This is a genomic window from Flagellimonas eckloniae (assembly GCF_001413955.1).
In the GTDB taxonomy this organism is placed as follows: Bacteria; Bacteroidota; Bacteroidia; order Flavobacteriales; family Flavobacteriaceae; genus Flagellimonas; species Flagellimonas eckloniae.
In genome coordinates this window covers 3,027,300-3,084,970 of sequence record NZ_LCTZ01000002.1, presented here as the reverse complement: position 1 = coordinate 3,084,970, position 57,671 = coordinate 3,027,300, and the positions used below count along the sequence as shown (strand labels likewise).

At 38.5% G+C, this 57,671-nt stretch carries 45 protein-coding genes and 2 tRNA genes (2 of these 47 cut by a window edge); 26 read left to right on the top strand and 21 right to left on the bottom strand.

Features of this window, described 5'->3' with window-relative positions; all coding sequences use genetic code 11:
- From AAY42_RS13185 to AAY42_RS13160, 6 genes are all read left to right on the top strand, one after another.
- On the top strand, nt 1–3,353 hold the 3' portion of the coding sequence (locus AAY42_RS13185; protein WP_175288770.1) for a VCBS repeat-containing protein. The gene continues 157 nt to the left of window position 1, outside the view; the window shows 3,353 of its 3,510 coding nt (coding positions 158–3,510); the start codon falls outside the window, past its left edge; the stop codon is at nt 3,351–3,353.
- Nucleotides 3,343–6,642: a VCBS repeat-containing protein gene (locus AAY42_RS13180; protein ID WP_055395974.1), complete on the top strand. Its 3,300-nt coding sequence runs from the start codon at nt 3,343–3,345 to the stop codon at nt 6,640–6,642. The genes AAY42_RS13185 and AAY42_RS13180 overlap by 11 nt, the downstream gene beginning before the upstream one ends.
- A gap of 225 nt (nt 6,643–6,867) precedes the next feature.
- Nucleotides 6,868–8,406 (top strand): hypothetical protein, encoded by a 1,539-nt coding sequence (locus AAY42_RS13175; protein WP_222836842.1) that lies wholly within the window; start codon nt 6,868–6,870, stop codon nt 8,404–8,406.
- A gap of 18 nt (nt 8,407–8,424) precedes the next feature.
- Nucleotides 8,425–9,342 carry an EamA family transporter gene (locus tag AAY42_RS13170; protein ID WP_055395972.1) on the top strand — a complete coding sequence of 306 codons (918 nt, stop codon included), beginning with the start codon at nt 8,425–8,427 and terminating at the stop codon, nt 9,340–9,342.
- A gap of 41 nt (nt 9,343–9,383) precedes the next feature.
- The gene (locus tag AAY42_RS13165) at nt 9,384–10,907 is read left to right on the top strand and encodes a DUF4832 domain-containing protein (protein ID WP_175288769.1); all 1,524 of its coding nucleotides are present in this window, start codon (nt 9,384–9,386) and stop codon (nt 10,905–10,907) included.
- A 5-nt stretch (nt 10,908–10,912) separates the two neighbouring features.
- Nucleotides 10,913–12,007 carry an acyltransferase family protein gene (locus AAY42_RS13160; protein WP_082433441.1) on the top strand — a complete coding sequence of 365 codons (1,095 nt, stop codon included), beginning with the start codon at nt 10,913–10,915 and terminating at the stop codon, nt 12,005–12,007.
- Between the two features lie 61 nt (nt 12,008–12,068).
- Here AAY42_RS13160 and agaR read toward each other — a convergent pair whose 3' ends face one another.
- Complete coding sequence (gene agaR / locus AAY42_RS13155; RefSeq protein WP_055395966.1) at nt 12,069–12,854, bottom strand: transcriptional repressor AgaR; 786 nt, start codon at nt 12,852–12,854, stop codon at nt 12,069–12,071.
- A gap of 195 nt (nt 12,855–13,049) precedes the next feature.
- Here agaR and AAY42_RS13150 point away from each other — a divergent pair, with 195 nt between their 5' ends.
- The 3 genes from AAY42_RS13150 to AAY42_RS13140 all read left to right on the top strand — a co-directional run bounded on the left by AAY42_RS13150 (nt 13,050) and on the right by AAY42_RS13140 (nt 17,037).
- Complete coding sequence (locus AAY42_RS13150) at nt 13,050–14,201, top strand: SIS domain-containing protein (protein WP_055395964.1); 1,152 nt, start codon at nt 13,050–13,052, stop codon at nt 14,199–14,201.
- A 174-nt stretch (nt 14,202–14,375) separates the two neighbouring features.
- A complete protein-coding gene (locus tag AAY42_RS13145; RefSeq protein WP_055395962.1) occupies nt 14,376–15,893 on the top strand; it encodes a M20/M25/M40 family metallo-hydrolase in 1,518 nt (505 codons plus the stop codon).
- Entirely contained in the window at nt 15,886–17,037 is a 1,152-nt protein-coding gene (locus AAY42_RS13140; RefSeq protein ID WP_055395960.1) for a DUF819 family protein, read from the top strand. Before AAY42_RS13145 ends, AAY42_RS13140 begins: the two co-directional genes overlap by 8 nt.
- 147 nt (nt 17,038–17,184) lie before the next feature.
- Here the strand turns inward: AAY42_RS13140 and AAY42_RS13135 are convergent.
- Both AAY42_RS13135 and AAY42_RS13130 read right to left on the bottom strand, forming a co-directional pair.
- A tRNA-Ala gene (locus AAY42_RS13135) sits at nt 17,185–17,258 on the bottom strand.
- A 55-nt stretch (nt 17,259–17,313) separates the two neighbouring features.
- Nucleotides 17,314–18,111, bottom strand: coding sequence for a universal stress protein (locus AAY42_RS13130; protein WP_055395958.1), 798 nt, complete (start codon nt 18,109–18,111; stop codon nt 17,314–17,316).
- 53 nt (nt 18,112–18,164) lie between these two features.
- Between AAY42_RS13130 and AAY42_RS13125 the strand changes: the two genes are divergently transcribed.
- From AAY42_RS13125 to AAY42_RS13110, 4 genes are all read left to right on the top strand, one after another.
- On the top strand, nt 18,165–18,665 hold the full coding sequence (locus tag AAY42_RS13125; RefSeq protein WP_055395956.1) for a GNAT family N-acetyltransferase: 501 nt from the start codon (nt 18,165–18,167) through the stop codon (nt 18,663–18,665).
- A 12-nt stretch (nt 18,666–18,677) separates the two neighbouring features.
- Nucleotides 18,678–20,012, top strand: coding sequence for an MATE family efflux transporter (locus tag AAY42_RS13120; protein ID WP_055395954.1), 1,335 nt, complete (start codon nt 18,678–18,680; stop codon nt 20,010–20,012).
- Between the two features lie 26 nt (nt 20,013–20,038).
- The gene (locus AAY42_RS13115) at nt 20,039–20,806 is read left to right on the top strand and encodes an enoyl-CoA hydratase/isomerase family protein (RefSeq protein ID WP_055395953.1); all 768 of its coding nucleotides are present in this window, start codon (nt 20,039–20,041) and stop codon (nt 20,804–20,806) included.
- Nucleotides 20,807–20,969: 163 nt separating this feature from the next.
- The gene (locus AAY42_RS13110) at nt 20,970–21,737 is read left to right on the top strand and encodes a UDP-2,3-diacylglucosamine diphosphatase (protein WP_055395951.1); all 768 of its coding nucleotides are present in this window, start codon (nt 20,970–20,972) and stop codon (nt 21,735–21,737) included.
- Here the strand turns inward: AAY42_RS13110 and AAY42_RS13105 are convergent.
- The 4 genes from AAY42_RS13105 to AAY42_RS13090 all read right to left on the bottom strand — a co-directional run bounded on the left by AAY42_RS13105 (nt 21,734) and on the right by AAY42_RS13090 (nt 25,609).
- A complete protein-coding gene (locus AAY42_RS13105) occupies nt 21,734–22,990 on the bottom strand; it encodes an MFS transporter (protein ID WP_055395948.1) in 1,257 nt (418 codons plus the stop codon). The genes AAY42_RS13110 and AAY42_RS13105 overlap by 4 nt on opposite strands.
- 6 nt (nt 22,991–22,996) lie before the next feature.
- Complete coding sequence (gene recJ, locus AAY42_RS13100) at nt 22,997–24,685, bottom strand: single-stranded-DNA-specific exonuclease RecJ (protein ID WP_055395946.1); 1,689 nt, start codon at nt 24,683–24,685, stop codon at nt 22,997–22,999.
- Nucleotides 24,686–24,719: 34 nt separating this feature from the next.
- Nucleotides 24,720–25,070, bottom strand: a complete 351-nt coding sequence (locus AAY42_RS13095; protein ID WP_055395944.1) for a four helix bundle protein — start codon at nt 25,068–25,070, stop codon at nt 24,720–24,722.
- A 116-nt stretch (nt 25,071–25,186) separates the two neighbouring features.
- A complete protein-coding gene (locus tag AAY42_RS13090; protein WP_055397930.1) occupies nt 25,187–25,609 on the bottom strand; it encodes an OsmC family protein in 423 nt (140 codons plus the stop codon).
- Nucleotides 25,610–25,664: 55 nt separating this feature from the next.
- Here AAY42_RS13090 and AAY42_RS13085 point away from each other — a divergent pair, with 55 nt between their 5' ends.
- Nucleotides 25,665–26,267 (top strand): carboxymuconolactone decarboxylase family protein, encoded by a 603-nt coding sequence (locus AAY42_RS13085; RefSeq protein ID WP_055395942.1) that lies wholly within the window; start codon nt 25,665–25,667, stop codon nt 26,265–26,267.
- Between the two features lie 101 nt (nt 26,268–26,368).
- The gene (locus AAY42_RS13080) at nt 26,369–26,938 is read left to right on the top strand and encodes a DinB family protein (RefSeq protein WP_055395940.1); all 570 of its coding nucleotides are present in this window, start codon (nt 26,369–26,371) and stop codon (nt 26,936–26,938) included.
- 94 nt (nt 26,939–27,032) lie between these two features.
- Here the strand turns inward: AAY42_RS13080 and AAY42_RS13075 are convergent, their stop codons facing one another.
- From AAY42_RS13075 to AAY42_RS13045, 7 genes are all read right to left on the bottom strand, one after another.
- Nucleotides 27,033–28,166 (bottom strand): epoxide hydrolase family protein, encoded by a 1,134-nt coding sequence (locus AAY42_RS13075; RefSeq protein ID WP_055395937.1) that lies wholly within the window; start codon nt 28,164–28,166, stop codon nt 27,033–27,035.
- A gap of 60 nt (nt 28,167–28,226) precedes the next feature.
- Complete coding sequence (locus AAY42_RS13070) at nt 28,227–29,426, bottom strand: hypothetical protein (protein WP_055395935.1); 1,200 nt, start codon at nt 29,424–29,426, stop codon at nt 28,227–28,229.
- 2 nt (nt 29,427–29,428) lie between these two features.
- Nucleotides 29,429–31,054, bottom strand: a complete 1,626-nt coding sequence (locus AAY42_RS13065; RefSeq protein WP_055395933.1) for a S41 family peptidase — start codon at nt 31,052–31,054, stop codon at nt 29,429–29,431.
- Nucleotides 31,035–31,463 (bottom strand): ribonuclease P protein component, encoded by a 429-nt coding sequence (rnpA, locus tag AAY42_RS13060; protein WP_245625619.1) that lies wholly within the window; start codon nt 31,461–31,463, stop codon nt 31,035–31,037. The genes AAY42_RS13065 and rnpA overlap by 20 nt, the downstream gene beginning before the upstream one ends.
- A 62-nt stretch (nt 31,464–31,525) precedes the next feature.
- On the bottom strand, nt 31,526–33,376 hold the full coding sequence (locus AAY42_RS13055) for a M1 family metallopeptidase (RefSeq protein WP_055395929.1): 1,851 nt from the start codon (nt 33,374–33,376) through the stop codon (nt 31,526–31,528).
- A gap of 1 nt (nt 33,377) precedes the next feature.
- Complete coding sequence (locus AAY42_RS13050; protein ID WP_055395926.1) at nt 33,378–35,027, bottom strand: S8 family peptidase; 1,650 nt, start codon at nt 35,025–35,027, stop codon at nt 33,378–33,380.
- Nucleotides 35,028–35,054: 27 nt separating this feature from the next.
- Complete coding sequence (locus AAY42_RS13045; RefSeq protein ID WP_055395924.1) at nt 35,055–35,921, bottom strand: MBL fold metallo-hydrolase; 867 nt, start codon at nt 35,919–35,921, stop codon at nt 35,055–35,057.
- Nucleotides 35,922–36,207: 286 nt separating this feature from the next.
- Between AAY42_RS13045 and AAY42_RS13040 the strand changes: the two genes are divergently transcribed.
- The 3 genes from AAY42_RS13040 (at nt 36,208) to AAY42_RS13030 (ending at nt 40,729) form a co-directional block, all read left to right on the top strand.
- Nucleotides 36,208–38,412 carry an APC family permease gene (locus AAY42_RS13040; RefSeq protein ID WP_082433439.1) on the top strand — a complete coding sequence of 735 codons (2,205 nt, stop codon included), beginning with the start codon at nt 36,208–36,210 and terminating at the stop codon, nt 38,410–38,412.
- A gap of 52 nt (nt 38,413–38,464) precedes the next feature.
- On the top strand, nt 38,465–40,285 hold the full coding sequence (locus AAY42_RS13035; RefSeq protein ID WP_055395922.1) for a cation:proton antiporter: 1,821 nt from the start codon (nt 38,465–38,467) through the stop codon (nt 40,283–40,285).
- A 174-nt stretch (nt 40,286–40,459) separates the two neighbouring features.
- Complete coding sequence (locus tag AAY42_RS13030) at nt 40,460–40,729, top strand: hypothetical protein (protein ID WP_055395920.1); 270 nt, start codon at nt 40,460–40,462, stop codon at nt 40,727–40,729.
- A gap of 180 nt (nt 40,730–40,909) precedes the next feature.
- Here AAY42_RS13030 and AAY42_RS13025 read toward each other — a convergent pair whose 3' ends face one another.
- The 3 genes from AAY42_RS13025 to AAY42_RS13015 all read right to left on the bottom strand — a co-directional run bounded on the left by AAY42_RS13025 (nt 40,910) and on the right by AAY42_RS13015 (nt 44,775).
- Nucleotides 40,910–42,235: a hypothetical protein gene (locus tag AAY42_RS13025; protein WP_055395918.1), complete on the bottom strand. Its 1,326-nt coding sequence runs from the start codon at nt 42,233–42,235 to the stop codon at nt 40,910–40,912.
- Nucleotides 42,236–42,296: 61 nt separating this feature from the next.
- Complete coding sequence (locus AAY42_RS13020) at nt 42,297–44,147, bottom strand: sensor histidine kinase (protein ID WP_055395916.1); 1,851 nt, start codon at nt 44,145–44,147, stop codon at nt 42,297–42,299.
- A complete protein-coding gene (locus AAY42_RS13015; RefSeq protein WP_055395914.1) occupies nt 44,128–44,775 on the bottom strand; it encodes a response regulator in 648 nt (215 codons plus the stop codon). The genes AAY42_RS13020 and AAY42_RS13015 overlap by 20 nt, the downstream gene beginning before the upstream one ends.
- Nucleotides 44,776–44,951: 176 nt before the next feature.
- Between AAY42_RS13015 and AAY42_RS13010 the strand changes: the two genes are divergently transcribed.
- Nucleotides 44,952–45,212 carry a hypothetical protein gene (locus tag AAY42_RS13010; RefSeq protein WP_055395912.1) on the top strand — a complete coding sequence of 87 codons (261 nt, stop codon included), beginning with the start codon at nt 44,952–44,954 and terminating at the stop codon, nt 45,210–45,212.
- A gap of 244 nt (nt 45,213–45,456) precedes the next feature.
- Nucleotides 45,457–45,729, top strand: coding sequence for a hypothetical protein (locus AAY42_RS13005; protein WP_055395910.1), 273 nt, complete (start codon nt 45,457–45,459; stop codon nt 45,727–45,729).
- Between the two features lie 29 nt (nt 45,730–45,758).
- Here the strand turns inward: AAY42_RS13005 and lepA are convergent, their stop codons facing one another.
- Nucleotides 45,759–47,555 (bottom strand): translation elongation factor 4, encoded by a 1,797-nt coding sequence (gene lepA, locus AAY42_RS13000; protein WP_055395908.1) that lies wholly within the window; start codon nt 47,553–47,555, stop codon nt 45,759–45,761.
- Between the two features lie 157 nt (nt 47,556–47,712).
- Here lepA and AAY42_RS12995 point away from each other — a divergent pair, with 157 nt between their 5' ends.
- Both AAY42_RS12995 and dusB read left to right on the top strand, forming a co-directional pair.
- Nucleotides 47,713–50,130 (top strand): outer membrane beta-barrel family protein, encoded by a 2,418-nt coding sequence (locus tag AAY42_RS12995; RefSeq protein WP_055395906.1) that lies wholly within the window; start codon nt 47,713–47,715, stop codon nt 50,128–50,130.
- Between the two features lie 42 nt (nt 50,131–50,172).
- Nucleotides 50,173–51,165, top strand: a complete 993-nt coding sequence (gene dusB / locus AAY42_RS12990) for a tRNA dihydrouridine synthase DusB (protein WP_055395904.1) — start codon at nt 50,173–50,175, stop codon at nt 51,163–51,165.
- Here the strand turns inward: dusB and AAY42_RS12985 are convergent.
- Both AAY42_RS12985 and rbfA read right to left on the bottom strand, forming a co-directional pair.
- On the bottom strand, nt 51,162–52,370 hold the full coding sequence (locus tag AAY42_RS12985) for an ABC transporter permease (protein WP_055395902.1): 1,209 nt from the start codon (nt 52,368–52,370) through the stop codon (nt 51,162–51,164). The two genes, dusB and AAY42_RS12985, sit on opposite strands and share 4 nt — an antisense overlap.
- A 2-nt stretch (nt 52,371–52,372) precedes the next feature.
- Entirely contained in the window at nt 52,373–52,765 is a 393-nt protein-coding gene (rbfA, locus tag AAY42_RS12980) for a 30S ribosome-binding factor RbfA (RefSeq protein WP_055395900.1), read from the bottom strand.
- Nucleotides 52,766–52,880: 115 nt separating this feature from the next.
- Between rbfA and mce the strand changes: the two genes are divergently transcribed.
- The 3 genes from mce to AAY42_RS12965 all read left to right on the top strand — a co-directional run bounded on the left by mce (nt 52,881) and on the right by AAY42_RS12965 (nt 55,471).
- The gene (mce, locus tag AAY42_RS12975; protein ID WP_055395897.1) at nt 52,881–53,288 is read left to right on the top strand and encodes a methylmalonyl-CoA epimerase; all 408 of its coding nucleotides are present in this window, start codon (nt 52,881–52,883) and stop codon (nt 53,286–53,288) included.
- Nucleotides 53,289–53,348: 60 nt separating this feature from the next.
- Nucleotides 53,349–53,422 (top strand) — tRNA-Ile (locus AAY42_RS12970).
- 348 nt (nt 53,423–53,770) lie between these two features.
- A complete protein-coding gene (locus tag AAY42_RS12965) occupies nt 53,771–55,471 on the top strand; it encodes a glycoside hydrolase family 172 protein (RefSeq protein WP_082433438.1) in 1,701 nt (566 codons plus the stop codon).
- 115 nt (nt 55,472–55,586) lie between these two features.
- Here AAY42_RS12965 and AAY42_RS12960 read toward each other — a convergent pair whose 3' ends face one another.
- A complete protein-coding gene (locus AAY42_RS12960; protein WP_055395895.1) occupies nt 55,587–56,330 on the bottom strand; it encodes a sulfite exporter TauE/SafE family protein in 744 nt (247 codons plus the stop codon).
- An 85-nt stretch (nt 56,331–56,415) separates the two neighbouring features.
- On the opposite strand from AAY42_RS12960, the gene AAY42_RS12955 reads away from it, so the two are divergent.
- Nucleotides 56,416–57,671, top strand: partial view of a sodium:solute symporter family protein gene (locus tag AAY42_RS12955; RefSeq protein WP_055395893.1) — the 5' portion only. 556 nt of this gene lie beyond the right edge of the window; 1,256 of the gene's 1,812 nt are visible here — the first part of the coding sequence; it begins with the start codon at nt 56,416–56,418; its stop codon lies beyond the right edge, outside the window.

Below are 57,671 nucleotides of genomic sequence, written 5' to 3'. Positions count from 1 at the left end.
CATTAAATATCCTGGATTTTGAATATATGTTCAATGGCGGTGGTGTTGGAGTTGGAGATATTAATAATGATGGATTACCCGACCTTTATTTTACGGGTAACCAAGTGTCCAGCAAACTATACCTAAACCAAGGAGGGTTAAGATTTAAAGATATAACTGAAAGTGCCAAGGTTGGAACCAAAGGATGGGCCAACGGTGTGTCCATGGCAGATATTAACCAAGATGGGTGGTTAGACATCTATGTTTGCAAAGGTGGCCCACGAGATACAAGTGCTGAAGATATGTCCAATTTGGTTTATCTAAATAATGGTGATGGCACTTTCTCCGAAAAAAGTAAAGACTTAGGTATTTCAGATACTGGTTATAGTATTCAGGCTGTGTTTTTTGATTATGACAAAGACGGTGACAATGATATGTACCTGCTTACGAATGCTTTAGTTTCATTCAACAGAAATACGTCAAGACCAAAAATGATCGCTGGAGAGGCCGCCAGTACCGATAGACTCTACAGAAATAATGGAGACAATACCTTTTCAAATGTTTCCGATGAAACGGGAATAGTAATTGAAGGCTTCGGCCTTGGGGTTTCCATCTGTGATATTAATAGGGATGGTTGGGCAGATATATATGTTTCCAATGATTTTTTGACCAATGACATTCTTTACATCAACAACGGAGATGGTACATTTTCTAATAAGATTGACGACTATTTAAAACATCAGAGTTACAACGGAATGGGCATGAACATCTCTGATATAAACAATGATGGCTTATCTGATATTGTAGTTTTGGATATGTTGCCCCAAGACAACAAACGTCTTAAACAGACCGTAGGTTATTTTAGTTACGATAAACATATGTTGGATACGGACTTTGGATATGTGCCTCAGTACATACGAAACACACTTCAACTAAATAACGGTAATGGATCCTTTAGCGAAATAGGTCAACTTTCAGGTATTCATAGTACTGACTGGAGTTGGTCTCCTATAATTGCAGATTTTGACAATGATGGCTGGAAAGATGTTTTTATAACCAATGGTTATAGAAGGGATGTTACCAATTTAGATTTTATTGTTTATGGTCAACAAGCCTCATCCTTTGGAAGCCCAGAAGCTATCCGTAAAGATAAGTTAGAGAAACTGCAGGCACTTCCTGAGGTTAAACTGCACAACTATCTCTACAAAAACAATGGAGATTTGACATTTACCGATAAATCAATAGCCTGGGGAGTAGATATTCCAAGCTATTCCAATGGTGCTGCTTATGCAGATTTGGACAATGATGGAGATTTGGATTTAGTCGTGAACAATATTGACGATAAGGCACATATTTATAAAAACAACACCATAAGTGAAAAGTCGGTTTCAAAAGAAAACCATTTTTTAAAATGTCAATTCAAGGGGTCAAATGATTTAAGTGGAACAGAAGTTTTGGTTTATCATGGAGATAGAACACAACATCAGTTTTATGCCCCTGTAAGGGGGTACTTGTCCACCATGGAAAACAAGCTTCACTTTGGATTGGGCAACTCCAAAAAAGCTGATTTATTGCATGTAAAATGGCCTAATGGCAATTGCCAGACCCTAAGAAACATAGAAGCCAATCAAACAATAACCTTAAAACATGAAAATGCCACGGAATGTAAAAAAGACAATGCCATAACTCCATCCGCCTTGTTTACTGAAGTCACCGCTGATCTGGGCATAAATTATCTTCACAAAGAAAATAAATATGTGGATTTCAACGCACAGACAACACTTATACAAATGAATTCAAGGTTGGGCCCTGGAATGGCTGTAGGTGATATCAACGGGGATGGAATAGAAGATTTTTATATAGGCGGTGGTAAAGGTTATAATGGCAGCTTTTTCATTCAGGATGGTGAAGGAAGTTTTACTGAAAAAGTATTGGAAGGTGGAGAGGAACATGAAGATATGGGTTCACTTTTATTGGATTTGGATAATGATTCAGATTTAGATTTGTTGTTAATCAGTGGTGGTGAAAATACTTTGGGCATTGATGATGGCTATGTGGATAGGGCATATATGAATGACGGAGTTGGAAACTTTGAAGAGAACAATTTCTTTGAAAGATCTCATGCAGGTTCTTTTGTAAAAGCATCGGACTTTGATAAAGATGGCGACCTAGACCTTTTTATAGGGGGTAGATATGTTAATGGATCCTACCCATTATCCCCAAAGAGTTATCTTTTGATCAATGAGAAAGGAAAGTATACCGATAGTACCCAAAACATTTTTGATAACGATGGAAAGTTTGGTATGCTCACAGATGCGATTTGGACAGACTTTGATAATGATCAGTGGATAGACCTTATTTTGGTTGGAGAATATATGAGCCCTGTTTTTTACAAGAACAACAATGGAAAACTCATTGATGTTTCAACCTCTACGGGATTAGAAAATACCAGTGGTTGGTGGAATAGTATAACATCAGGTGATTTTGACAAAGATGGAGATATGGATTATGTGCTGGGCAATTTGGGATTGAACAGTAATTATAAGGCGAGTCCGTCCGAGCCAATAACCATTTACGCCAAAGACTTTGACTCCAACGGCTCAATTGATCCCATGATAACCTGTTATAGACAAGGTAATGAACACCTAATACACTCTAGAGATGTGCTGAGCAATCAAATTGTTGCAATGAAAGGCCGCTTTAGAACATATGAAGCCTACGCAAATGCCTCTTTTGACCAGACATTCTTAAAAGAAGAGTTAGATGATGCCTATACCGTTAGCGCAACACTGTTAACAAGCATGTACATGGAAAATTTGGGAAATGGAAAATTCCAAATGCATCCCCTGCCCCTTGAAGCGCAATATGCCCCAATATTTGGCATACACGTAGAAGATTTTAATAACGACAATAATTTAGATGTGCTGTTAGTGGGGAACTTATTTGCTGCTGAAGCACTTACCGGTTCTTATGATGCTCTTTCTGGACTTTATTTAATTGGGAATGGGAATGGGAAATTCATCCCGCATAAACCCTCAGAAAGTGGGCTTAAGATTGATGGCGATGCAAAGGCACTGGTACAGCTAAAGTCAGCTAAAGGGAATATGATTGTTTTGGCAAGTCAAAATTCTGGAACTGTAAAGGCATACACATACAAATCAGAAAAAGAATTTATCCCTATTGAGCCACAGCATGCATATGCTCTTATCCACATGAAAAATGGTGGTATGTACAAAAAAGAATTTGCATATGGCGATTCTTACCTGAGCCACTCTACAAGACAATTAAAAGTAGATGCAGAGAAAACAGATTATGTGGAGTTGTTTTCATATACGGGTCAAATCAAAAAGATAGTTATACGTAATGAAAAATAAAGTTGGTCTGTTCGGTTCATTATTGCTGATGCTATTTATAGGATCATCATGTAACAATACATCTGACCACTTGTTTACGGAATTGGATGCATCGCTTACCAAGATTGATTTTTCCAATGATATTGAAGAAGATGAAGAGCACAACATCTATAACTTTATGAACATCTATACCGGTGGAGGTGTCGGTGTAGGAGATATAAATAATGATGGCCTTAGCGATATTTTTTTCGCGGGCAACCTTGTTTCAAACAAACTATACCTAAACAAAGGCGATTTTATTTTTGAGGACATTACAGAGACATCAGGAGTACTTTCCAATAATTGGTCTACTGGAGTAAGTATGATAGATGTCAATCAAGATGGTTGGGTCGATATTTATGTGGCGGTATCCGGCGGCGGAAAAGAAGAAAAAAGAGCCAATAAATTATACATCAACCAGAAAAACAATACGTTTACCGAAGAGGCTTTAAAGTATGGCCTAGCAGATACCAGTCAATCAACTCAATCCGCCTTTTTCGATTATGATTTGGATGGTGACCTTGATATGTTTCTCATTGTCAACCCCGTGGATTATTCCCTCTCATCCGTTAATACGATAAGACCAAGAAAATTGAATGGCGAATCAAACAGTACGGACAAACTTTATAGAAACAATGGTGATGGAACATTTTCAGATGTTTCTTCCGAATCAGGAATCCTAATTGAAGGATATAGTTTAGGTGTTGGTGTCAGCGATATTGACAATGATGGGTGGCCAGATATTTATGTGTCCAACGATTTTTTGACCAACGATATTCTATATAGGAACAATGGCGATGGAACATTTTCAGATGTTTCAAATACCTATTTTAAGCATACTAGTTTTGCGGGTATGGGAAACGATATTGCTGATTTCAATAATGATGGTCTAGCGGATATTATGGTATTGGATATGCTCCCAGAGGATAATGAGCGCCAAAAAATGATTATCCCCGCAAGTAGCTTTGATAAATTTCAAATGATGCTGAAAAATGGCTACACTGCCCAATACACTCGAAATACATTACAACTAAATAACGGGAACAATTCTTTCAGTGAAATAGGGCAGTTTGCCGGAATAAGCCAGACCGATTGGAGCTGGAGCGTACTCATGGCCGATTACGACAATGATGGTTTTAAGGATGCCTTCATTACAAATGGGTTCAGAAGGGATATAGGGGATTTGGATTACATAAATTACCAACAACAATTATCCAATCCTTTTGGCTCTGAAAAAGTGCGGAAAGAAAAAAAATTAAAAGCCATAAAAGAATTGCCCAGTGCAGCTATTAAAAACTATTTCTTTAAAAATAATGGAGACCATACTTTTTCAAACACTTCAAAAGATTGGGGGATAAAAAATGTATCCCTGTCAAATGGATCCGCTTTTGCAGATTTGGATAATGATGGCGACCTAGATTTAATAGTAAATAATATTAATGAAAAGGCAAGCATTCTTAAAAATAATAGCGAAAAACAAACATCCCGCTTTTTAAAGATTAAATTAAAAGGGAAAGCCGGTAACCTTGAAGGTATCGGTTCAAAAATAACACTACACTCAAACGATAACAACCAATATTATCAACACTACCTTTCAAGAGGTTATGAATCCAGTATGGACCAAACCATTCATTTTGGCCTGGGAGAGAGTAAAATAGATAGCATAACCATAGTATGGCCAGATAAAAGAATACAGGTTGTAAAAAATGTATTGGAAAATCAGGTTATTACACTTGAGCATGGTAATGCACAAAAGGTTTCCCAAAAAGAAAATATGGAGGGTATAACTCCACTTTTTAGTGAAGTTTCCGATGCTTTAAAAACCAAATATAAGCACCAAGAAAATAACTTTGTAGATTTTAAGGTACAGCTCTTATTGCCTCACATGCATTCTAAAAATGGCCCCAAGATGGCCTTAGGGGATATCAACGGGGACAGCTTGGAAGACTTTTATATAGGAGGAAGTGCAGGTTATAGTGGTCGCTTTTTTGTACAAAAAAGTGACGGGACTTTTGAAGAGCAAGAGCTTAACATGGATATTACGGCAGAAGATATGGGTTCCCTCCTATTTGATGCTGATGGTGATGGTGATAATGATCTTTACGTAGTCAGTGGTGGAAGTGAATTTAACGCCGATGCTCCAGAGTATGAAGATCGATTATATTTTAACAATGGAAGCGGTGATTTTGTTAAAGACAAAAGTGCACTGCCCAAAATTATAGCATCAGGCTCTGTAGTTACGGCATCTGATTTTGACAAAGATGGAGACTTGGACCTTTTTGTTGGTGGTAGGATTGCACCAGGACAATACCCTATTTCACCTAAAAGTTATCTTCTGGAAAACAATGGAGGAAAATTTACCGACGTGACCAATAACTTTAATCAAAATTTGGCAAACGTAGGCATGGTTACCGCAGCTGTTTGGACGGATTATGATCAAGATGGAAAAAATGACCTTATACTCGCCGGTGAATTTATGCCTATTAAGATATTTAAAAATTCAGGTTCCCAATTTGAAGATGTAACGGACACTTCAGGATTGGCAGATACATCAGGATGGTGGAATAGTATTGCCTCCGGAGATATGGATGGTGATGGTGATATGGATCTTATTGCTGGAAATCTTGGAACCAATAGTCGCTATAAGGCATCCATTGATCAACCCCTATGCATTTATGCTAAGGACTATGACAAGAACAATAGCATAGACCCAATCATGTGCTATTATATACAAGGCGAAAATTACATTGCCCATCCCAGAGATAAGATAACTGGACAAATTGCTTCCATGAGAGGGCGCTTTAAAACATATGAATCATATGCCAAAGTCAAATTTGGAGACGCTTTTTTGCCTGAAGAATTAGAAAATGCATTGGTTATAAAGGCCACTAATTTCAAAAGCACTTATTTTGAAAATATGGGGGATGGCACCTTTAAGTCAAAACCCTTGCCCGCCATGGCACAAATAGCACCCTTAAATGGAATTCAGATTACGGATGTCGATGGAGATAATAAGTTGGATGTGTTATTGGTAGGAAACAATTACTCGGGAGATGCCTCCATTGGCAATCATGATGGTATGATTGGACTATACCTTAAGGGTGATGGTAAAGGTGGACTAGTTCCCGTTCCTGTAACATCAAGTGGGTTTTATGTAAATACAGATGCCAAGGACATTAAGGAATTAACTCTTACTGATGGCAGAAGTGTAATTTTGGTGAGTAGTAATTCAGACTCACTCCGAGTATTTTCAAATCATACACGCTGGTAGAACTAAGGTTTCTCACTCTTTAGCAGAGTATTACTTCGTTGTGTTTAATCGCTTATCTTTCAAAAAAATAGAATACTTCGTTAGATAAAAAAACCAATTTATATCTAATTAATAAGTTTTTGAAAGATAATTATCTTTCATATATTTACAATAATACTTTTTTAATCATTTACATAGTTAAGCTAGAGATTTGAATTGTTTTATCAGAATATCTCCATCAAAAAAATGAAACGTCGGTCATTCATTACAAAAAGTGCCTCAGTTGGGTTATTGGTAGGTACCACTTGGTCATATGGTCAGGATAAAATACCGCCACACAACTGGGATGGATATGATTTTGGACCACCTCCATCCATCAAGAACCGGCTAAATCAAGGGCCATTTTCTAATTATGGTCCTGGAGCAACAGCTCCTGGGGCAGATGTTGTTATGGTTACTACCCCATCTAACAAGCCCGTAAGGAATTTTGGCATGGGCATGGTAACCTACATTTGTGATGAAGTTGGCCCACCAAAGGTAGAAGGAGAAACACTTCGTGAATCTATTGAAAAACTTGCAAAATTTCCTTTGGGTGATATTTTGTACATAAGGGTAGACTGGCGAGATATTCAAAAAGAACCAAAAAAGCTTGACTTTCCTGAACACTGGGATTTAACCTTTGAGATGGCAAAAAAATACGGAAAGCGAGTTGCTTTTCGAATTCAGTTAATGAGTCCCGTAATAGAGCCTGAATCCATGCCGGATTTTTTAATAGGTAAGGTTCCATTGGTGAAATTGGGAACTACTGATGAAATAGGCATTCCTGGCAAAGTACATTATGCGCCACAATATGACCATCCAGAATTTATGAAGGCATTTAAAGATATGGATGATTTATTATCTACAATCTATAACGGTCATGAATTGGTAGAGTATGTTGATACGTGCATGTACGGATTTTGGGGAGAAGGGCATACATGGCCTTTTAATGGCAACCCTTTTCCAGATTATCATACCGCAGAAAAAACATGTATTGAAATGTTTGAACATCAAATTGCCAACTGGACCAAAACACCATTGGTGACCAATACACAACCTGATTACAGCAATGTTGGAAATTCTGAAATATTGGATAGAACTATACGCTCATACAATTGGTTACGTACCGATACTATTTTCATAGAAACCTCTCAAATAGATGCTTTGAGCAACAGACCTCCATGGATAGGAGCTACAATAGAGCAAGGTTTGCGCACAGAACAGGTTAACAATAAGACCGCCTTTGAAGGAATTACAAGAAATGAAAATATAATCGCGCATATAAAAGATGTCAGCCCTACTTATTATTCTCTTTGGAACTGGCACAATATCTCTTTTGAAAACCTTTTGGGCTATTATGGAAAGCATCCGGAGCCATTAGATGGCCTTGCTGCAAATATAGGATACCGTATACGGCCCTCTTGGATTTGGTGTTTTGAAAAAGATGGATACCCCGGATTAATATTGGGATTAGTCAATGACGGTATCTCTGGAGTGCCTGGAGCGCTTTGTATTTCTATTGTTGATGAAGCAGGGAATATGGTTTCTTCAGGAAGTATGGATCCAGGGTACCCATTACCAGGTAAAGTAAGACAAGCTTCTTTTACTTTTCCAAAAGATACTCTGTGGGATACCTTAAGTCTAAAAGCGGAAATAGAAGTAAAGGGTGTAAAATATGCTATAAAATGGGCCTGCTCTCAAGAACTCGAAAATGATGGGACTCTGCGCTTGAAAAGAAATTTATAACCAACTAATACTAATATAATGAAATCAAAACCTTGGTTGATATACGCTTTAGTAACTACAATTTTTTGGGGTGTTTGGGGGGCTTTTACAGGGCTTCCTGCAGAAAACGGATTTCCAGATACCTTAATCTATTGTGTATGGGCAATTACTATGATTCCCCCGGCCATTTTTGTGCTAAATCGTATCAACTGGAAATTACAGTACGATAAAAAATCTATCTTTTATGGTTGTCTAATCGGTCTTTTGGGAGCTGGTGGGCAGATGGTCCTTTTTCATGCCGTAACGGTAGGGCCAACCTATCTTATCTTTCCTATAATATCCCTTTCTCCTGTGATAACAATTGTTTTGTCCTATTTCTTTCTGAAGGAGCGAACAGGCCTAAAAGGAACTATAGGTATTGTGCTTGCCATAATCGCACTTCCGTTATTTGAATATTCAACAGGAAATGAATCAGGAAACTATGGTGTTTCATGGTTTATTTTGGCCGTTCTTGTATTGGCCGCATGGGGCATTCAGGCGTATTTTATGAAGTTTGCAAACAAAATCATGAATGCCGAAAGTATTTTTTTCTATATGATGATAACAGGTTTGTTAATCATCCCTGTGGCACTTTTAATGACCGATTTTACACAAGAAATCAATTGGGGTGCAAATGGCCCATGGCTTGCAGCTGGAATACAAATATTAAATGCAATTGGTGCTCTTTGCCTGGTATTTGCATTTAGATACGGTAAGGCCATGGTGGTTTCACCACTGACCAATGCAGGTGCTCCATTGATAACAGCTATTATAGCAATGATTGTAGTGGGAGTCTTGCCGGGTATTTTTAAAATTGCTGGTATTGTTTTGGCAATAGTCGCCGCTTTTCTTTTGGCTATTGACCCAGAAGAGGAAGAGCCAGAAGAGAAGATAACTAGTAATGGTCAGCCTATGTAGGAACACTACATAACGTTATCAATTTAATTGCCATGAAAATCATGAGTTACCTATATGCACTATTAGTCTATTTTGTATTGTCTTGCAATAGTAATGACAACACTTCCAATCCTGATTCGGATACAACAACCAAAACAACAGTTACCTATTCTGTTGATGATTCAGACTTTGCCAACCCAGACCGTGGTTTCTATAAATATTCAGAAACGAGGGCAAGTAATTATCAGGTATTGGATGAAGATGAACTAAGGGGGTACAGAACATCAACGTCTGCGGAAGGGGCTAATTATGAAACCATAAATACGATGGTATTCAGGTATTTTATACTTGATGATTTTACCAATGGCACTATTTCCCAAACATTCTTAGACAACATGCAACTTGATTTTGATGCTGCCAGAAACGCAGGTATAAAGATAATACCGCGATTCACTTACACAGTAACCTCAAATTCTGGCAATTGCAATGAAGGTTTTATTTGCCCTCCTTATGGAGACGCCCCTAAAGATGTCGTTTTGGCTCAAATCCAACAATTGGGTGCTGTTCTAACTACAAATGCTGATGTTATCACTGCTGTACAAATGGGTTTTATAGGCACCTGGGGGGAAAATTATTATACCGATTTTTTTGGTGACCCCTCGCCAAATGCAACCCAAGGAAAGTTATTGGATGAAAATTGGCAAGACCGAATAGATGTATTGAAAGCACTTTTAGAGGCCACTCCAAAAGAATTGATGGTACAGGTACGTTATCCGCAAATGAAACAACGTTATGTATATGGCATTACTGCTACAACTAATGTTGCTGCAATTACCGAAGCAGAAGCGTTCTCAGAAACTGATAAAGCACGAATAGGATTTCACAACGATTGTTTATTTGCAAGCGCGGATGATTTTGGAACCTATGAAGATTATGGAAATTCCTCCTCCGAAAGAGTTACGGATATTTCCAACTTAAAAACCTATTTCCAAGAAGACAGCAAGTATGTACTAGTAGGGGGTGAAACCTGCACAGATGAATACAACCCAGAAAGCAATTGCTCGCCAGATGGCATTGCAGATATTGACCTGAGGTCATTGCACTATACCTATTTGAACACAGATTTCAACAATGACGTGAACAATGATTGGACTTCGGGCGGATGTATAGAGGCCATAAAGAAAAATCTTGGATATCGGTTTGTGCTCAAGACTGCAACATTCCCAGATTCTTTAACAACAGATGATAATTTAGAGGTAGATATCATACTTGAAAATATAGGGTATGCATCGCCCACTAAAGAAAGAAATGTAAATCTGGTATTGCGAAACAAGGCCAATGATGAGATCACCACCTTAGAATTCGATACAGATATACGTCGTTGGTTTTCGGAAGTAACTTTAAAACAAAGCTTTTCCTTACCACAGACTCTTACGGCAGGCGAATATGATGTCTTTCTGCATCTGGAAGAAGCCTACCAAACCATCAAAGGCCGCCCGGAATATGCAATACGAATGGCCAACCAAGATGTATGGGAAGAGAATACCGGGTATAACAGTTTAAAGCATACACTTAAAGTAGACTAATAAAAATGGGGGATAGTAAACGAATAGCTTCAATCGACATATTAAGAGGTTTTGATATGTTGATGATTATTTTTGCGGATCGTTTCTTTGCCTCTTTACACAAGGGTTCGGGTACACCTTTTACAGGGTTTTTTGCAGAACAATTTGATCACCCCGATTGGTTTGGGAGCACATTTTATGACATTATAATGCCCTTGTTTTTATTTGTTGTAGGAGCGGTTATTCCTTTTTCAATTGGCAAGAAAATAGAACAAGAGGTAAATAACAGTGTTATATATAGAAAGCTTGTTAAACGATTTCTTATTCTATTTGTTTTAGGATGGATCGTACAGGGTAATTTGCTTGCTTTCGACAGTGCAGAATTCAGTGTTTTTAATAATACCCTACAAGCTATTGCTGTCGGGTATTTCTTTTCAGTGCTAATGTATGTCCATTTAACAAAGAAATGGCGTTACATCGCATTTGCAGCTTGTCTTTTAACTTATATAGGGCTGTTAACCTTACCGTCCTTACCAGAAATAGGAAGAAGCAGATTACTGCCCGACGAAAATTATGCAATATATTTTGATCGTCTTATACTGGGAAGGTTTCAAGAGTATGGCTCCCAATACTCATGGGTGCTTACTGGATTTGGATTCACAGCGACCACTTTGTCTGGCTTGTTTGCTGGAGAACTTATTAAATCCAGACTTCCGAGAAAACAAGTTGCAGTGCGGCTTTTGGTCTATGGAATTGTTGGAATACTATTAGGATTTCTGGTTGGCCAGTTTCACCCAATTGTCAAGAAGATTTGGACAAGTTCTTTTGTTTTGGCGTCATCTGGGGTTTGTTTTCTATTGATGGCATTATTCTATTGGATTATTGACATTAAAGGAAAGGATAAGTGGACATTTCCGCTGAAAGTAATTGGCATGAATGCAATCACGGCCTATGTGCTGTCCCATGTTTTTAACTTCTCAGAAATTTCAAATCATATTCTCTTCGGATTAGAACAGTATACCGGAGATTACCATGAGATGATATTAGCTATTGGAGGTTTTGGCATACTTTATTTTATCCTTTGGTATATGTACAAAAAAAAGACTTTCATAAAAATATAGTCCCCTATTACCTATTCAAAGTAAAGAATTACTTATTACTAATAGCCTATAATCTAAACCCTTAGGCAATAATTACCTTTATTTTAACTTCTTCTAATTTTTTCAAATCCTCTTTACTTATTTTCTCATCAGTAACTACAATATCGATTTTGTCCAAAGGACATATAAAAGCCAAACTACGTCGCTGAAACTTACTGGAATCAGCAACTAAAATTACTTCTTTGGCAATATCGATCATAACCTGGTTTAGAGATGCTTCTTCAATGTTGGGCGTAAAAGCACCTTGTGAAGTATCAAAGCCATCAACTCCGATAAAAACCTTGTCCACATAGAAATTGCGAAGACTCTTTTCGGCAAGGGGACCTACTAAAGAATGGGAGTTTTTCCTTAAGGTTCCGCCCGGCACAATAATATTTATATTCTGGGCATTAATTAGCTGATTTGCAATATTGAAGGCATTTGTAATAACATTATAAGAATAACTGGGATTCAAGTTTTTAACGATTTCCATAGTTGTAGTGCCCGAATCCACAATAATCGTTTCTCCATTATTTACCAGTGCCGCTGCTTTTTTTCCAATTTTTATCTTTTCTGCGTAATGGATTTTATCTTTATCCGAAATTTGAAAATCCATACTAACGGAGTTTTCATATTTCATTGCACCGCCCCTTGAGCGCAACAGAAGCTTTTTTGATTCAAATAGGTCAAGGTCATTTCTAATGGTAACTTCACTTACTTTAAACTCGTCACTCAACTCGTGCACAAAGACTTGGCCGTTTTCATCAAGCATATTGAGAATTTTTTTCCGTCTTTCAACTGTCGAGCGTTTTTTATTCTTTTTTTCCATGTTTATTTAGTGATTGCACATTCTTTAAAAACACAAAATGAGTATTTTATGAAATAATCTTGAAAAGATACCAAACATTATCATTTTAGCAATGTTTTGCAAACAATAATATTTATATTTAAAGTTTAAATAACTTTTGTAAATTTGTAAAGAAATGTTTTGAAAGTTTTTCGAAATCATAAATAACCAATAAAAATGAAGTATCTTAATATTGATGAAACCATTTTGACAAAAAATGGCGCTATATTTACGGCTAAGGAAATAGCTGGACAGCCCAAACTGTGGATAGATATTTTTGAAAAGATTGTTGTCGAAAAAGAAGAGATACAATCTTATATGAAAAGTGCTCTTAAAAAGACAAAAAAAATCATACTCACAGGAGCAGGAACCAGCGGGTATATAGGTTATTCAATTGAAGGAACTGTTTTACGTAAAACTAACATCCCAACTGTATCTGTTGCTACAACACATTTAGTTTCGCATCCAAAAAACTATTTTAACTCTTCAGAGTCCATATTGCTTATTTCATTTGCCAGATCCGGCAATAGCCCGGAAAGTGTTGCGGCGGTAAAATTAGCAGACGAATATTCTGGCGAGTGCAATCACTTAATAATTACCTGTAATTCTGAAGGGAATCTTGCAAAACATAGCATTAAAAACAACGGATATGTTTTTATACTTCCCCCCGAGGCAGATGATAAAAGTCTTGCCATGACCGGAAGTTATTCTGGAATGCTCTTAGCGGCTTTACTAATTAATGATATTACAAACATTAATAAACTCAAGAAAACAGTCGGTAAGCTTGCATTGTATGGAGATTTAATACTTACCCAACATCTTGAACTTATAAAAAAGGTAGCCAAATTACCTTTTAATCGGGCAGTGTTTTTAGGGTCTGGACCACAATATGGGACCGCAATGGAATCTCATCTTAAATTACAAGAATTAACAGATGGTGAGGTAATTTGCAAAAATGACTCTTACCTTGGTTTTCGGCATGGTCCTAAGGCAGTTGTTGATGAAAACACATTAGTAGTATATTATTTGTCCAATATGGATGACGTACTGCGTTATGAAAAGGATTTGGTTGAAGCCATGAACGATGGAAAAAGACCAATTGCTCAAATAGGTATCTCTGAAAAGTCTTTAAAGGATGTCGATATAGATGAACTTATAGTCCTATCTGACAACAAAACTTATGTTGAGGAGGAATATTTATCCGTTTCTAATATTATACTGGGTCAACTTCTGGGCTTTTACAAATCACTCGATAAAGGACTAAGCCCAGATTCTCCATCATTAAGTGGGGCTATTTCTCGAGTTGTTAAAGGTGTTACCATATATTAGAGATCTTCTCCACTAATTCTTATATGTCATACTTATAAGGTACATAGAATTTAAATAATCCATTTTCTTTATGAAATAAAAGTGTTTCAAGAGTTATCATATACTTAATCACAACTACAAGTAAGACAAGTGTTTTTTGAAAATAAAGTCTAAAGTTTTGGTTAAATTTAATTCATGAGAGTCATTTTAGCCTTCTTACTATTTTTAATAACTATTTCTATTTCAGGTCAAAGCCTAAAAAAAGAAAGAATACATGAACTTGCCGATGAATATTTTATCGATGGCCTATCTACCTTAAGAGATTTTTTAAGACTTCCCAACTACGGAAAATCAACAGACAATATCAATAAAAATTTGGACTGGTGCCAAACGAACTTCCAAGCTTTGGATTTTGAAACAGATGTTCTGATTTCCAATGGTGTGAAGCACTTATTCGCGGAACGAAAATTTAAACGAGCTAAACGTACCATTCTCTTTTACCTACAAATAGATGGTCAGCCGGTTGATTCCTCTCAATGGAAGCAGAAAAGTCCATATATCCCTGTTCTAAAGGAGTGTAGTGAAAATGACTGTCAAATCATTCCTTGGGACAAACTGACTAAAGACTTTAATCCAGACTGGAAGATCTTTGCACGTTCGGCATCCGATTCCAAAGGACCTGCAATCGCATTTATACAAACCTTAAGGATTCTTAAAGAGAAGAAAATAAATCCTGGCTTTAATATTAAGGTCATTATGGATTTTCAAGAAGAATTGGGTTCCCCAACCCTACCTGAATTGGTAGAAAAAAATCGCGATAGGTTTTCGGCAGATGCCATGCTCATTATGGATGGTACACGTCCCCCAGGGAACCTTCCAACCTTGATGTTTGGGGCCCGGGGAATAGCCACAATGAAATTAACGGTGTATGGTGCGAATAAAGATTTACATTCGGGCCAATACGGAAATTACGCTCCAAACCCAGTTTTTGCGCTATCCCGATTATTGGGTTCCATGAAGGATGAAAAAGGAATCGTTCAAATACCAGGTTTTTATGAGGGAATCGAAATGAGCGAGAATCGAAAGAAGTTGGTCAACGCTGTCCCAGAGAATCGTAGGGAATTATTGGAGACCTTGGGAATCGCCCAACCTGAATCCATAGGGGCAACCTACCAAGAAGCCTTACAATATCCATCTTTGAACGCACGCGGATTGCGTGCGGCATGGGTGGAAGACCAGGTACGCACCATCATCCCGGCTAAGGCACTGGTAGAAATTGATATGCGATTGGTACCGGAAACTCCAGCAGAAAGGCAAATTGAACTGGTAAAGGGTTTCATTGCATCTCAGGGCTTTTACATTTTGAATGGAGAACCCACACCAAATGAAAGAAGAACACATTCCAAGCTTATTAAAGTAGAATCCCGCATTGGATCAAGGCCTTTTAGAACGGATTTAAACTCCCCACTTGGAAATTGGTTGGATTTGGCAATGGAACATGTTTTCGGTAGTGGAAATTATATTCGAATGCAATCCACTGGCGGGTCTCAACCCATTGCTCCCTTTATTTCAGTACTCGGAGTTCCCGCAATCTCTGTAAGAATTCCAAATCCGGACAATAGCATTCATGCACCCAATGAAAACCTACGGTTGGGGAATTTTCATGAAGGTCTTAAGATGTGTTTGGGCATCCTAACCCAAAACTATGAGTGATCTAACACTCTTCCTTATAGCATCAGGGGTTGTGCTGTTTACTGTGCTATTTGTACTATGGATTGGCAAAATCAACAGCAAATGGATAACGTTGATTCTTGATTGGTTTCCAGCAATACTGTTTGCCTATGTCATCCCAGCTGCATTCACACACCTCTCAGGAATTGACCTATCAAAAGTTTTCCTTCATGATTTGAGCAGGTCATGGATCATCCCCTTTACCATACTCACCGTAATGAGTGCTTTATCATTCAAACAGCTAAAAATAGTTGGGGTAAAGCCGATTATAGTATTTGGTATGGGATCATTGGTAATTGCTACACTTCCTGTTTTACTGGTACTGGTTTTTGGCTTTTTTAATCCAGAAAACACCACACTGTTTATTGGAAACGGATATTGGAAAGGACTTATCCCTATTGTGGGCGGTTGGATAGGGGGCAGTACAAGTCAATTGGTATTAAAGGAGTTAGCAGAAACACCCGAAGCAATATTTCTTTCCATTCTGGTATTGGACAACATTTTGGTAAATATTTGGACAATTTTGATGTTTCAATTTATCAAAAAGAGCAATCGTATAAATAAAGCATGGGGAATAGATTCGGAATTTCCTATAGTAGAACCTCCAGAGTCAAAAGGAAAGGTAAGCCTTAGGATTTTAAACTTGGTAACCATAGGGACCATTATAATTGTTATGATTTTGGCTTCCTTAATTTCAATGTCTTTTCTGATGGGCGTGGTAGTTTTATCCATTATAGGGTTGTTGTTGGGAAATCTTAACCCCTTATGGAATCATAAATTGGTGTTGAAGTTAGCCGGGTTTTCTATTATCCTGATCATGGCCATTTTAGGTCTTAAACTGAACTTCTCAAATCTTTCCTTGCCGATCAACCTCATTTTTTTGGTGCTGATTTGGCTGATTCTACATTTTTTGACGATGTTGATTACAGCTCGATTGCTTAAAACCAACATAGCTTGGGTTGCCATAGGCAGTATGGCCAATCTTGGGGGAATCTCTACTGCTCCAGCGGTTACTTCTGCCTATAAAAAAGAGTTGATGCCGCATGCCATTGTTCTGGCCATTTTAAGTATGGTCACTGGCACAAGCTGGGGTATGTTGACCATCTATTTATTTGGATTGCTATAATCATGGTATTTTCTTAAAAACCTATTTAGAGAAGTTTAAATAGATCTATTTGTATCAAATACTACTAAGCATGTTTTAAAACCAGTTTTGCGTGCAAATGAAAAAAGCTTCAAAAGTCAAAAACTCTTGAAGCCCTATAAACACTTGTGGAGAATACCGGAGTCGAACCGGTGACCTCTTGCCTGCCAGGCAAGCGCTCTAGCCAACTGAGCTAATCCCCCAAGCGAGCGCAAAGGAAAGACATTTTAGAATAGTTTCAAAATGAACACTAAAGCGTTATTCCTTTTTTACACTCAATACTAAAACCGGGATGGAAACAAAAAACTCAGATTTTGGAACTGTATTTTTCTCCCATAATTTTTTAAAGAACCCCCGTTTTCTTCTAAACACACATAGCATGTCTGGTTGTTCTTTTTGAAAATGCTCTAAAACACCCAAATAAGTGGTAGCATGTTCTGTCATGTTCAATTGTTGGCTTAAATCCAAAAGCGCCGTATTTACCTGTAAATCTTCCTCCGAATACCCTGGTCTTTTAACCAGGAGTAAGCTGACTTCGGCCCTAAATTTATCTTTTATTGCAATTAAAGGATTCAATATTCTATTTCTTTTAACAATACCAGACCCAAAAGCAGTCATAATCCTTTTAACAGGCTTAAATACAGTTCCTTTAGGAACAATCAATGTGGGAATATTGGTCTGTTTTACTATTCTACCCGAAGTATTACCTAAATAAAGCTCATCTTCTATTGCATTACTCCGCGGGGCAATAATAATTAGGTCAATCCCAATCTCCTTATCAATACTTTTAAGTCCACTTATTATATCCCCATTATAGGTAGCTACTTTTATTTCAATAGCTTTAGTATCGGTTTTGTCAATAATCTCCTTTAATCGTTCCTTGCTGCTTCTGGCCACTTTCTCTTCTACATTAGCAAGACTTCCCGTTCCTGAAGTCACCGTAAACACGTCCATTACAAAGACCTTAGCTCCAAAATTTGCTGCAAAGTCAATGGCATATTGAAGTGTATTGGATGAATTGGGAGAAGTCCCTATGGGCACAAGTATATTATTCATTATATGGTGATTATGATTATACCTTAAATTTACAATTTAATTGAAACCAATCTATGATAAGACATGCAAAGATATCTGAAATTGCGGATATCCTTACCATAACCCGGGCCTGCGCTATCAAAATGCAGGAAAATGGAATTTTTCAATGGAACGAACATTATCCAAAAAAGGAGGCTTTTGTAAATGATGTGAAACGCAATGAACTCTATGCAAAGGAGCTCAATGGAAAAATAATTGGGGCCATTGTAATCTCGACCTATATGGATGATGAATATATTCCCATTAAATGGGTAACTCCCAACGGAAACAACACTTATATTCATCGTGTCTGTATTCATCCGAATCATCAAGGTAAGGGGTTTGCTCAAGAAATGATGGATTTTGCAGAGGACTATTCCCGTAAAAATGGTTTTACATCCGTACGCTTGGATACCTTTTCACAGAACAAAAGGAACCAACGCTTCTACGAACAAAGGGGATACCAAAAGCTAGGGGATATTTTCTTTCCAAAACAAAGTGCGCATCCTTTTCATTGTTACGAATTAGTGCTGTAACTTGCACTGACTTTGAGAACAGAAGTCAACTTTAAGAGCATTAACCAACTGGCCGTTCCCGCTACCATTTCTGGTATTGCGGAACCCATCCTTTCCATTACGGATACCGCTATTGTTGGGAATATCCCCGTTGATGGGCTGGAATCTTTGGCCGCCGCTGGAATTGTAGGTTCCTTTTTATCCATGCTTATTTGGGTATTGGGACAGACGCGAAGCTCAATTTCTGCAATAATCTCTCAATATTTGGGAGCAGGGAAATTGGAAGAAGTAAAAAACTTGCCAGCCCAAGCTATTTTCTTCAATATTCTTCTAAGTATCATTCTCTTGCTTTCTACCATTTTTATAGTTGAAGAAATTTTTAGTCTTTTTGAGGCTTCAGGTAAAATATTGAAATACTGTATTTCTTATTATTCAATTCGAGTGTGGGGTTTTCCGTTAACCTTGTTCACATTTGCCGTTTTTGGAATTTTTAGAGGTCTTCAAAATACATTTTATCCCATGATCATTGCTCTGATTGGCGCCGTGCTCAATATAATATTGGACTTCATTTTTGTCTATGGAATAGATGGTTTTATTCCCGCCATGTACCTGGATGGGGCGGCATTGGCAAGCTTAATTTCACAAGCAATAATGGCTATTTTAGTTTTTATATTACTACTAAAGAAAACAGAAATAAGCCTAAAATTGGTCTTCCCACTGAACAAAGAGATAAAACGATTGGTTATAATGAGTTTAAACCTATTCGTTAGGGCATTGGCCCTTAACGCAGCATTGATCATAGCCGTTCGGGAGGCCACCGCGTTAGGTGATAAATATATTGGAGCACATACAATCGCTATTAATCTTTGGTTGTTCGCCGCATTTTTTATTGATGGATATGGTGCCGCCGGAAATAGTATGGGTGGAAGATTGTTAGGAGCCAAAGATTACAAAGGTCTATGGAAGTTGGCCAAAAAAATAATCACCTATGGTCTGCTCATAAGCTTAGTGTTGATGGCTTTTGGGTTTGTTTTTTACCGGCCCATCGGTCACATTTTCTCAAATGAGCCAATTGTTTTAGAGACTTTTTATGGAATTTTCTTTATCGTGATTCTTGGATTACCAATGAATACGTTGGCTTTTGTTTTTGATGGTCTTTTCAAGGGACTCGGGGAAATGAAATATTTGAGGAATGTACTATTGTCCGCTACTTTTTTAGGCTTCATGCCTGCCCTATATCTCGGTAAATATTTGGATTGGGGTTTTTATGCGATTTGGATAGCATTTGTGGTCTGGATGCTGATACGTGGCTTGGCTTTGGTCTGGAAGTTTCGAAGAAAATTCAAACCCTTAGTGCAAAACCCTTAATTTAGTATCCTACAGAATTTACAGTAATGTCTACAGATAGAATAAACGGAAGTTTGTATACCAAAATTGAAAACCAGATTGCAACTGTGGAGTTTGGTCATCCCGCCAGTAATTCTTTTGTTTCAGAATTGTTGGAACGTTTGGCAAATGAATTTCACAAACTTTCAGAAGATAAAGTCGTTTCTATAATCATTTTAAAATCCGAAGGAGACCGTGCTTTCTGTGCTGGCGCTTCATTTGATGAATTGGTTGCTATTTCAAACCAACAAGAAGGAAAAGCTTTTTTCAGTGGATTTGCCAATGTTATCAATGCAATGCGTACGTGTTCCAAACCTATTATTGGACGAGTTCAAGGCAAAGCCGTTGGTGGAGGGGTTGGATTGGCGTCTGCTTGCGATTATGTGTATGCCGCAGAAGCTGCTTCCATAAAACTTTCTGAAATTTCCATTGGCATTGCGCCTTTGGTCATTGCTCCCGCTGTAGAGCGCAAAATTGGAAAAGCAGCCCTGGCCGAGCTTTCTTTTGCTCCCTCCGAATGGAAAAATGCGTATTGGGCCAAGGAAAAAGGTTTGTTTTCCAAAGTTTTTGCTTCCATTTCCGATCTAGACAAAGAACTCGAATTTCATGCACAAAAGTTGGCTTCCAACAACACAGAAGCACTATCTGTAATGAAACGGGTACTATGGGAAGGTACAGAGCATTGGGACAAATTATTATTGGAACGGGCAGAGCAATCCGGGAAATTAGCATTATCTCCAAATACTAAAAAGGCATTGGAAAAGTTTAAGAAGTAATATGGATATACTCTCTTTTTTAAATAGCGATATTGTCTTCCCTTTAGTGGCCTTGCTGGTCGTTGTAATTTACATCATTACAAGAGTACGCAACAGAAGACGATTTAAAAGATAGAAAATCAAACTAAAGAACAATTTCTAACTTTCTTATCTTAGTTGCCAAATGAAGAACATTAATCTTCCAAAAGGCAAAAAAGTCTACTTCGCCAGTGACAATCATCTAGGTGCTCCGTCCTTCAAAGCAAGTCTCCCGAGAGAAAAGAAATTTGTGGCTTGGTTGGATTCCATTAAGAATGATGCAGCAGCGATTTTTTTGATCGGCGATTTATTCGATTTTTGGTTTGAATACAAAACTGTGGTTCCCAAAGGGTTTACAAGAACTCTGGGGAAATTGGCAGAATTATCCGATGCAGGAATTCCTATTTATTATTTTGTTGGAAACCATGACCTATGGATGAATGGCTATTTTGAGGAAGAGCTCAACATTCCTGTTTTTCACAAGCCCGAACAATATACCATAAATGGCACCACATTTTTTATTGGTCACGGCGATGGATTAGGTCCTCATGACAAAGGATATAAACGTATGAAAAAAGTGTTTATCAACCCTTTGGCCAAATGGTTCTTTAAATGGTTACACCCAGATTTAGGGGTTCGGTTGGCACAACACCTTTCTATAAACAATAAAATCATTTCCGGCGATGCGGATGCCAAATTTCTGGGGGAAGATAAGGAATGGCTAGTGCTGTATGCCAAAAGAAAACTGGAACAAAAGCACTACGACCACTTTATTTTTGGCCATCGACACCTTCCTATGGAAATTCAACTTAATGATAAGTCCAGATATACCAATTTAGGAGATTGGATTTCTTATTTTACCTATGCCGTTTTTGATGGGGAAAAACTGTCCTTGGAAAAGCTTGAAGGCTAGGTATTTTCATGTTCCTCAACTTCTTTTGACAAATCCAGTTTTCTAAAACTTGGCGAAACCAAACTAGTTACTCCAACGGTCAATATGGTCATGCAACCTCCAAAAATAACTGCGTTTACCGTTCCCAAAAGTTTGGCGGCCAGCCCACTTTCAAAAGCCCCAAGTTCGTTGGATGATCCAACAAATATTGAATTTACCGAAGCAACCCTGCCCCGCATATGATCCGGTGTTTTTAGTTGTAGGATGGTTTGGCGGATTACCATGGAAACCCCATCTACGGCACCACTTAAAAACAAGGCAATCACCGAAAGCCAAAAAGAGGTTGAAACACCAAAAACTAGAATACAAACTCCAAATGCCAATACGGATAGCAGTAGTTTTTTACCTGCATATTTATGTAACGGAAATCTTGTTGAGCCTACCATGGTAATTAAGGCGCCAACTGCTGGAGCTGCTCTTAAAATTCCAAACCCTTCCGCACCAACATGTAAAATATCTTGCGCATATATGGGCAAAAGCGCCACCGCACCACCAAATAGCACCGCTATCATATCAATTGTTAAGGCCCCTGAAATAGCTTGACTATTGAAAACAAACTTTAATCCATCCTTAAGGCTTTTTAAAACAGGTTCTCCAATTTTTGGGTTTAATATTGGTTTCCGTGAAATTCTCAAAACAAACACCAAAGCGATAATCGAAAATGCAAAAATGACGCACATGGACCAATGTACCCCAACCCAACTTATAGAAAAACCGGCCAAGGCAGGGCCCAAAACTGAGGCCATTTGCCATGTGGTACTACTCCATGTTGCCGCATTGGGATAGATTTTCTTGGGAACGATCAGCGCTATCAAGGAAAAAATAGTAGGACCTAAAAAAGCTCTTACCAATCCCCCAAAAAACACCAAAAGATAAATGCTATACAGTAGTTTTTTAGGCGCCAGACTGGTTTCCAAAGAGGGAAGACTTAAAAAGAACAATCCCAAACTCACAACCGAAAATCCTAAGATACATTTGATCAATAGATTTCGCTTTTCTTTTTGATCCACAATGTGTCCGGCAAAAAGGGCCATCCCTACTGCAGGTATTACTTCCATTAGCCCAATAATTCCAAGTGAAAGTGGATCCTTGGTCAATGAATAGACCTGCCACTCAATTACAATAAACTGCATGGACCATGCAAAGACCATGGCGAACCTTGCCAATAAAAAAATATTGAATTCCTTATAACGGAGGGCTGCGTAGGGGTCCATAAAAATCTAACGAATATCTCTTAATTTCAACTGTAGGCTCACACTCCCGTTCCATTCATTCTCATCCAAGGAAAAAACAGCATCAAATGTCCTCTTGTTTTTAACGTTTTCCATTTTGTTGCCCAGATTAAAACCAATTGCTCCAATAGGTGCTGAACCATTTTGACAAGCTGTTAGTTTCAAGTGCTTCTCGTCTTCACCCACACATTTTGCATATCCGGTATCATGAATTTTTTCAGCCATAAAAACTGGGGTCATATTTCCGGGGCCAAAAGGAGCGAACTGTTTTAGGATCCGCATCAATTTTGGGGTAACTTGGTCTAACTCAATATTGGTATCAATGGTAAGTTCTGGCTGCAATAAACTTGGGTCAATACTTTCAGAAACTACTTTTTCAAATTGGGTTTTAAACTTTTCGTAGTTTTCTTCCAGCAATGTCAGTCCTGCAGCATATTTGTGTCCACCAAATTGCTCCAAACATTCCGTGCACCCTTCCAAAGCCTCATATACATCAAACCCTTTTACAGATCGCGCAGAGGCGGCCAACTTGCCTCCGCTTTTGGTAAAGACCAATGTGGGGCGATAATACGTTTCCGTAAGTCGCGAAGCTACAATCCCAATGACTCCTTTATGCCAGTTTTCGTCGTAAACAACGGATGTAAATCTATCTTCTTCCTCATTTTCCTGAATCTGCAGCAATGCCTCTTTGGTAATCTCTTTATCCAGATTTCTTCTATCCGAATTAAACTGCTCAATCTCTTTTGCAAATTTTTGTGCAACATTCAAATCCGTTTCAACCAAAAGGTTTACGGCATGTTGACCATGTTTCATTCTACCAGCAGCATTGATTCGCGGAGCTATTATAAAGACAACATCGGTTATGGTCAATGTTTGCTTTTTGATTTGGTCAATAATCGCTTTGAACCCAATTCTTGGATTGGCATTTATTACCTGCAATCCATAATATGCCAATACCCGATTCTCTCCGGTTATGGGAACAATGTCGGCTCCAATTGCGGTAGCCACCAAATCAAAATACAGTATAAGGTCTTTCGCAGTTTCCCCTTTTTTGGATGCCAAAGCCTGAATTAGCTTAAAGCCCACTCCGCAACCACAAAGTTCTTTGTATGGATATTCGCAATCTGCTCGTTTTGGGTCAAGAATAGCGATTGCTTCCGGCAACGTATCCCCGGGCCTATGATGATCGCATATGATAAAATCTATTTCTTTCTCTTTGGCATATTTTACCTGTTCAATGGCTTTTACCCCACAATCCAAGGCAATTATCAAGGAAAACCCATTGTCTGAGGCAAAATCTATTCCCTGAAGTGACACCCCATACCCTTCTGAATATCGGTCTGGAATATAAGTGGCCACATTGGGGTACTCTTCCATGAGGTATGATGATAACAGGGCTACCGATGTAGTACCGTCCACATCATAGTCACCATACACCAAAATATTTTCATTGGAAGCAATGGCCTTTTCAATGCGCTCAACCGCCTTGTCCATATCCTTCATTAAAAAAGGGTCGTGCAAATGAGACAACTCTGGGCGAAAAAAGTCCCTCGCCTCTTTATAAGTTGTGATCCCTCGTTGCAGCAAAAGTTGTGATACCAGGCTTTCTACCTTAAGCTCTTTGGAAAGCTGTTCTATCTCTTGTTGGGTAGGTTTTGGTTTTATGGTCCATCTCATGGGTGAAGTTCAAGTTCAAAAATTAAGTGCAAATTCAAGGAATTTTGTTTTTGATTATCGTGGCAATTATCTTGATCAACTGCTCTAATTCATTTAACAGGCTATTTTTAATTTCATAGGAGCCGTACTCGATTCGGTTTAAAATCTTTATGTTAATCCGTGATTCCTTAAGTTCCTTTAAGGTTAGTGAAGCCTTGTAGACGTAATCTTTATTCGTATTTGTTCCAAGAGCTTCACCAAAGTTTAGGGCTGCACTTCCTCCTGAACGTAGAAGTTGATTTCCATAATATTGTCCCGTAAAATCGTTGGGCAGTTCCTTGCAAAATAGCGCAATCTTCGCCGCAAAATCAACAAATCTATCCTCTAAATCAAATTTTTTGTCCATAAAATCATTGACTAAAATTAATTTGAGGTTGAAATAAAATCCATTCCAGTTGTTTCTGAAACTTGTACTTGATGTCTGAATTTGAGTTTAAACTTGAGTTTGAGTTTGAACTCGTTTTACTTATGATGAAAAATCGTCTTAATCTCCAATTTGGCAAATTTTCGGAACATCTCCATAACCCCACAGTATTTTTCCACCGATAAGTCCACCGCCTTTTTTAATTTCCCTTCCTTCAAATCAGCACCATGAAAATGATATTCTATTGTCACCGAATCGTAGTATTTGGGGTGCTCGTCGGTTAAGTTTGCAATGGTTTCAATTGAAAAATCATCTACTTCCAGTTTCATTTTTTTTATGAGCGAAGCCACATCCAGTCCTGAACAACCTGCAAGAGCGGAAAGCATCAAAGCTTTAGGGCGCAAGCCTTCCCCTTTTCCACCACTATCCGGGCCCGCATCAATCTTTAAATTTAACCCTGAGGGGTTGTTGCTTTCAAAGGCCATTTCGCCCAGCCATTTGGTAGTTATATGATTTGTCATGAAGTCAAATTTTCGTTTCTTGTAGCTTTCAAAAATACAATTTAAAACTACATTCATGGCCTTAGTAAATCCGCTTGACCCTAATCATGATTCAGAGACAAAAAAGCTTGCTGAATTCTTTAACGAGACCCTTGGGTTTTGCCCAAATTCAGTCTTGACCATGCAGCATAGGCCTGCTATTTCAAAGGCGTTTATTAACTTGAACAAAGCGGTAATGGCGAATGAAGGAAGGGTAACCTCAGCATTAAAACGTATGATTGCCTGGGTAAGCAGTAATTCCACTGGATGTCGCTATTGCCAGGCACATGCTATACGGGCGGCGGAACGCTACGGTGCGGAACAGGAACAATTGGATAATATTTGGGAATATAGAACGCATCCTGCTTTTTCTGAGGCGGAGCGTGCCGCTTTGGATTTTTCTTTGGTTGCCTCCCAAGTTCCCAATGCAGTGGATGCTGAAATAAAGGCGCGTTTATATAAACATTGGAACGAAGGCGAGATTGTAGAAATGTTAGGGGTGATTTCCTTGTTTGGTTACCTCAACCGTTGGAACGATTCTATGGGTACCTCTATTGAAGAAGGTGCCGTGGAAAGTGGTGAACAGTATTTGGGCAAACATGGCTGGGAAGAAGGAAAACATGATGGGAATACATACTGATATCAGATGTCTGAAATCTGACGGGGAGATTTCTTGATGTATATCAATATCTGTTCGCCTTCTTTAGCAGAACTTTGTTCCAATCAAAAAAATGAACAGTTATGGCAAGCTTACTTCTTACTTCTGAAAACCAAATTCAGCGCCTGAACCAAATGGTTGCGAAGGTGAAATCGCTTCAAGAATTGGATACTTCTCAAGTACAAATAAAGCCACGTCCAAAATCTTGGAATGTACTTGAAGTAATTGCCCATTTGAACATTGCGTATCGCTTTTATGTCCCCAAACTGGACAAGGCTTTGGAAACCTTGCCTTCTCAAGAATCAGGTTCCATGGAATTCAAGGCCCGGACACGGCAAAGGTTTGTGATTGAGGGGCAACGACCCAAAAATGGGGTTAGAAAAATGAAACTGAAAACCCTAAGGCGTTTTAGGCCAATGCTAAACGAACATGAGTTGACCCCTGAAAAAATTGACTCTATCTTTGAAGAATTCTTTAAGCTGCACGGCCATTTAAAGGAATCCATTTTAAAAAGCAGAACCAAGGATGTTTCCAAAATAAAAATCACTTCTGCTATTGGTCCCATTGTCAACTTTTATCTGCCCGAATGTTTTGAGTTTCTGCTTTGTCATATGGAACGCCATATGGTGCAGATAGATGAGATCTTAGGATAAGGATTAGATTTCCGAGTTAAGAAGATACTCTTCCAAATATTTAGATTGCGCTTATCTGTCTCGTATAACCGACAGTTACGGGTTAAATTAGCGTTTATACATTGTTGGGCATAGTGCTTTTTTCTATTTTTCTAAAGAACGCTTTTAAGTCAGACACCAAAAGTTCAGGTTGTTCCAAAGCAGCAAAATGTCCACCTTTAGGCATTTCAGTCCAATGCACGATATTCAGTCCTTTTTCAATATATTTTCTCGGTGGAATAGGTATTTCTTTTGGGAATTTCGCATAGCCTACCGGAACATTTATAAAATCAGTCTCTTTAAAAACCAAAGGGCTTAAACTTATTCCATGATAAAATTTTATAGAGGAATAAATTGTTTTCGTAAACCAATAAAGGCTAATGTTGGCAAGCAATTCATCTTTTGAAAAACAGTTTTCGATATTTCCGTTATTATCACTCCAAGCATTGAACTTTTCGAGAATCCAAGCACAAAGTCCAATAGGTGAATTGTTAAGGCCGTAAGCTAGCGACAAAGGTTTTGTGCTTTGAATGATTGCATATGCTCCTTCTTTTTCATTCCAGTTTTTTAAGTATTCTTGATACTCTTTGACTTCATTATTGTTTTCTTCTGCTGAATAGGGTTTGTATGAGTCGGAAATATAGTTAAGATGCATTCCGATAATATTTTCAGGGTGTTTTTGTGCCAATCGGATACTAATTCCAGCTCCTAGGTCTCCGCCTTGTAATCCGTAGTTTTGATAGCCTAGCTTAACCATTAATTTATGCCATATGTCAGCTACAAAACCATAATCAGCGTCATTTTTAAGTTTGTTCTCTGAAAATCCAAATCCGATGATTGACGGAATAACCAAGTCAAATTCGTCTTTTAAAAGTGGTATGATTTTCAGCATTTCAAGAAAAGAACCAGGCCATCCGTGAGTAATCAAAAGTGGGATTGAATTTTCTCGGTCGCTTTTGATATATAGGAAATGAACTTTTAAATTATCTATTTCAGTTATGTAATTTGGAAATGAATTGATTTTATCCTCGATTTTTCTCCAGTTAAATTCACTTTCCCAATAATCGGATAGTTCTTTGAGGTAATTTATCTCTGTTCCTAATTTCCAATCGGAATTTTCGGTTTCATCTAACCATCTTGTTTTCTTAATCCTTTCTTTTAAATCGTCAATCTTAGGTTGCGGTATGTTTATTTTAAATTCTTTTATCATTTTGCTTTGTGGAGAAAAGAAAAGTTAAAAGCCAATTGGATGACTTAAATGTAATGTAAGTCAATCGGACTTCGGATAAATAATCTCTAAAAAAGCCTCAACCAGTTCTGCCTGGGGCTTGTCCGTAGTATGCATCAATGGATTTTTTCTGGCGTAAACCCGCCCAAAAAGGTCAAACTTAAGCCGGTATATCATTTTTTGGGTTTCTTTATCCCCTTTTTCCTTTAACCGATCCAATTTGGCCATTTCTTTCTCCCACCAATCAGAATTCATTTTTGAAGGGGTTTTAAAATCCAAAGACATCTGCTTTACGAGTTTCGGTTTCAGTTTTTGTTCCTGATTTAAGGCACGTACCAACGCTGCCGATTGATTTTTATAAGATTTGGAACTTAAAAAAAACTGTTGCTCCACTATAAGGCTATCCAGATTAAGGTGCCCTTTGTAATCTTTTAGAATTCTTTCATACTGTTCTGAGGCAAATAAAAATTGTTCCTTGTCCTTAAATTCTTGGATCCTGTCGTAATCAGATTTATAGAGAACCGCCAAATCTTCTGGCTGTGGACTTTCGTTGTTTTTTAGTTTTTGAAGGTATAACCAATCCATTGCACGGGTAATCTGTTCCTTGGGTGGCCATCTATGCTTTCCGTCAAATGTAATGAGTGTGTTGGTAAAGCCTCTTAAATCCAAATATTTTTTGCTGTCCAACATTTCCTTATAATTCATATCTCGGTCCCCACACAATCCAACATAAGCATACGTCTGGATTGAAGGCATGTGTTCGGGAACGTTTGAAAATCCTGCGCCACAGCCCACAACCCCAGCAAACCGGTCTGTTAGTGAAGCAATAGCGCTGACCAAACGGGAACCACCCGAAAATCCGGAGAGGTACATTTCATCTTGGTTGACGAGAAATTTATCAAAAATATGGTCGAACAATCTATTGGCTATGCCAAAATTTCGATCATACGGTCCGTTTCTGGAATTGTTGGAGCAAACTAAGAGATGCCCGTATTTTTCCGAAGCATCAATAAAAAGCTGAATGCCTTTTGCCCCCCTTGCTGCAGGCTCAAAAACAACAACTAAGGAACTTGGTTTAGTTGCCGTAAAAGAATTGGGAAGGTAAACTGCAAAGGTTTCATCAGTGGTGCCTGAAACCAAAATGGAATCATGAACAACCCCTTTTTCTAAAGTTGCCTGGGCCTGTATAAAAAACCCCTGACAGCAACATACAAAAAATAAAAAAAGACGTCTTAACCTCATTCCTATTTTAATATACGCTGATATTCTGCCGTATTGCCCAAGAGTTCTTTTGCCGTAAGAATGGCGTCATCATGTTTTAAATAATACGAATAAAGACCATCCCTATAAAAATAACGTTTGATGATTTCGTCTTCAAGATTTTTTTGAATCTCTTCCTTAAACGTGTCTAGCGCAACAATTTTCCCCTTGTTGGTTGCCAATAAAAGATCCTTGTATTTTTCCTGTACTTCAGGACCCAACAAATGTTCTTCGGCATTTATGGTTTGCTCCAACAATTCCTCGGTTTCTGTTTGAAAAGAAAAATTCTGTTGCCTCGCATAATCCTTAAAAGCATTGAAATCGGCTCCAGAAAAATTAAAATCATTTACAGAAGCGAATGAATTATCGTAATAAAAATCCGTAGCAAAATCAAAAATGATGCTATTTCTTTGAAGAGCGTCTATCAAAGTGTTGGATTTTAAGGAAGTAATCTCAACATCGGGCATTACTCCGCCCCCATCTTGAACTTTACGGCCGTTTCTTGTTGTAAATTCTTTAAAAGTGGTGTTCCGAACAGCATTACCGCCCTCATCCCTGTTCCAATAATCCAGAGATTGAATACAACGGCCTGAAGGCGTGTAATATCGTGAAATGGTCACTTTCAATTGTGTTCCATACGTAAGTTTTAAGGGTCGTTGTACCAAGCCTTTTCCAAAGCTTCTGGCGCCAATAATAACCGCACGGTCCAAATCTTGCAGTCCACCGGATACAATTTCACTGGCCGAAGCGCTTTTGCCATCCACAAGAACCACTAAAGGAATATCCAAATCCTCAGGCTGGTTTTTGGTCTTATATTCTTGGTTGAATTTTTTGACCTTTGATTTTGTGGTAACAATCAATTCTCCTTTTGGAACAAACAGATTGGTGACATTGATGGCTTCTGAAAGCAGCCCCCCCGGATTTCCCCGTAGATCTAATACCAAACGCTCCATACCTTTCCCTTTTAAGTCTTGGATGGCAGATTTGGTTTGGCTCGAAGCTTTTCTATTGAATTTGGAAAGTACTATATATCCCGTTTTGTCATCGATCATGTCATAAAATGGAACTGCATCCACTTCCACACCTTCACGTTTTAAGACCGCTGTTTTAGTTTCTGCCTGTCTAACAAAAGTAATATCTACACTGGTGCCATTTGCGCCTTTTAAAAGCTCACTTGCATTATCATCAAAGTCGGACACTTTTATAGCTCCAATTTTGATAATTTCATCACCTGCCTTTAATCCCGCTTTATCTGCTGGATAGTCTTTATACGGTTCCACAACGACTAATTTGCTTTCATAAGAACGGACCAAGGCCCCAATACCTGAATATTCGCCCGCATTATTGATTTTATATGCTTCAACATCCTGTTCATTTAAAAACCGGGTGTACGGATCTAATCCATCCAGCATGTTTTTAATCGCAGAATCCATGAGCTCCGCAGGATTGGTTTCATCCACATAATTCATGTTCAACTCTTTGAACAGCGTAGTGAAAATTTCAATCTGCTTGGCAATCTCAAAAAAATCGCTTTTATAACTACTCCCTACTACCAAAAAGGCAACGGCTATTACGGGAATTAATACTTTCTTATGTATCAATCTTTTCATGGGACTCTTTTTTTAGGAAGGTTTTTAAAAGCTCTTTCATTGCTCCCTCTACTTCCTCGTAATTGGGTATCTTATTACTAAGATATAAAAACAGGAACGCATAGTTTCCCTCTATGTTGTTAAAAACGAGAGGCTTGTTAATTCGATATGCCTCACGAAGTAGCCGTTTAACCCTATTTCGCTTTACTGCCGTCTTAAACTTTTTCTTTGGGGCAACAACACCTACTTTAATACTGACATCATCATCAAAAACGGCTTTGGTATACAGTAATTTTATAGGAAATGCACTCATGCTTTTTCCTTCACTAAAGAGTTGCTCAAAAAGCTTTTTGTTTTTGAGCTTTTCCTTTTTTGGAAAAACAAGGTTTTTATGTTCCTCTATTGGGTTTTCGTACATATTGACCACCATAAGTGGGTTATTACAACAAAGATACGTTTACAACCCAATACAGCTTAAGGGGTTACTGACCTCTATTCTGGTTGATATACATTGTTTTCTCCATCTACATCAGCCATAAGCTGAGATGGATCAATCACAATTGCCTTTATAGAACTTAAGGGCTTATCAATGATAAGTTCGTATGTTGGATGAGCCCAAGCCCAATCTTCAACTACCGCTCTTTTAAGTGTTGGATACGGATTTTCCTTTTCTCCACGCATCATTTGCAACGGAACATAATACGTTTCTTGAACATCACCCTCAAAAGCAATTAAAAGATCTAAAGGCATGGGCATTTCGCCAATACGTTCAAGTACCACCTTTGTTTTTTCGCCATCAGCATCAACACTTTTAATGGCATAATCAATGGTATTTGTGGTTTGGGTCCAATCTGTTAAATACCAATCCAATTCCATTCCCGATACTTTTTCAGCGGTTCTTTTAATGTCATTGGGTACTGGATGCTTAAACTTAAAGTCTTCAAAATATTTTCGTATCGTTTCCATTAATTTATCCTGACCGATGATATAACCGAGCTGGGACAAAAAGATAGAACCTTTACTGTATGCTGAAATACCGTAGGCAAAGTTTGTTGCATAGCGATCTGCATGGGTGCCTTGTGGAAGCTCCAAACCAGAATTTACCAAGGCATAATACCCTTTGTATGAACCTTCAAAAGGATTCTCCAGACCTTGTTCCATCACTTCATTCATGCAAAGGCTACTTATAAAAGTTGTGAAGCCTTCGTCCATCCATTCGTGTTTGGATTCGTTAGTGGCCAAAACATGCTGAAACCAGGAATGGGCCATCTCATGTACCATTACCCCGACTAGACTTCCAAACTTTCTTTTGCCCGTAATTAATGTACTCATGGCATATTCCATACCTCCATCTCCTCCTTGCACAACAGAATACTGGTCATACGGGTATTTGCCGATATTTTTGCTGAAAAAACGCATGGCATCTGCTGTTTTTGGCTGAAGATTCTTCCAATTTTCTATGATTTCAGGGTCATTTTTGTAGTAGAAATGTAAATCTGGACCGTCATCCATTTTAACAACATCATGTATATAGTCTGGATCGGCAGCCCACATAAAGTCATGCACATTGGGTGCTTTAAAATGCCATGTTAGGGTTTTGCCCTTTGTTTTTACCTTGGTTTCTGGTGTTGCATATCCATGCCCAATTTCCTGGGGGTTTTGCAAATAACCCGAACCTCCAACGGTATAGTCTTTGTCAATAGTGAGTTTCACATCAAAATCACCCCAAACTCCGTGAAACTCCCTTGAGATGTATGGATTGGGATGCCATCCTTCAAAATCATATTCTGAAAGTTTTGGATACCATTGACTCATGGAAAGGGCAACCCCTTCTTTATTGTTCCTTCCAGATCGTCTAATCTGTAATGGCACTTGCCCTTTGAACTCCATATCCAAAACAGTTTTTCCACCTGAAGGGATAGGGTTGACCAAATCCACAACCAATATGGTGCCTTCTTCATTAAAAGAAACAGCTGTTCCATCTTGGGTTAGAGATTGCACGTGCAAATGACCCATTTCACTTTCCGAAAGAGCCGCAATTCTACTTTTTCCTTCATTGAGCATTCTACCATCTGGATCTTTAACTTGTTGAAGCCTTACATCCATCTCACTTCCAGGTTGAAATGCGTTAAAATATAAATGATAATAAACTCTATTTAATACATCTGGGGAGTTATTCGTGTAGGTAAGCTTTTGTGTTCCTGAATATTGATAGGTTTTAACATCCATGGTAACGTCCATCATATAATCTACATGTTGTTGCCAATACGAAGTATTGTTTTGTGCAGACAGAAGTGAAACAGAAGTGAAAACCGCAAAAAAGAATACTAGTGTACTTTTCATCTTATTTGGTATTATTGTTCAAGGTCATTTTACCTTTTGAAATGTTTTCGGCCAACAAAAGTGCATTATATGCATTGACCATTTTTCCTGATTTTGAGACTTTGTCAAAAGTAGTTGCCTTAGATTGGTCTCCATCAACAATTACGGATGCTTTTGAGCTTAATCCAGATTGCATTATAACCTGTTTTACCTGCGAAGCTGTCAATTGAGGATAATATGATCTTACCAATGCAGCAACACCAGCAACAGCAGGTGCCGCCATTGAGGTTCCTCCTTGAAAATCATAGTCATTATTGGGTAATGTGGAATAGATAGCATCACCGGGAGCAAAAACATCTACATTCTGTTTTCCATAATTAGAAAAGTTGGCCACCATTTCTGAACCATAACTACTTGTAAGGGCGCCAACGGTAATTACATTGTTTGTAAACTCAGAACCTACATATTTGTGGTCATTTGGGAAATTGGGATTTTCAGCATCATCCAAATTACTGCCATCATTTCCAGCAGCATGAACAATCAACACGTCTTTTGAAGCGGCATATTTGATTGCGTCGTAAACCCATTCGGCATTTGGCGAAAAAGACTTGCCAAAACTGCAGTTAATGATTTTAGCACCATTATCAGCTGCATATCTTATCGCCATGGCAATGTCTTTGTCGTACTCATCTCCATTTGGTACGGCACGCAAGCTCATTAATTTCACGTTTTTGGCAACCCCATTCACTCCTTTTCCATTATTTCTTTCCGCGGCAATGATTCCGGCCACATGGGTTCCATGACTTTCGGTATCAACCCGGTTCTTCGGATTTCCATTTCCATAAGAGGTGTCAGTAACGTCATATGGGCTGTCTCCTACAGGAGTTCTCCCGTCAAAATCTTTGTTGAGATTAAAATTTACCTGATCTGCAAAATAGGTAATGCCTTCGGTAAGTTCCTCTATAACGCTGGGTATACTATCCCCGTAGGTATACATTTGTGTTAATACGGCAACATTCTGCTGCATTTGTTCCGTTTTGGCCTCTATGGAAAGTAGCTCTTTTTTGGTATAAGAATCTTTGCCAAGTTCCTTTTTAACAGCTTCATCCGCAGTTTTCACTACTTGCAATATTTGCTCATATTGTTGTTTGTTTTGAAGTGCTTTTGGATATTCCTCATCTAATTTTAAACGCGCTTTTGCTCTTGCCGAAGCGTCACCAATATTAAGTCGAAGCATGCGTACGTATTCCAACTGTTCATTGTATGCTTCACCCAGAAAATTATACCCATGAATATCATCTATATAACCATTGCCATCATCATCTTTCCCATTGTTTGGTCTTTCTCCTTTATTGGTCCATAACACATCATCCAAATCTTCGTGTTCAAGGTCCATTCCAGAATCCACAACGGCGACAATTACCGTTTTGCCATTTTTATTTTTGATGATTTCCTTGTAGGCTTTATTCACACTCATCCCCGGAATAGTATCCGAAATAAGGTCGGCATGGCCCCAATTCTTTTTTTGTGTTTCTGTTAGCTCAGAAATTTTAAGCGGGATTGTATCAATATTTTGCACCGGTGTGGAAACCAATGATGTTGCTCCACATCCCATAAGGAAAAGCGAAATGGATACTAATGTAAAAGAAGGTTTAATGTATGTGTGAATCATATGTAGTATATATAAAAATGTAAAACTTTATTGTGGGTTGAATATTTCATTAAAGGAAAACAATTCGTCTAATCGTACCCCTTTTTCAGTTTGTTTTAATGTGCACAACTCATTATGGGCATCATGCTCAAAGAACAGCAAAAAATTGTTTTGAGCAATTTCATTCAAAAATTTGGCCTTTTCATCCAAAGTTAAAAGAGGTCGAGTGTCATATCCCATTACGTAGGGCAAGGGAATATGACCAACGGTCGGCACCAAATCAGCCACGAAGACAATGCTATTGCCTTTGTATTTTAAATAAGGTAGCATTTGCTTTTCCGTATGTCCATCAACAAAAAGAATACCAAACCCCAATTCTGATTCTTCCAAAAAAGAGGAGCCGTTCCGTTGTACAAAATGCAGTCGTCCACTTTCTTGCATGGGCAATAGGTTCTCTTTTAAAAAGGAAGCCTTTTCACGTGCATTGGGATTTGTGGCCCATTCCCAATGATCTTCATTGGTCCAAAAGCTAGCATTCTTGAAAGCTGGTTCATATCCTGTTCTATCCTGATTCCATTGTATGCTACCCCCGCAGTGGTCAAAATGGAGGTGGGTCATAAAGACATCAGTAATATCATCTCTATGGAAGCCTAGTTCCTTTAAAGAATTATCTATTGAATGGTTACCCCACTGATAATAATATCCAAAGAACTTCTCTGATTGCTTGTTTCCCATGCCACTATCCACTAAGATGAGCCTATCACTATCTTCAATAAGGAGACATCTAGCCGCAATATCAATCATATTGTTAGAATCGGCAGGATTGGTTCTGTTCCAAATGGATTTTGGAACTACACCAAACATAGCACCGCCGTCTAGTTTAAAATTACCGGTCTCAATGGGATAAATAGTCATTCAGAAAAGGAAATGGCGTGCAAAATAAGAAAAGCCAAACGCAAATGACTAAAAAATAGAAGTTTATTAGCCCTATTTTAACAAAATCCCCCTGAAACACCACTGCTTTTTAGGTTTTAAAAATCAATAACAACAGAATGCTTTAGAATATTGCAACTAAACAATTTAAGCCATTTAAGATTAACCGCATTGCCATAGTATACATAGGATAAGTATAATGCATATTTGGAACATGCTAGATTTTTGTTTCAAAAAGGCTACATTTAGCATTTAGACCAAAACCGTATTGAAGAAGTTAGAACGTAGTTTATCCTTAACCTCCGTTATTGCCATTAGCATAGGTGGAATGCTGGGAAGCGGTATTTTTGTCTTACCAGGTTTGGCAGCTGCAAAAACAGGGTCTTCCGTTTGGTTGGCCTATCTCTTAGCTGCAGTCTGCATTTTACCTGCAGCTTTTTCCAAATCTGAACTGGCTACTGCGATGCCTTCTTCTGGGGGAACCTACGTGTATATAGAGCGAGCTTTTGGACCCCTTTTTGGTACTATTGCGGGGATTGGACTTTGGCTTTCCTTGCTCTTTAAAAGTGCTTTTGCACTCGTTGGTTTTGGCGCCTATCTATCCATATTAATTAATATTGATTCGGGACTTACTAAATATGTTGCTGTTACCTTCTTGGTGTTGATTTTGTTTTTGAACATTTTGGGCGTAAAAAAGGTGGGGAAAGTTCAAATCTTTATTGTAAGCATAAGCCTCATCAGTCTTGCTTTGATTTTGATGTTTGGAATTCCAAGGACTTCCGCAGAACTATTGGACCCTTTTATGACCGAAGGAAAATTAGGACTGTTCTCTACTGTTGCATTTGTTTATATTTCCTATGCCGGGGTCACCAAGGTCGCTGCCATAGCCGGAGAGATTAAAAATCCAGGAACAAATCTTCCCCTTGCCATGATTTTATCGTTATTTATTATGACGGTAATCTATGTTTCGGTTGCTTTTGTTTTAGTGGGGAACCTACCCTTGGGTGAACTCAAAACAGATATTAAACCTATTTATAGCATTGCTAAACTCCTAGGGGGAAATTATGTAGGTTACATTGCATCTGTTGTTGGTATTATTACTTTGATTTCGATGGCGAATTCTGGTGTTTTGGCTGCTTCTAGATTTCCTTTTGCAATGGCCATAGATAAATTGCTTCCAGACTTTATGGGCAAAATTCATGCAAAGTACTTAACGCCTGTAGTTACGATTGTGATGACTTGTTTCCTGATGGCGATGGTCATTATTTTTCTTGATGTTGAGAAGATAGCAAAGTTGGCAAGTGCATTTATGGTCATGATGTTTATTTTGGTTAATGCCTGTGTTATTGTGCTACGCGAGACCTCTGCACAATGGTATAAACCTGAATATCGCTCTCCATTATATCCATTAGTACAATTGTTTGGGATTTTCAGTGGGGTTGCCCTATTGGTGTTCTTGGGCTCTGGCCCAATGCTGGCTATCGTTGGTATCTTTCTACTTGGTCTAATTATTTACTACTTTTTTGGAAGAAATGCGACCAGAACGGGAATCCTGAGAAAATACGGGCACCGCCCTGCCCTGTACCTACTGTACAAGAGAAAACGAAACGCCAAAATCAACTATAGAAATAATGGTTCGGGAAGCTTACAAAATCTAGATGGTAGATTGGCTTCGAATGCGGGTGTTGTAGTACCATTATTGGGGAACGAGCGTTCCCCGGAAATGCTGGTTGAAATTGGTGCGGCAATCAACAAGAACGAAAAGATTCAAGTGGTTAATGTAACAGAAGTTCCCAATCAGACCTTTTTGGATGCAATGGTAGAAGAAAACCCAAGAATAGCATCCTTGGAAAGAAGGGTTTCACGTTTGGCAGTATCCCAGGGCATTGATTTGGATTTTGAAGCCGCGGTAACCCATGAAATTTCTGACACTATACATGAATTGAGCAATCAGACCCACTGCGACTGGTTGGTGATGGGGTGGAACGGACGGGCACATAGCGGAATCTTGGTCAGTAATCCCATAGGTTGGTTATTAACACACATCAATTCTGATTTTGCCCTGTTCAAGGATGACGGTGTTCGTTACATAGGAAAGGTTTTATTGGCTTTGAGACCAGGCAGGAAAGACAAGAACTTCATTGCCGTTGCAGACCGAATCTGTAATTATTACAAAGCGTCTCTAACGCTACTACACGTTGTGCCCAGTAAAATGGATGATGAGACCATTGATAAAATGGAAACCAATTCAAAAAAACTATTGACAAAAGTGGACACGCCCAGCATGGTCATTGTCCAAAAAGAGGATGATTCAATTGGAGCGATTTCTAGAGCTTCGGCAAGTTTTGACCTACTCATATTGGGAACCCCACAAAAGGATAATTGGGTGGATATTCTTTTTGGTACCGGAAAGGATAAGTTCACAGAAAAATCTGCATGTTCCGTGTTACGATTGACAATGAGAGATCACTAGATAATTGCTTTGGCATTTGTATTAATTAGTATTTTTACTAAAACTCGAATTGATGCTAGAACTTGCTGGAATTATTATTCTTGGAATAATTGCACAATGGGTTGCTTGGCGCTTTAAATTGCCAGCAATTTTACCCCTTATATTAATTGGCCTTTTGGTGGGACCTATAGCGACGCTATACACAGAAGACGGTGGAAAACTTATTGAACCCATATGGAATGGAGAGAAAGGCCTTTTTCCTGGCGATGGTCTATACTACTTTGTTTCTTTGGCCATTAGTATCATTCTTTTTGAAGGAGGCCTGACTCTTAAACGGGCCGAAATTAAAAATGTTGGTCCTGTGATTACCAAGTTGATAACCATAGGGTCTATTGTTACTTTTTTTGGAGCGGGCGTGGCAGCTCACTATATTTTTGGGTTATCATGGCAAATTTCCTTTTTATTTTCAGCCTTGATCATTGTTACAGGACCAACTGTAATAACACCAATCCTTAGAAATATCCCACTTAAAAAAGATGTTTCGGCGGTTCTAAAATGGGAGGGAATTCTAATAGACCCTATTGGAGCCTTGGTAGCAGTATTGGTTTTTGAGTTTATCAGTGTTGGGGAGGGCAGCGCTTTTACCCAAACAGCCCTAGTCGAATTTGGTAAAATCTTGCTTTTTGGAACCACCTTTGGTTTTACGTTTGCCCACGCATTGGCATTTGCTATTAAAAAGGATTTGATCCCTCATTATTTAATGAATGTGGTGTCCCTTTCCGTTGTGCTTCTTGTATTTGTGGAGTCTGATGTTTTTGCACATGAATCTGGACTGTTGGCCGTTGTAGTTATGGGGATGGTGATGGGCAATATGAACCTGCCCAATCTTAAAGAACTACTTTACTTTAAAGAATCTTTGAGTGTTTTGTTGATATCCATTCTTTTCATCTTACTATCGGCTAATATCAACATTAGCGATATGGAACTTATTTTTAACTGGAATACCGCAGCGCTGTTCGCAATAATTGTTTTTATTATTAGACCTCTAGGTGTTTTTATAAGTGCCCAAGGATCAGGCTTAAAATTTAATGAAAAGCTTTTTATAGGCTGGGTGGGGCCAAGAGGTATAGTTGCAGCAGGTATTGCCTCCCTGTTCGGTTCTAAACTATTGGCCAAAGATGTACCTGGGGCAGAGTACATTACACCTCTGGTTTTTATGATTGTTTTGGGAACGGTGTTGTTGAATGCCACAACAGCAAGGCTCTTTGCAAAATTGATAGGAGTGTTCTTGACAAAATCCGAGGGCATTTTGATTATTGGGGCGTCAAAAGTCTCTAGGTTGATAGGGAATTACCTCAAAAAGAATAACAGACATGTTGTTCTTATCGATAATAATGACGCTAATGTTGAGAAAGCAAAAAGCTTAGGTTTGGAAGCCATGTCCGCCAATATTTTTTCAGATACATTAACGGACAATATTGAATTGAACGATATGGGATACCTTATGGCCCTCACCGGAAATTCAGACATCAACAAATTCGCCATTGATAAGTTTAAGGACCAGTTCGGTGAGAACGGCGCTTTTCGATTGGTAAATTCTGAAGAAATCAACGACCCAGAAAACAATCCGGCAGAAGGACTTTTTTCACATACCGATGACTTTATCAAGCTTATGGATGCAGTTCGTAAATACCCAACCATTCACGAAATAGACATAAAGGACAAATCACATTACGATAGCCTAATTGACATAACCCTAAAAGATAACGATATCATTCCCGTATTTACGAAGTCCCCCAACGGGAGTATAGAAATCATCCCGGCCAACAGTAAGGATTTTTTACCTAACGGGGAAGGCCACAAGCTGGTCTATTTAGGAAAAATGTTCACATAGACTAAAAAATCGCAAAACATTCAATTTTCTGGGAAGAGGTTTAGTACCCATATTCTAATATAGCCCTTTAGGCTCCTCGCTCTTTAATATCTTTATTTCACAACATTTTGTTTTTCAACTATACTACCAGGGTGGTCGTTGCGTTTGTCTAAATGACTAAACCCCCAAGTAAATATGAAAAATAGTAAGAGAAACAATATCTTGTTCTTAGCACTGGTTACAATTGTTCTTTTTGTAGGATGTTCAAAAGATGATAACTCAGGTTCCAGCAGGACTTGCAATGTTTTAGGTCTTATCCCAACTACAATCCAGGATAATGAAGATGGAACCGCAACCATTACGATTGAAGGTGAATCTGATGTTTTTGATTTGGAAGGAGAGGATTTCGATACTTTTGCCGATACGATTTGTAGTGGAGATTTAGATTTGGATTTTGATATTTAGATTACTGAAACAATTAAAAAAGGCTCATTATCATGAGCCTTTTTATTCGTTCAGTTCCAACTTAGGTTATAGACACTTATTGAAAACATAAATTGCTTCTTGAAGCTGAATGAAATTATACCTAAAACTAATATGTTTTTGTGAAAATCTTGTTTTGTTTTGCCAATGGGAACGGTAACCTTACTTTTTTGAAAGTGAAAACCGCCCGCTTAACATTACTGCGCCCAAACTACCTTCTCCAAAGGAAATATTCACATAGTTTAAGGCAATCAGAACCGCTTCCAAAGGTCTCCAAAAAGGCCCAGCACTATACATAAGACCCCCTTCTCCCCCCTCACTTGCAGAAATGGCATACCCCAAACCAGCTTCAACACCAAAAGCATTGCTTAAACGATAATTGGCTCTAGCATTTATAGGAATAAAACTTTCACCATCAGTTTCAAAACCAAAATCGGTTTCTTTTCCTGTATATCTTGCATAACCCGCGGTTGCACCAATTTGAAAATCATCACTAAGACTATGAAAATAACCTATATCACCGCTATAGGAAAAGCCGAAAAAATCAGCCTCCTCTCCTATAGTGGGTCCTGCACCTACGGTAATGGAGAAACCGTCACCTGCCCAATCGTAATCGAATACGTACTTTACGATGTCATCATCGTCATCATTTTCTGCTGAATAGCTTTCTTCTTCTTTTATAGTATAGCAGCACTCTTCACTAATAATATCTATTCTGGGGTTGATGGGGTCCCCAAAAGTTATCTGAGTTCCGGAAAAAAGACCTTCAGAATGGGCTTTATAATTAAAACTCAGACTTGAAACTGCATGTGATGCAGAAAACCCTTCAGGAGTTGTTGGGCAGTTACAATCCACATGAACTTCAATATTTAAATCGTAGGTGACTCTGGGATATTCAAAACCAATAACTTTATAAGAAGGGATTATGTTTAAAGAACAGGAGTCATGACGAAAACTTATTGAACCGATATCAACCCACCACTGATATTGTTTGTTTTCCACAAACATTTCGCGAAAGAACTTAAATGTCTCTTTTAGCTCTTTTTGTTCGGTTTCGTTAAGTTCGGTTTCATTCTTGCCTGTTAGTAAAGACACAAAATCAGAATACTCTGAGGCGCCGTCAAAGATTTGAAGTGCTTTATCAATTGCACTTTTATAGTTTCCTTTTTCAATAAAAGAAAGTTCTGATTTTGATAGCGAAAATAATCCGAGTTTATCGAATTGGTCCTTCTCAAAGAGATTACGGTTGTCCTTTAGCATTTGCCTCGTTTCCGTTATAATTTCCTTAGCTTCCGCTGTACATGTTGAAGAAGGAGCTGTTTTGTTAATTTTTGCATCGGATAAGATTTTATTAAAAATCTTTATCAAGTTCTCAGATATCTGGTTTTTATCCAGGGAAGTATTTGCTGTGTTTTGGGCTAAAGAAAAAAAACTGCTGGAAAGTAAAGTGAAATATATCAGTGTTTTAAGATATTGGTCGATTTTCATAACTTTTGATTTAGTTGTGACCAAAGTGACCAAAACAATGACTATAAAACAATACCTGAACTCAGGTATATTTTGTAGGAATTATGACCAAGACCGAGGTGCCTTTGTCCTGAATAGAATCAAAAAGAAATTGTCCGTTCATTTGAACCACTCTGGATTGGACGCTCTTCAGTCCAATTCCAACATTTTTCTTTTTTTCAAAAACCCCCTGTCCATCATCTTCAAAACTTAGTGTTATTGAATTTTTGTGGCCAAACAATTGTATGTTCACCAAAGAAGCATTCGCGTGTTTGATTACATTCTGAAGCAATTCTTGAACAATCCTAAATAGATGAGTAGCCAGACCTTCATCTAGATTTTCAGGAAATTGAAAGGTGTTGAAATTGATAGTCAGCTGTTCAGTCTTCTCAACTGTTTCCAATAACTCGTCAATGGCGCCAGAGAGCCCAACAAGTGAAATCTCGGCAGGGGTAATGCTATGGGCTACTGTTCTTACATCCTCACAAATGTCATCAAATTCTTTTTGCATTTTTTCGTCGGAATATTTAGCACTGAACAATCGTTTAAGGCTGGCAACTTTACTGCCTATATTGTCATGAAGCTCTCCGCCTACCCGCTTTCGTTCTTCTTCTTGACCTTGGACAAAAGCATTCAAGAATTTTTGTTGTTGCAATACAAGTTTTTCAGAGAGCGTGTTCCGTTCATGATAAATTTGCCCAACAACTATAGTTAAAGCAGCTGTAAGAAAGAATATTTCAATGGCAGAGGCGTAAAAAATTCCTGGTAGCCCATAAAATGAAAGTTTCAAAAGCCCAAAACTATGGTGCAAGACCAAGGCAGCAGATCCAAAGGCCATAAACAGATAGGATACAGCAAAGTAAGATCCAACTCTTTTATTATGCCTTAAATACACAAATATTTCTACGATTACTGCAACGACCAAAAACAAGATGGTTACGTACCAAAGCTTCATAAAAAGTTTAACCTGTCCAGCATAAAGCGAATTGGCCACGAAGTGGAGAAAAATTCGAAAAGCAACTTGAAAAATAATTACGACCTCAACACTTTTTTTAAGCTTGGGCAAATATTTTTTTGCCATAAGGATTTGCTGGGCAAACAAAACAAAAATAGCCGTAGAAAGCTCTATGGAAATTACATATATCGCACGGCCAACATCTAATTTCTGTAAAGGTAATAGCACATTAGTGTAACCAAGGTATGAAACCATAAAAATGGCCAAGACAACAAGATAAAGTCCGTACCATAAAAAAAGTGAACGTTTAGCAAGTATAAAAATGAAGCTGGTAAAAAGAAGAGACAATAAGACAAGACCTAGGTACAAGCCTATTCCCAAATTTTGGAAACCGCTTGTTCGAGAATCGGTATTGCTATCTCTCAAAGTAATATCAGTTGCCAAGGGTTTGCCTTTAGACTTTGTAAAAACAAGAAAGTAGGATGCTATTTCGTTTGGCAATAACCGAATGGTAATTTTCCAGGTACGTTCCACCGCTTGCTTTAAATTTTGAATTCCAATTTCTCCTTCAAGAATCAACTTTCCTTGAACAGCTTTGTAGAGTTTCACATCTTCCAAAAAAGGATACGAAAAAGAGAAAACAATTTCTTTTTCATTTTCGGAATCGTTTTTAATGGTGTATTTGGAATAGGCACTGGCGACATCAAAATCCAAATAAAAAAAAGACCTATCACCTTTAAGGGGAGTAAAATGATTCAAGGTCTCAAATGAAAATATAGAAGCCTTTTTTTCTGATATAAAAACAGTAGAAAAATCTTTTAGATTTTTTGTGATTTGAGCCTTTTGTAAAACTATTGTGTCATTGGCTTTAATTGGAAACAAACCAATGAAGAATAGAAAAAAAACAAACCAGAAAACCTTATAACAATTGATTCTCATGCACAAATGTTACAAGTTTAATGCTGCTGTCCACCCCAAGTTTTCTATAAATATTCTTTTTATGTGTTTCAACTGTCAACGGGCTTATGTGCATAGCTGAGGCAATATTTGGGACCTTATCTCCGTCACATAGATATTTGATGATTTCTTTTTCTCGCGGTGTTAGCTGAATCTGTTTGTAAAACCCATCACCATCTTTTTGGTCTTGGTCTTTTTTTGTTTTGATAACACCTTCTCCATAATAAAATCCACTCTCAGATGAAACATGTTTTAAGGCATCGTACAGGTCTTCTGAAGAACAATTTTTGAGTAAGAATCCATTCGCTCCATTGCTAATAGCTTTATTAACAATTGTTCTTTTGTTGTACATGGTTAAAATCAGAACTTTTATTGTATTGTTTCTCTGACGGAGTTCCTGAAGAATTTCCATGCCATTTTTATGAGGGAGATTGAGGTCCAAGAGGAGAATATCTGGAGAGTGTTTTTCAATGGAAGGATAAAGTTGCTGAAACCCATTTACGGTATCCACAACCTGAAAGTTAGAGAAGTTGAGCAGTATGGAACAAAGACCATCAATAACAATTTGGTGGTCTTCGCAAATAAGAATTTTTTGAGGTTGATCTTTCAATACGAATAACGTCTGACCAGAAAGTTACAAAAGAATAGTCGGTTATAACTTGCTTTTGAAAACAACTTTTTTGTCGATCCATCAATTCATTTAAGGCATCTATTGATTATTCAAGTGTATAGTTTCCATAGTATAGTAGATTGGCCAACAATTAAAAAACCTTTAAAAATTTAAACATGAAAAGAATCTTTTTAGCAATTGGTCTTATTACTACCTTGGGATTTTTAAGTTGCTCAAGTGATGATGATGGAGCAAAGTCTAACTGCCAATCATGCAATACAAGTAGCTCAATTAAAGTTGAAATATGCGACAACGGGGATGACACATTTACATATACCGCTGGAGATTTGACAGATACAGTTACCCAAGAAGAATTGGATGACGCAGAACTTACTCCAAAGGAATTTATTGATTTGGCTTGCCTTGTTGGTCTTTAATCATTCAACTTCGGCACGGTCATGAATGCCTGTTGGGGAATTTCAACATTCCCCACTTGGCGCATGCGTTTTTTCCTTAGAAGTAATTTTAGAGCCAATGGCCTCTAGAATTGGAATACATAACGATGGTCCATAGGGCATTTAGGTCTATTCATCAATTCATAGAAGTGATTCATTGATTTTCATCCTTATTTCTGCCCTTTGAAAAATAATATTGCTCCAATAATTTTCCAAACTTTTAAAGATGAAAAAGATACGTTTACTGTTGTGCTCCGCAATAGGTGTGTTCTTATTGGGATGTTCCAATGATGATGAGGGGTCTAAATGCGAATCATGTACTTCCGATGCAGGAACAAAATTTGAAGTCTGTGACAATGGAGATGGAACATGTTTGACAAAAGCTGGAGATGAAGTTGATTTAATATCTGAGCAGGAACTACAAGAAATATTGGATTATGAAGAACTTACGCTAAGAGAATTGGTGCAAATGGCATGTATAGAAGATGGGGAGTATTAAGAATGAATCTTTTTTAAAAGTACATCCCGTTAGTCATTCAACTTTAGCACGGCCATGAAAGCTTGTTGTGGAATCTCAACATTCCCCACTTGGCGCATGCGCTTTTTCCCTTTTTTCTGCTTTTCCAACAATTTTCGTTTACGGGAAATATCACCACCGTAGCACTTCGCGGTAACGTCTTTTCGTAACGCCTTTATGGTTTCCCTAGAAATAATTTTGGAGCCAATTGCGGCTTGAATAGGGATATCAAACTGTTGTCTTGGAATAAGCTCTTTTAATTTTTCGCACATCTTTTTTCCAATAGTATGTGCATTATCAAAATGAACCAATGCGGATAAAGCGTCAACAGGCTGTGCGTTTAAAAGGATATCAACACGGACCAATTTGGAGGTTCGCATTCCTATTGGGGTATAGTCAAAAGAAGCATAGCCCTTTGAAACGGTTTTCAATCGGTCGTAAAAATCAAAAACGATTTCAGCCAAGGGCATATCAAAAATAAGTTCTACCCGTTCAGTGGTCAAATAAGTTTGATTGGTTATTTGCCCCCGTTTTTCTATGCACAATGACATTACATTGCCCACAAAATCAGACTTTGTAATAATTGTAGCTTTTATATAAGGTTCCTCTACACGATCCACTGTGGAAGGATCTGGCAGGTCTGATGGATTGTTTACGATAAAAGCCGTTTCTCGATCTTTGGTGGTGTACGCATGATAACTAACGTTGGGAACGGTGGTGATGACCGTCATATTAAACTCACGTTCCAGGCGTTCTTGGATGATTTCCATATGCAGCATTCCCAAAAACCCACAACGAAAACCAAACCCCAAGGCGGCACTGCTTTCTGGCGTAAATACCAAAGAAGCATCATTTAGTTGTAGCTTTTCCATTGAAGATCTCAGTTCTTCAAAATCTTCGGTATCAACCGGATAGATTCCAGCGAAAACCATTGGTTTTACGTCTTCAAAACCTTCTATGGCATTTTGCGTTGGGTTGGCAGCATCGGTAATCGTATCACCAACTTTTACTTCTCGAGCATCTTTTATCCCAGTAATCAAATACCCAACATCTCCAGCAGAAATGACAGGTTTCGGTACCTGGTTTAGCTTTAAAGTGCCTATTTCATCAGCAAAATAATCCTTATCGGTTGCAACAAATTTTATCTTTTGTCCTTTTTTAATTTCACCATTTATGATTCTAAAATAGGTTTCAACACCTCTAAAAGGGTTATAAACAGAATCAAAAACCAAAGCTTGAAGGGACTCGTTTGGATTCCCCTTAGGAGAAGGAACACGTTCTATGATTGCAGTCAGAATGTCTTCAATCCCAATTCCTGTTTTGGCGCTCGCTGGGATTACTTCTTCTGGCTTACATCCCAACAAATCCACAATATCATCGGTAACCTCTTCAGGATTGGCGCTAGGGAGATCTACTTTATTGAGGACTGGAATAATTTCCAAGTCGTTTTCCAAAGCAAGGTAAAGATTGGATATGGTCTGTGCCTGTATACTCTGTGCAGCATCAACTACCAAAAGAGCGCCTTCGCAAGCGGCAATTGATCGCGAAACTTCATATGAAAAATCAACATGCCCAGGAGTGTCTATCAAATTAAGAACATAGGTTTCACCCTCGTGCTCATACTCCATTTGAATAGCATGACTTTTTATGGTAATGCCACGTTCCCGTTCCAAATCCATGCTATCAAGAAGCTGGTCCTGTTTTTCACGTTCCGTAACTGAACCTGTAAAGTCTAATAACCGATCGGCCAAGGTACTTTTGCCATGATCAATATGTGCAATGATGCAAAAATTTCTAATCTTCTCCATAATATCCTACACCCAATCAAACAATACGGGCTTTTAAGCAAATGCAAATATAGCTCTTTTCAATACCCTAGTCTTGGTTTTTTGCAAATATGGAAGTTGCAGGTTTTTAGGCGCTCTAAAATATTTTCTTAGATTTGGTCTGTAACCCCAAATAGAAATGAAACACTTTGCGTTTTTTTTATTTCTAATGTTTTTAACCTTCACAAGTGCCACTGGTCAAACCTTCCAGATAAAGGGAAAGGTGGTGGACAGGGGGAATAAAATAATTCCCTACGCCAACATTTTACTTTTACAGGCAGTTGATTCAACATTTGTCCAGGGAACCTCTGCAGATGATAGTGGTCATTTTGTTCTTTCAGAAGTAGACTCAGACCTCTATTTGTTGCAAGCTAGTTTTGTGGGGAAGGGTTCTGAACCGCGTGCTTTGGATATTACCAGTGATGTTTCACTGGGTGCTTTAATTATTCCTTTGGATGAAAATAATCTCGATGAAGTTGTTGTAACTTCCAGAAGGCCAACACTTAAAAAATTATCAGACAGACTGGTCTTTTCGGTTGAAAACACTGTTGTCTCGCAAGGAACTTCATGGGATATTCTTAAAGGTACTCCGGGAGTAATAATAAATCAAGAAGAACTCCTGGTCCGAGGTGAAAGCGCAACGGTATATCTTAATGATAGGAAAATTCAGCTTTCAGGACAAGAGGTAAAAGATCTACTTGACGGACTTTCTGGGACCACTATAAAGTCGGTTGAAGTCATTGCAAATCCACCGGCTAGATACGAAGCTGAAGGAGGTCCAATCTTGAACATTGTTACCAATAAAAATATTGTTCCGGGCTACAAAGGAAGTATCAACGGAACCTACACGCAAGCCGTTTTTCCAAAATACAGTTTTGGGACAAGCCACTATTTTAAGACAAACAAGCTGAATATTTTTGCGAATTACTCCATCAACCCAAAAAAGGAATTACGAAAAACAGATAAGGGAATCAATTTTATTGATGATACTGACGCAGTGTTTTCAAGATGGTCTACAGATTACAATCAGATCAATCGTTCTCTGGCTCAAAACGCTAACCTCATCGTTGATTATGATTTTAATGAAAAGAACAGTCTCAACCTTACTTCAAACATGCTCTTTAATCCAGGACAAGAGCAGGAAACTGTATTGAACAACGAAATTAGAAACGCCCAAAGCGTTTTAGATTCAACCTTTATGACTCAAAATAGTACAGCTTTTGACAACTCTAATTTGGCCTTTGATCTAACTTATGTGCATAAGTTAAAAAAGCCAGGGGCGAGATTGTCCTTCAATGGACACTATACAAATTATGATGGGCAATCCGAACAGAATTTGAGTTCTACCTATTTTGATGGTGGAGGTAATTTTTTAAGAGATTTTGGATTTGATACTGATTCCCAGCAGGACATTCAGATTTTTACAGGACAGGCTGATTTTTCAACCCCAATTGGAAACGCATCCATTGAAACGGGCATGAAAATCTCATCTATTGCATCAGAGAGCGCAATTGATTTTTTAAACTTTGTTGGGACAGATGATGCCGTGGATGCATCTTTGTCTGATAATTATGTGTACGATGAAAATGTGTACGCGGCTTACTTCAGTTTGGTAAAAAACTGGGAAAAATGGTCCATGAAACTTGGATTAAGAGGGGAATTGACTGAAGCCGAAGGAACATCATTGACCCTTAATCAAACAAACACCCAAGATTTTTTTGAACCTTTTCCGTCCGTATATGTGCTTTATTCCCCGTCGGACAAACATAGCTTTGCTTTTGACTACGGAAGAAATGTTGATCGGCCAAAATACAACGACCTTAACCCTTTCAGATATTTTTTTAATGAGAATGATTTCGAAGAGGGCAACCCAACATTATTTCCTAGTTTTTCCAATAACATAAACTTAAATTATACCCTGAACAGTGAGTTTTTCTTCGATATCTATTATCGGGATAATGGAAGAAACATTGCGGATTTGGTATTCCAAAACAATGATAATCAAACACTGGTTGAACTTAAGCAAAACGTTTTGGAGAGTAAATCGTATGGATTGGATTTTACGGTAAGCAAGGGCGTTCTCCCTTTTTGGTTTTTGTATGCCTATACTTCAGTTTTTCATGAAGAAGAAACGTTCTTGGCCGTTGAAAGTGGTAACGAGCAATTTACCAATGAGATCAACGGGGTATACGGTTATTTGGCCAACTACCTTACCCTCTCAAAAGATGGGACATTCACCGGAGAGCTTACAATGACTTATATTTCCCAATTTTTATTTGGATCCTATGTTTCTGATGAGCAACTGAACCTTACATTAGGATTGCGCAAATCCCTGTTCAAGAACAGAGCTACAATTTCAATTGCCGCCGAAGATATTTTGGAGAGATACATCCCAACCTACACCTCAAGGTACTTGAATCAGGATAATTTTTACAGAAGGCGCCCTGAAACCCAATTTATCCGATTGGGCTTTACCTATAATTTTGGAAATTTCAAATTACAGGATAACGAGCGAGGTATTGACAAAAAGGAAAGGGATAGGCTTCAAAATGAATAACAGCTTGTTTTTTGTACTTTTGCTGTCCAAAAAATAAGGGTTTTGGTAAAAATTGCAGACATAGAACTTCCTGATTTTCCGCTACTTCTTGCTCCAATGGAGGATGTTAGTGACCCGCCTTTTCGTGCTTTGTGCAAGGAACAAGGAGCAGATGTCGTTTATACAGAGTTTATTTCCTCCGAAGGACTTATCCGTGATGCCGCCAAAAGTGTTATCAAACTGGATATTTATGAAAAGGAACGCCCTGTAGGCATCCAGATATTTGGAGCGGAACTAGATTCAATGCTTCAAGCTGTGGATATTGTGGAGAAATCCAACCCGGATATCATCGATATTAATTTTGGCTGTCCTGTAAAAAAAGTAGTCTGTAAAAATGCAGGGGCAGGGATTCTTCGTGATATACCTTTGATGGTAAAACTTACTGAGGCAATGGTAAAAAGAACCAAATTGCCTGTTACCGTGAAAACAAGGTTGGGATGGGACACTCCGTCCATTAAAATTGTTGAAGTAGCGGAACGACTGCAAGATGTGGGTATTAAAGCCATCTCCATTCATGGTCGGACGAGGGTACAAATGTACAAGGGAGAAGCTGATTGGAAACCCATAGCCCAAGTGAAGAACAACCCCAGAATGCATATTCCTGTTTTTGGAAATGGAGATGTGGACACGCCAGAGGCAGCAGTAAGAATGCGTGATGATTATGGACTTGATGGAGCCATGATCGGAAGGGCGAGTATTGGCAATCCATGGTTTTTTAAGCAGGTAAAGCACTATTTTAAGACAGGGACACACCTAAGTCTTCCAACTATGGAAGAGCGAGTGGAAGCGGCTCGTAGACATTTGCAAATGGCCATTGATTGGAAAGGGGAGAAACTAGGGGTTTTTGAAACAAGAAGACACTACACGAATTATTTTAAAGGAATTCCCCATTTTAAGGAATACCGAATGAAAATGGTGACCAGTGATGAATCAGCTGATGTTTTTGCAGCCTTTGATGAGGTTTTGGAGAAATTTGGCGATTTTCAGTTTGCTTAAACGGTAACCAATCGTTTTGTTATTCTACTACTTGCAATCTTCGAAGAGATAAAGCCCAAGACCACAATTGTGGCCAAAACCACTAGAACATTCATGATGTTGTATTCTACAGGATACGCAAGAGAAGGTGTGATTTTTAGCCAACTAAAAGCCAATTGCGACCCGATAAGTATGGACCCTATTAGTACTCCAATCAATCCCCCCAAGGAAGTGACCAATAGCCCTTGAATAAAATAGACCCTACGCAACTCTTTAATTGTAGCTCCCAAACTGAACAGCGTTTTTGAGTTTTGTTGTTTGTCCAATATCATCATGATAATGGCGCCTACAACATTAAATAGCGCAATAATCAATACCAAAGTAAATATAAGATAGGTAGCTAAATTTTCAGTATTGAGCATGCGATAAAGAGTGCTGTTCTGTTCTTGTCGGTCAAGAACCAAAACCTTATCTCCTAGAATAGCCTTAATATGGTCTTTCACAAATTCAATTGACGCCTCTTTATCAAGTTTAAAATTAATTCCTGAAACTTGGGTACTGTCTTTTTCAAGCAAAGCCTGTACCAAAGGTAGCTGGGCAAACACATACTTTTTATCCAAATTTTCTTCTACTGCATAAACCCCACTGACAACCAATGGCAGCTCATTGTAAGGTTTTGCATTCAACCCTTGTTGCGAAATAGAGCCTTTACCAGGTTTGGGAACAAGAACTGTCATCGGAGTTTGATAGTTGTCAATGGGTACTCCCAACAAATTGTAAATACCAATGCCCATAACACCATTATACTCCATAATTCCCCAATTACCAAAATATAAAGTGCTATCTACTCCAGTTACAGAACGATAATTATTGTCTATTCCCTTTATATAAGCAATACAACTCTTTTCCCGAAATGTCAGGTACGCCCTTTCCTCTAGTTCTTTAGAATAGTTTGCCAGCCCATCGATTTTTAGAAGTGATTTTTCCTCATCTGGAGTAATGGAAAAATGCTTTCCGGTGATGGGGGACGCTTTTAAGTCTGGGTCAAATGTGTTGGTAAAAGAAAGACTGAATGTTTTTAAGCCTGCAAACGCGGAGAGCACAACAAAAAGTGCCGCGGATCCAATTACAATGACCAAGAATGTGATGAAATTGATAATATTTACTGCATTTTGGCTGCTTTTGGAACGCAGATAGCGCTTAGCGATATAGAAAGGAAAGTTCAAAATCAGGATTTCTTGCGTTTGTCCAGTAAATCTCTATTTTCAATGGGGTTTTCTTCTCCTTTCAGTGATTTTTCAATCTTGTCAATATACTCCAAGGAATCATCCAAGTAAAAATTGAGTTCAGGCACTCGCCGCAATTGGTTTTTTGTGCGTTGGGCCAACTCATGCTTAATAAGGTTTTGGTTCGATTTTATTCCTTCCAACAGTACATTAGCACTTTTATTTGGAAAAATACTTACATATACCTTGGCAATGGAAAGATCCGTAGTAACGGAAACTTTTGAAACAGAAATCAAGGTTCCCTTTAATCCACCATCTGTGGCGGCACGCTGCAAAATATCTACGATATCCTTTTGGATGATTCCCCCTATTTTCTTCTGCCGTTGTGTTTCCATAGCACAAAAATAGTGGAATTAATGACGAACCTCATGATATGATACAAATCCAGTGTTTATTTTTGAAGAAATTGATGTACATTCAGTTGTTCACGTACACTTAAAGTGGAATCAGATGGATAAAATAGAACATATAGGTATTGCGGTAAAGAATTTGAAAGACTCCAACAGCTTGTTTGCAAAACTCTTGGGAGCATCCCACTATAAAATGGAAGAAGTCCCATCCGAAGGGGTGCGCACCTCTTTTTTTAAATCTGGACCCAATAAAATAGAATTGTTGGAAGCTACTACGGTAGATAGTCCAATAGCAAAGTTTTTGGAAAAGAAAGGTGAAGGAGTTCACCATATTGCCTTTGCCGTTGACGATATTGTAATGGAAATTACACGATTGAAAAAGGAAGGTTTTACCGTTTTAAATGAAGTGCCCAAACAAGGGGCGGACAACAAATTGGTCGCATTTTTGCATCCAAAGGGAACCAACGGGGTATTGGTAGAGCTTTGTCAGGAAATAAATGAGGGGTAGTTGTATTAAAATCTTGCGACGAAGGAAAATAAATGGTAATATTGCATCCGCAAAATTGCAGGTCCTATAGCTCAGCTGGTTAGAGCACCTGACTCATAATCAGGGGGTCCATGGTTCGAGCCCATGTGGGACCACAAAGTAAAATCACAACCCTCTTATCTACTTTAAGTTAGTTAGGAGGGTTTATTTTGTGCCAAAACTGACCAATATTTCAGGGGTGTCTCTTTCTAAAAAAGCGATGGTAAAATATAAGCAGTATTTTGACAGGAAGTGAAGGGACCGGAGGGCATGAAGCCTATTTTTATAACAAGACCACTGTTAGGATGGACGACTGGTAACTTATTTTGCCACATAAATCCAAACTGGTTACCGAGCCAGAGAAAACTAAGAAATTATTTCGAAATTAAAAACGGTTCTATTGGAACATATTTTGGAAATTTAAACCAATCAAAGACCTATTGGAGAAGTCAAATAAATCCACTATGCTGAACTTTAAGTTAACACGGTTTACCTCACAAATAAACATAAATAGTATAACAGTACTATTCACTACGCTCGTTTTTACAGGATGTGTAAACGAGCCAAAAAAAGTTAAAGGCGATGAAAACCAAATAGTGACCATAACATCTTTGCTCAAAGAGATGACAGACCGCGATATGGTCGCCAAATTCCCCCAAAACAATTTCCGCTTAAAACAGGAAAGCAGTTATAACAGAGCCTCCAAGACTCCCCAAGATACGGTAGGTTGGTTCACCAATGCGGACTTCAACACCAAAGAAGGGCTCCATAATTTTCTCCGCGTCGAAGAGCATAATGGCGTAAAAGAATGGGTGCTCATGGACCATAAGGGCCCGGGAGCAATTGTACGGACATGGATGCCGTATTCGAACCCAAAAGACCCTAGTACCACAAGTACAATAAAAATTTATCTGGATGGGGCAACCGAACCCGTTCTGGAGGGAAACATGCTAGGGCTTTTGAACGGGACCGGACTTTTCCCTTTTCCGTTAGCACATAAATCTTTAAGGTCTGCTGTTTCCTTTTTTCCTATAACCTATGCAAAAAGTTGTAAGGTCACCGTTACCGAAAGACCCTTTTTTTATCAGTTTACATATAGGGCATATGATGAGGGCACGGCCGTAGAAACCTTCACTATGGAAAACTTCAAAAAGGCGGACGCACTGACCAAAAAAGTTTGTAAAACATTGTTGTCACCAAAAAACAGCTCAGTTGGTAAGGCATTGGAATTGAAGGAAACAGTCGCCTACAAAGAAGAGAAGTCTATTGTACTGCCTAAAGGGACAGGAGCGGTTCGCTCACTTTCCCTAAAGCTTGGGGACTACCAGGATTCAACAGTAACCCGCTCGGTTGTCCTAAAAGTGGAGTTCGATGGACAAGAAACCGTATGGTGCCCAATAGGTGACTTCTTTGGTAGTGGAATTGGGTTAAATCCCTTTCAGGGTTGGTATAGAACTGTGGATAATGACGGGGCCATGTCCAGTCGTTGGGTGATGCCGTACCAAAGATCAGGAAAAATATCAATATTTAACTTAGGCAACGAACCTGTGGATGTCGAGCTCAATGCCACCGTTGGTGATTGGGAATGGGACGAAAACAGTATGTACTTCAACGCTGCATGGCGGGGAGAATACCCCGTATCCACAAGACCGTTCTCCGACTGGAACTATGTGACACTGAAAGGAAGAGGTGTATACGTGGGCGATGCCTTGACCATTTGGAACCCTGTGAAGCGTTGGTGGGGCGAAGGGGATGAGAAAATATGGGTCGATGGAGAAGATTTCCCTTCCATTTTTGGAACGGGTACGGAAGACTATTACGGGTATTCTTGGGGAGGAATGAGCAACGATTTCTATGAACACCCATTTCACGCACAACCTAATTCAAATGTTTACAATAAGAACAACAGAAAAACCGAAGCTGAATTCGGCACAAGAAATACACAGGGCTATAGTACCGAAACACGTTCCCGCGCCTTGGATGTCATGCCTTTTGGAAGTTCTCTCCAACTGGATATGGAAGTCTGGAGCTGGACGGAAGATGTCGACATGGAATATGGTGTCGGTGTCTATTGGTATGGTGATGCGGCTACAACATCCAACCGAAGACCAGATGCCGAAGGATTGGTGAAGCTGACAACCAACAAAAAGGAACCCATTGATTAACTATGGAAAAAAGGGACTAACTAGTCAAGTTCCCGAAAAGCATAGTACGCAAGTTGGTGAAACTGACGCATGGGTTTTTAAAATAAGAGAAAAGTAAAATTACGGCAGGGCTTCTTTATTTAAATAAAATGGCAATTGCCCCAACCGCTGTTACAATCAAAATGAATCTTTTATAATTTTTATCATTAATTAATTTTACAATGGCTACCCCAGCAAAAAGACCCAAAAGAATAGATGGAAACAACTTAAGATTAATCAACAATGACTCTGTGGAAATGGTTTTCCAAACAAAGATGTGAAAGGGTAATTTAAACAAGTTAGTAATTAGAAATAACCACGCGGCAGTACCGACGAACTCATTTTTAGGAAGCCGCATCGCCAAAAAGAAAATATTGGTAAAAGCCCCAGCTAGGTTACCGATCATTGTGCAAATACCCGCAACAATTCCAATGGAGCCAGAAAACAACCAGTGTTTTGGAATGGCTTGGGACTTTCGCTTGTCCCACCAAACGAGAACAGCCAAGCTTATAAAAATAACGACTACCATGCTAAGCTTAAATTCCTTTTCAGGCAAATCCTTTCCAATAAAAACACCGATAAGAATCCCTAGAACCATCCATGGTAGAAATTTTATGATATAGCTCCACTGTGTGTGTCGATTGTAGTAGACCACAGCAAATACGTCTCCCACCAGTAACAATGGAATAATTAAGCCTGTAGACTCCCTAGCACCAAAAGCCAATGCCATGAGGGTTACATTAAAAATGGAAAGTCCTTTCAGACCCGCTTTTGAAATACCCATTAAAAATGCTGCTGTAGCGGCCATGGACCAAACCACTAAGGAAGATTCCAATGTCATAAAGAATGTCAAAACTGTTGTTTAGCGAACAAAGGGTAAAGGTATTTTAAAAAATTATACTTTAGCCAACAACCAAAACCAAACCATGGATTTACAGACACTTGATTACGTACTTATATTTGGCTTTTTCGGAATTGTCCTTTTTATAGGCATTTATGTTTCCAAAAAATCTGGGAAAAGCTCTTCTGAATATTTCCTCTCGGGTAGGACCATGCCCTGGTGGTTATTGGGTCTCTCAATGGTTGCAACCACGTTTTCTACAGACACGCCAAACCTTGTAACGGATTTAGTTAGAACCAATGGGGTTTCTGGGAATTGGGGCTGGTGGTGTTTTTTAATAACAGGAATGCTTACTGTTTTTGTCTATGCCAAATTATGGAGGAAATCCAATGTAAAAACAGACCTGGAATTTTATGAACTACGGTATGGCGGAAAGGCCGCAAGCTTTTTGAGAAAGTTTAGAGCCATTTATCTTGGAGTTCTTTTTAATGTAATTACAATGGCGGCGGTAACATTGGCAGCAATAAAAATTGGAGGGGTTATGCTTGGCCTTGAACCTTGGGAAACCGTGGTTAGCGCTGGTTTGATTACGGTGGTTTTTAGCGCCCTTGGTGGATTTAAAGGAGTGGTCTATAGCGATTTTTTGCTCTTTTTTGTGGCCATGGCCGGAGCCATTGGAGCAGCATATTATTTGGTAAATATTCCTGAGGTCGGCGGACTTGAGGCTATCATGGAAAATGAAAATGTAAAGGACAAGCTAAGTATCCTTCCAGACCTTACGGACAAAAAAGCCGTAATTACCATGCTGATAATTCCCTTGGCGGTACAGTGGTGGAGTTCTTGGTACCCAGGAGGCGAACCCGGGGGAGGGGGATATATTGCACAGCGTATGTTGGCAGCAAAAAATGAGAACCATGCCATAGGAGCCACATTCTTCTTTAATATTATGCACTATGCCTTGCGCCCATGGCCCTGGATTTTAGTTGCTCTAGCGTCTCTAGTTGTTTATCCTGATATTGCCAGCATACATGAGGCATTCCCAAATATAGCAGAAGATAAATTGGGGCATGATTTGGCCTATTCGGCAATGTTGACCAAACTTCCAAGTGGGTTGTTAGGTATTGTTTTGGCTTCACTGGTGGCAGCTTACATGAGTACAATTTCTACACAGTTAAACTGGGGTTCATCTTATATTGTTTATGATTTTTACAAACAACAGATTAATCCAAATGCGACTGAAAAACAGATGGTCAATGTTGGCAGATTATCAACGGTCATTTTAATGTTGCTTAGCGCCCTCTTGGCATTGGCACTGCAAAATGCAATGGGAGTTTTCAATTT

Excerpts from the sequence above, each read along its gene's own strand:
- AAY42_RS13005 (WP_055395910.1), top strand. The coding sequence starts at position 45,457 with ATGAAAAAGATACGTTTACTGTTGTGCTCCGCAATAGGTGTGTTCTTA.
- AAY42_RS13140 (WP_055395960.1), top strand. The coding sequence starts at position 15,886 with ATGAGTGATCTAACACTCTTCCTTATAGCATCAGGGGTTGTGCTGTTT.
- rbfA (WP_055395900.1), bottom strand. The coding sequence starts at position 52,765 with ATGGAAACACAACGGCAGAAGAAAATAGGGGGAATCATCCAAAAGGAT.
- AAY42_RS13035 (WP_055395922.1), top strand. The coding sequence starts at position 38,465 with ATGCTAGAACTTGCTGGAATTATTATTCTTGGAATAATTGCACAATGG.
- AAY42_RS13030 (WP_055395920.1), top strand. The coding sequence starts at position 40,460 with ATGAAAAATAGTAAGAGAAACAATATCTTGTTCTTAGCACTGGTTACA.
- AAY42_RS13105 (WP_055395948.1), bottom strand. The coding sequence starts at position 22,990 with ATGGACCCCTACGCAGCCCTCCGTTATAAGGAATTCAATATTTTTTTA.
- AAY42_RS13170 (WP_055395972.1), top strand. The coding sequence starts at position 8,425 with ATGAAATCAAAACCTTGGTTGATATACGCTTTAGTAACTACAATTTTT.
- AAY42_RS13130 (WP_055395958.1), bottom strand. The coding sequence starts at position 18,111 with ATGAATAATATACTTGTGCCCATAGGGACTTCTCCCAATTCATCCAAT.
- AAY42_RS12960 (WP_055395895.1), bottom strand. The coding sequence starts at position 56,330 with ATGACATTGGAATCTTCCTTAGTGGTTTGGTCCATGGCCGCTACAGCA.
- AAY42_RS13145 (WP_055395962.1), top strand. The coding sequence starts at position 14,376 with ATGAGAGTCATTTTAGCCTTCTTACTATTTTTAATAACTATTTCTATT.
- AAY42_RS13090 (WP_055397930.1), bottom strand. The coding sequence starts at position 25,609 with ATGACAAATCATATAACTACCAAATGGCTGGGCGAAATGGCCTTTGAA.
- rnpA (WP_245625619.1), bottom strand. The coding sequence starts at position 31,463 with ATGGTGGTCAATATGTACGAAAACCCAATAGAGGAACATAAAAACCTT.
- AAY42_RS12965 (WP_082433438.1), top strand. The coding sequence starts at position 53,771 with ATGCTGAACTTTAAGTTAACACGGTTTACCTCACAAATAAACATAAAT.
- AAY42_RS13010 (WP_055395912.1), top strand. The coding sequence starts at position 44,952 with ATGAAAAGAATCTTTTTAGCAATTGGTCTTATTACTACCTTGGGATTT.
- AAY42_RS13080 (WP_055395940.1), top strand. The coding sequence starts at position 26,369 with ATGGCAAGCTTACTTCTTACTTCTGAAAACCAAATTCAGCGCCTGAAC.
- AAY42_RS12995 (WP_055395906.1), top strand. The coding sequence starts at position 47,713 with ATGAAACACTTTGCGTTTTTTTTATTTCTAATGTTTTTAACCTTCACA.
- AAY42_RS13020 (WP_055395916.1), bottom strand. The coding sequence starts at position 44,147 with ATGAGAATCAATTGTTATAAGGTTTTCTGGTTTGTTTTTTTTCTATTC.
- AAY42_RS13070 (WP_055395935.1), bottom strand. The coding sequence starts at position 29,426 with ATGAGGTTAAGACGTCTTTTTTTATTTTTTGTATGTTGCTGTCAGGGG.
- AAY42_RS13165 (WP_175288769.1), top strand. The coding sequence starts at position 9,384 with ATGAGTTACCTATATGCACTATTAGTCTATTTTGTATTGTCTTGCAAT.
- AAY42_RS13085 (WP_055395942.1), top strand. The coding sequence starts at position 25,665 with ATGGCCTTAGTAAATCCGCTTGACCCTAATCATGATTCAGAGACAAAA.
- AAY42_RS13065 (WP_055395933.1), bottom strand. The coding sequence starts at position 31,054 with ATGAAAAGATTGATACATAAGAAAGTATTAATTCCCGTAATAGCCGTT.
- AAY42_RS13180 (WP_055395974.1), top strand. The coding sequence starts at position 3,343 with ATGAAAAATAAAGTTGGTCTGTTCGGTTCATTATTGCTGATGCTATTT.
- AAY42_RS13025 (WP_055395918.1), bottom strand. The coding sequence starts at position 42,235 with ATGAAAATCGACCAATATCTTAAAACACTGATATATTTCACTTTACTT.
- AAY42_RS13110 (WP_055395951.1), top strand. The coding sequence starts at position 20,970 with ATGAAGAACATTAATCTTCCAAAAGGCAAAAAAGTCTACTTCGCCAGT.
- AAY42_RS13045 (WP_055395924.1), bottom strand. The coding sequence starts at position 35,921 with ATGACTATTTATCCCATTGAGACCGGTAATTTTAAACTAGACGGCGGT.
- AAY42_RS13175 (WP_222836842.1), top strand. The coding sequence starts at position 6,868 with ATGAAACGTCGGTCATTCATTACAAAAAGTGCCTCAGTTGGGTTATTG.
- AAY42_RS13095 (WP_055395944.1), bottom strand. The coding sequence starts at position 25,070 with ATGGACAAAAAATTTGATTTAGAGGATAGATTTGTTGATTTTGCGGCG.
- AAY42_RS13050 (WP_055395926.1), bottom strand. The coding sequence starts at position 35,027 with ATGATTCACACATACATTAAACCTTCTTTTACATTAGTATCCATTTCG.
- AAY42_RS13115 (WP_055395953.1), top strand. The coding sequence starts at position 20,039 with ATGTCTACAGATAGAATAAACGGAAGTTTGTATACCAAAATTGAAAAC.
- AAY42_RS13150 (WP_055395964.1), top strand. The coding sequence starts at position 13,050 with ATGAAGTATCTTAATATTGATGAAACCATTTTGACAAAAAATGGCGCT.
- recJ (WP_055395946.1), bottom strand. The coding sequence starts at position 24,685 with ATGAGATGGACCATAAAACCAAAACCTACCCAACAAGAGATAGAACAG.
- mce (WP_055395897.1), top strand. The coding sequence starts at position 52,881 with ATGGATAAAATAGAACATATAGGTATTGCGGTAAAGAATTTGAAAGAC.
- AAY42_RS13055 (WP_055395929.1), bottom strand. The coding sequence starts at position 33,376 with ATGAAAAGTACACTAGTATTCTTTTTTGCGGTTTTCACTTCTGTTTCA.
- agaR (WP_055395966.1), bottom strand. The coding sequence starts at position 12,854 with ATGGAAAAAAAGAATAAAAAACGCTCGACAGTTGAAAGACGGAAAAAA.
- lepA (WP_055395908.1), bottom strand. The coding sequence starts at position 47,555 with ATGGAGAAGATTAGAAATTTTTGCATCATTGCACATATTGATCATGGC.
- AAY42_RS13075 (WP_055395937.1), bottom strand. The coding sequence starts at position 28,166 with ATGATAAAAGAATTTAAAATAAACATACCGCAACCTAAGATTGACGAT.
- AAY42_RS13125 (WP_055395956.1), top strand. The coding sequence starts at position 18,165 with ATGATAAGACATGCAAAGATATCTGAAATTGCGGATATCCTTACCATA.
- AAY42_RS13160 (WP_082433441.1), top strand. The coding sequence starts at position 10,913 with ATGGGGGATAGTAAACGAATAGCTTCAATCGACATATTAAGAGGTTTT.